At 37.3% G+C, this 57,671-nt stretch carries 53 protein-coding genes and 1 pseudogene (1 of these 54 running past the window's edge); 45 read left to right on the top strand and 9 right to left on the bottom strand.

Annotated elements, in window-relative coordinates; all coding sequences use genetic code 11:
* The 12 genes from D1839_RS02455 to recA all read left to right on the top strand — a co-directional run.
* Nucleotides 1-1,483, top strand: the 3' portion of a protein-coding gene (locus tag D1839_RS02455; RefSeq protein ID WP_120378303.1) for an ABC transporter ATP-binding protein. It extends 41 nt beyond the left edge of the window; 1,483 of the gene's 1,524 nt are visible here — the last part of the coding sequence; its start codon lies off the left edge, out of view; it ends in the stop codon at nucleotides 1,481-1,483.
* Nucleotides 1,480-2,526: an ABC transporter permease gene (locus D1839_RS02450; protein ID WP_120378302.1), complete on the top strand. Its 1,047-nt coding sequence runs from the start codon at nucleotides 1,480-1,482 to the stop codon at nucleotides 2,524-2,526. The genes D1839_RS02455 and D1839_RS02450 overlap by 4 nt, the downstream gene beginning before the upstream one ends.
* Nucleotides 2,527-3,486 carry an ABC transporter permease gene (locus D1839_RS02445; protein ID WP_120378301.1) on the top strand — a complete coding sequence of 320 codons (960 nt, stop codon included), beginning with the start codon at nucleotides 2,527-2,529 and terminating at the stop codon, nucleotides 3,484-3,486.
* Between the two features lie 384 nt (nucleotides 3,487-3,870).
* On the top strand, nucleotides 3,871-5,172 hold the full coding sequence (yfmF, locus tag D1839_RS02440) for an EF-P 5-aminopentanol modification-associated protein YfmF (protein ID WP_120378300.1): 1,302 nt from the start codon (nucleotides 3,871-3,873) through the stop codon (nucleotides 5,170-5,172).
* On the top strand, nucleotides 5,165-6,448 hold the full coding sequence (yfmH, locus tag D1839_RS02435) for an EF-P 5-aminopentanol modification-associated protein YfmH (protein ID WP_120378299.1): 1,284 nt from the start codon (nucleotides 5,165-5,167) through the stop codon (nucleotides 6,446-6,448). Before yfmF ends, yfmH begins: the two co-directional genes overlap by 8 nt.
* A 6-nt stretch (nucleotides 6,449-6,454) precedes the next feature.
* Nucleotides 6,455-7,168 carry an elongation factor P 5-aminopentanone reductase gene (gene ymfI, locus D1839_RS02430; protein ID WP_120378298.1) on the top strand — a complete coding sequence of 238 codons (714 nt, stop codon included), beginning with the start codon at nucleotides 6,455-6,457 and terminating at the stop codon, nucleotides 7,166-7,168.
* Between the two features lie 79 nt (nucleotides 7,169-7,247).
* Complete coding sequence (locus D1839_RS02425) at nucleotides 7,248-7,508, top strand: DUF3243 domain-containing protein (RefSeq protein ID WP_050352804.1); 261 nt, start codon at nucleotides 7,248-7,250, stop codon at nucleotides 7,506-7,508.
* 1,093 nt (nucleotides 7,509-8,601) lie between these two features.
* Entirely contained in the window at nucleotides 8,602-9,393 is a 792-nt protein-coding gene (locus D1839_RS02420; RefSeq protein ID WP_050352805.1) for a YmfK family protein, read from the top strand.
* Between the two features lie 17 nt (nucleotides 9,394-9,410).
* Complete coding sequence (locus tag D1839_RS02415; RefSeq protein ID WP_120378297.1) at nucleotides 9,411-10,319, top strand: helix-turn-helix domain-containing protein; 909 nt, start codon at nucleotides 9,411-9,413, stop codon at nucleotides 10,317-10,319.
* Nucleotides 10,320-10,382: 63 nt separating this feature from the next.
* On the top strand, nucleotides 10,383-10,961 hold the full coding sequence (gene pgsA, locus D1839_RS02410) for a CDP-diacylglycerol--glycerol-3-phosphate 3-phosphatidyltransferase (protein ID WP_120378296.1): 579 nt from the start codon (nucleotides 10,383-10,385) through the stop codon (nucleotides 10,959-10,961).
* On the top strand, nucleotides 10,958-12,205 hold the full coding sequence (locus D1839_RS02405) for a competence/damage-inducible protein A (RefSeq protein WP_120378295.1): 1,248 nt from the start codon (nucleotides 10,958-10,960) through the stop codon (nucleotides 12,203-12,205). Before pgsA ends, D1839_RS02405 begins: the two co-directional genes overlap by 4 nt.
* A gap of 176 nt (nucleotides 12,206-12,381) precedes the next feature.
* Nucleotides 12,382-13,422, top strand: a complete 1,041-nt coding sequence (gene recA, locus D1839_RS02400) for a recombinase RecA (protein WP_120378294.1) — start codon at nucleotides 12,382-12,384, stop codon at nucleotides 13,420-13,422.
* A gap of 391 nt (nucleotides 13,423-13,813) precedes the next feature.
* On the opposite strand, the gene D1839_RS20710 is transcribed toward recA, so the two are convergent.
* On the bottom strand, nucleotides 13,814-14,215 hold the full coding sequence (locus tag D1839_RS20710) for a 3-oxoacyl-[acyl-carrier-protein] synthase III C-terminal domain-containing protein (protein ID WP_199689916.1): 402 nt from the start codon (nucleotides 14,213-14,215) through the stop codon (nucleotides 13,814-13,816).
* A gap of 5 nt (nucleotides 14,216-14,220) precedes the next feature.
* Nucleotides 14,221-14,820 carry a hypothetical protein gene (locus D1839_RS20705; protein WP_199689915.1) on the bottom strand — a complete coding sequence of 200 codons (600 nt, stop codon included), beginning with the start codon at nucleotides 14,818-14,820 and terminating at the stop codon, nucleotides 14,221-14,223.
* Nucleotides 14,821-15,539: 719 nt separating this feature from the next.
* Here D1839_RS20705 and rny point away from each other — a divergent pair.
* From rny to D1839_RS02360, 6 genes are all read left to right on the top strand, one after another.
* The gene (gene rny, locus D1839_RS02385) at nucleotides 15,540-17,102 is read left to right on the top strand and encodes a ribonuclease Y (protein WP_120378292.1); all 1,563 of its coding nucleotides are present in this window, start codon (nucleotides 15,540-15,542) and stop codon (nucleotides 17,100-17,102) included.
* A gap of 88 nt (nucleotides 17,103-17,190) precedes the next feature.
* Nucleotides 17,191-17,985, top strand: coding sequence for a TIGR00282 family metallophosphoesterase (locus tag D1839_RS02380; protein ID WP_120378291.1), 795 nt, complete (start codon nucleotides 17,191-17,193; stop codon nucleotides 17,983-17,985).
* Between the two features lie 335 nt (nucleotides 17,986-18,320).
* Complete coding sequence (locus D1839_RS02375; RefSeq protein ID WP_073004934.1) at nucleotides 18,321-18,581, top strand: stage V sporulation protein S; 261 nt, start codon at nucleotides 18,321-18,323, stop codon at nucleotides 18,579-18,581.
* A 414-nt stretch (nucleotides 18,582-18,995) separates the two neighbouring features.
* Entirely contained in the window at nucleotides 18,996-20,573 is a 1,578-nt protein-coding gene (gene miaB, locus D1839_RS02370) for a tRNA (N6-isopentenyl adenosine(37)-C2)-methylthiotransferase MiaB (RefSeq protein WP_120378290.1), read from the top strand.
* A 2-nt stretch (nucleotides 20,574-20,575) separates the two neighbouring features.
* Nucleotides 20,576-21,004, top strand: a complete 429-nt coding sequence (locus D1839_RS02365; protein ID WP_120378289.1) for a RicAFT regulatory complex protein RicA family protein — start codon at nucleotides 20,576-20,578, stop codon at nucleotides 21,002-21,004.
* Nucleotides 21,005-21,485: 481 nt separating this feature from the next.
* The gene (locus D1839_RS02360; RefSeq protein WP_120378288.1) at nucleotides 21,486-21,833 is read left to right on the top strand and encodes a hypothetical protein; all 348 of its coding nucleotides are present in this window, start codon (nucleotides 21,486-21,488) and stop codon (nucleotides 21,831-21,833) included.
* A gap of 271 nt (nucleotides 21,834-22,104) precedes the next feature.
* Here the strand turns inward: D1839_RS02360 and D1839_RS20700 are convergent, their stop codons facing one another.
* Complete coding sequence (locus D1839_RS20700) at nucleotides 22,105-22,230, bottom strand: hypothetical protein (RefSeq protein ID WP_286164702.1); 126 nt, start codon at nucleotides 22,228-22,230, stop codon at nucleotides 22,105-22,107.
* Nucleotides 22,231-23,252: 1,022 nt separating this feature from the next.
* Between D1839_RS20700 and cotE the strand changes: the two genes are divergently transcribed.
* The 11 genes from cotE (at nucleotide 23,253) to glnA (ending at nucleotide 36,901) form a co-directional block, all read left to right on the top strand.
* Nucleotides 23,253-23,816, top strand: a complete 564-nt coding sequence (gene cotE / locus D1839_RS02355; protein ID WP_120378286.1) for an outer spore coat protein CotE — start codon at nucleotides 23,253-23,255, stop codon at nucleotides 23,814-23,816.
* A gap of 500 nt (nucleotides 23,817-24,316) precedes the next feature.
* Nucleotides 24,317-26,911, top strand: coding sequence for a DNA mismatch repair protein MutS (gene mutS / locus D1839_RS02350; protein ID WP_120378285.1), 2,595 nt, complete (start codon nucleotides 24,317-24,319; stop codon nucleotides 26,909-26,911).
* Between the two features lie 110 nt (nucleotides 26,912-27,021).
* Nucleotides 27,022-28,896 carry a DNA mismatch repair endonuclease MutL gene (gene mutL / locus D1839_RS02345; RefSeq protein ID WP_120378284.1) on the top strand — a complete coding sequence of 625 codons (1,875 nt, stop codon included), beginning with the start codon at nucleotides 27,022-27,024 and terminating at the stop codon, nucleotides 28,894-28,896.
* Nucleotide 28,897: 1 nt separating this feature from the next.
* Nucleotides 28,898-29,401 carry a Dps family protein gene (locus tag D1839_RS02340; RefSeq protein ID WP_199689914.1) on the top strand — a complete coding sequence of 168 codons (504 nt, stop codon included), beginning with the start codon at nucleotides 28,898-28,900 and terminating at the stop codon, nucleotides 29,399-29,401.
* 24 nt (nucleotides 29,402-29,425) lie between these two features.
* The gene (miaA, locus tag D1839_RS02335; protein WP_120378283.1) at nucleotides 29,426-30,358 is read left to right on the top strand and encodes a tRNA (adenosine(37)-N6)-dimethylallyltransferase MiaA; all 933 of its coding nucleotides are present in this window, start codon (nucleotides 29,426-29,428) and stop codon (nucleotides 30,356-30,358) included.
* A 43-nt stretch (nucleotides 30,359-30,401) separates the two neighbouring features.
* Nucleotides 30,402-30,626 carry an RNA chaperone Hfq gene (gene hfq, locus D1839_RS02330; RefSeq protein WP_120378282.1) on the top strand — a complete coding sequence of 75 codons (225 nt, stop codon included), beginning with the start codon at nucleotides 30,402-30,404 and terminating at the stop codon, nucleotides 30,624-30,626.
* A gap of 370 nt (nucleotides 30,627-30,996) precedes the next feature.
* Nucleotides 30,997-31,920 (top strand): AAA family ATPase, encoded by a 924-nt coding sequence (locus D1839_RS02325; protein WP_120378281.1) that lies wholly within the window; start codon nucleotides 30,997-30,999, stop codon nucleotides 31,918-31,920.
* Between the two features lie 292 nt (nucleotides 31,921-32,212).
* Entirely contained in the window at nucleotides 32,213-33,448 is a 1,236-nt protein-coding gene (gene hflX, locus D1839_RS02320) for a GTPase HflX (protein ID WP_120378280.1), read from the top strand.
* 4 nt (nucleotides 33,449-33,452) lie between these two features.
* Nucleotides 33,453-34,676 (top strand): methionine gamma-lyase family protein, encoded by a 1,224-nt coding sequence (locus D1839_RS02315; RefSeq protein WP_120378279.1) that lies wholly within the window; start codon nucleotides 33,453-33,455, stop codon nucleotides 34,674-34,676.
* A 177-nt stretch (nucleotides 34,677-34,853) separates the two neighbouring features.
* Entirely contained in the window at nucleotides 34,854-35,249 is a 396-nt protein-coding gene (locus tag D1839_RS02310; protein WP_199689913.1) for a MerR family transcriptional regulator, read from the top strand.
* Between the two features lie 314 nt (nucleotides 35,250-35,563).
* Entirely contained in the window at nucleotides 35,564-36,901 is a 1,338-nt protein-coding gene (gene glnA, locus D1839_RS02305) for a type I glutamate--ammonia ligase (RefSeq protein WP_120378278.1), read from the top strand.
* Between the two features lie 113 nt (nucleotides 36,902-37,014).
* On the opposite strand, the gene D1839_RS20285 is transcribed toward glnA, so the two are convergent.
* From D1839_RS20285 to D1839_RS02280, 4 genes are all read right to left on the bottom strand, one after another.
* Entirely contained in the window at nucleotides 37,015-37,299 is a 285-nt protein-coding gene (locus tag D1839_RS20285) for a hypothetical protein (RefSeq protein WP_286164700.1), read from the bottom strand.
* Nucleotides 37,300-37,331: 32 nt separating this feature from the next.
* On the bottom strand, nucleotides 37,332-37,625 hold the full coding sequence (locus D1839_RS20280) for a hypothetical protein (protein ID WP_199689911.1): 294 nt from the start codon (nucleotides 37,623-37,625) through the stop codon (nucleotides 37,332-37,334).
* A 1,063-nt stretch (nucleotides 37,626-38,688) separates the two neighbouring features.
* On the bottom strand, nucleotides 38,689-38,802 hold the full coding sequence (locus D1839_RS02285) for a transposase (RefSeq protein ID WP_199689910.1): 114 nt from the start codon (nucleotides 38,800-38,802) through the stop codon (nucleotides 38,689-38,691).
* Between the two features lie 339 nt (nucleotides 38,803-39,141).
* Nucleotides 39,142-39,720, bottom strand: coding sequence for a hypothetical protein (locus D1839_RS02280; RefSeq protein ID WP_120378277.1), 579 nt, complete (start codon nucleotides 39,718-39,720; stop codon nucleotides 39,142-39,144).
* 717 nt (nucleotides 39,721-40,437) lie between these two features.
* Between D1839_RS02280 and D1839_RS02275 the strand changes: the two genes are divergently transcribed.
* The 5 genes and pseudogenes from D1839_RS02275 (at nucleotide 40,438) to D1839_RS02255 (ending at nucleotide 43,647) form a co-directional block, all read left to right on the top strand.
* Entirely contained in the window at nucleotides 40,438-40,677 is a 240-nt protein-coding gene (locus D1839_RS02275; protein ID WP_120378276.1) for a hypothetical protein, read from the top strand.
* 891 nt (nucleotides 40,678-41,568) lie between these two features.
* Entirely contained in the window at nucleotides 41,569-41,796 is a 228-nt protein-coding gene (locus tag D1839_RS02270) for a spore coat associated protein CotJA (protein ID WP_120378275.1), read from the top strand.
* On the top strand, nucleotides 41,789-42,052 hold the full coding sequence (locus D1839_RS02265; protein ID WP_286164699.1) for a spore coat protein CotJB: 264 nt from the start codon (nucleotides 41,789-41,791) through the stop codon (nucleotides 42,050-42,052). The genes D1839_RS02270 and D1839_RS02265 overlap by 8 nt, the downstream gene beginning before the upstream one ends.
* Before the next feature lie 39 nt (nucleotides 42,053-42,091).
* The gene (locus tag D1839_RS02260) at nucleotides 42,092-42,661 is read left to right on the top strand and encodes a manganese catalase family protein (protein ID WP_120378274.1); all 570 of its coding nucleotides are present in this window, start codon (nucleotides 42,092-42,094) and stop codon (nucleotides 42,659-42,661) included.
* Between the two features lie 247 nt (nucleotides 42,662-42,908).
* Nucleotides 42,909-43,647: pseudogene (locus D1839_RS02255) on the top strand (manganese catalase family protein).
* A 133-nt stretch (nucleotides 43,648-43,780) separates the two neighbouring features.
* Here the strand turns inward: D1839_RS02255 and lexA are convergent.
* On the bottom strand, nucleotides 43,781-44,404 hold the full coding sequence (gene lexA / locus D1839_RS02250) for a transcriptional repressor LexA (RefSeq protein ID WP_120378273.1): 624 nt from the start codon (nucleotides 44,402-44,404) through the stop codon (nucleotides 43,781-43,783).
* 277 nt (nucleotides 44,405-44,681) lie between these two features.
* Between lexA and D1839_RS02245 the strand changes: the two genes are divergently transcribed.
* The 9 genes from D1839_RS02245 to D1839_RS02205 all read left to right on the top strand — a co-directional run bounded on the left by D1839_RS02245 (nucleotide 44,682) and on the right by D1839_RS02205 (nucleotide 51,562).
* Nucleotides 44,682-45,326 carry a YneB family resolvase-like protein gene (locus D1839_RS02245; protein ID WP_120378272.1) on the top strand — a complete coding sequence of 215 codons (645 nt, stop codon included), beginning with the start codon at nucleotides 44,682-44,684 and terminating at the stop codon, nucleotides 45,324-45,326.
* A gap of 409 nt (nucleotides 45,327-45,735) precedes the next feature.
* Nucleotides 45,736-45,966 carry a DUF896 domain-containing protein gene (locus tag D1839_RS02240; RefSeq protein ID WP_120378271.1) on the top strand — a complete coding sequence of 77 codons (231 nt, stop codon included), beginning with the start codon at nucleotides 45,736-45,738 and terminating at the stop codon, nucleotides 45,964-45,966.
* A gap of 104 nt (nucleotides 45,967-46,070) precedes the next feature.
* On the top strand, nucleotides 46,071-48,074 hold the full coding sequence (gene tkt, locus D1839_RS02235; RefSeq protein WP_120378270.1) for a transketolase: 2,004 nt from the start codon (nucleotides 46,071-46,073) through the stop codon (nucleotides 48,072-48,074).
* A gap of 184 nt (nucleotides 48,075-48,258) precedes the next feature.
* Nucleotides 48,259-48,711: a sporulation inhibitor of replication protein SirA gene (gene sirA / locus D1839_RS02230; RefSeq protein ID WP_120378269.1), complete on the top strand. Its 453-nt coding sequence runs from the start codon at nucleotides 48,259-48,261 to the stop codon at nucleotides 48,709-48,711.
* 51 nt (nucleotides 48,712-48,762) lie between these two features.
* Nucleotides 48,763-48,984 carry a YneF family protein gene (locus D1839_RS02225; RefSeq protein ID WP_050352841.1) on the top strand — a complete coding sequence of 74 codons (222 nt, stop codon included), beginning with the start codon at nucleotides 48,763-48,765 and terminating at the stop codon, nucleotides 48,982-48,984.
* Nucleotides 48,985-49,331: 347 nt separating this feature from the next.
* Nucleotides 49,332-50,036, top strand: coding sequence for a cytochrome c biogenesis CcdA family protein (locus D1839_RS02220; protein ID WP_120378268.1), 705 nt, complete (start codon nucleotides 49,332-49,334; stop codon nucleotides 50,034-50,036).
* Between the two features lie 63 nt (nucleotides 50,037-50,099).
* Nucleotides 50,100-50,528: a Na(+)/H(+) antiporter subunit B gene (locus D1839_RS02215; protein ID WP_120378267.1), complete on the top strand. Its 429-nt coding sequence runs from the start codon at nucleotides 50,100-50,102 to the stop codon at nucleotides 50,526-50,528.
* Between the two features lie 15 nt (nucleotides 50,529-50,543).
* Nucleotides 50,544-50,912 (top strand): response regulator, encoded by a 369-nt coding sequence (locus D1839_RS02210; protein ID WP_120378266.1) that lies wholly within the window; start codon nucleotides 50,544-50,546, stop codon nucleotides 50,910-50,912.
* A 158-nt stretch (nucleotides 50,913-51,070) separates the two neighbouring features.
* Nucleotides 51,071-51,562, top strand: a complete 492-nt coding sequence (locus D1839_RS02205; protein ID WP_120378265.1) for a CcdC family protein — start codon at nucleotides 51,071-51,073, stop codon at nucleotides 51,560-51,562.
* 1,178 nt (nucleotides 51,563-52,740) lie between these two features.
* Here D1839_RS02205 and D1839_RS02200 read toward each other — a convergent pair.
* Entirely contained in the window at nucleotides 52,741-53,214 is a 474-nt protein-coding gene (locus tag D1839_RS02200) for a DUF2621 family protein (RefSeq protein WP_120378264.1), read from the bottom strand.
* A gap of 243 nt (nucleotides 53,215-53,457) precedes the next feature.
* On the opposite strand from D1839_RS02200, the gene D1839_RS02195 reads away from it, so the two are divergent.
* Together D1839_RS02195 and acnA are read left to right on the top strand one after the other, a co-directional pair.
* Nucleotides 53,458-54,573: an ATP-binding protein gene (locus D1839_RS02195; RefSeq protein WP_199689907.1), complete on the top strand. Its 1,116-nt coding sequence runs from the start codon at nucleotides 53,458-53,460 to the stop codon at nucleotides 54,571-54,573.
* A gap of 266 nt (nucleotides 54,574-54,839) precedes the next feature.
* Nucleotides 54,840-57,554: an aconitate hydratase AcnA gene (gene acnA, locus D1839_RS02190; RefSeq protein ID WP_120378263.1), complete on the top strand. Its 2,715-nt coding sequence runs from the start codon at nucleotides 54,840-54,842 to the stop codon at nucleotides 57,552-57,554.
* Nucleotides 57,555-57,671 lie beyond the last annotated feature (117 nt).

The following is a 57,671-nucleotide window of genomic DNA, read 5'->3' as shown; positions in this document are numbered from 1 at the left end:
TCCAGGAGTAGTTGCCAATGATGATATAACTATTCAGTTAAAGCATGGTGAAATTCATGCATTATTAGGCGAGAACGGAGCGGGTAAATCCACATTGATGAATGTGTTGTTCGGTTTATATCAGCCTGAACAAGGAGAAATTCGGGTGAAGGGTAAAAAAGTATCCATTACTGACCCGAATATTGCTAATGCTTTAGGGATTGGAATGGTACATCAGCATTTTATGTTAGTAGAACCATTTACAGTTACACAAAATATTATTCTTGGCAGTGAGCCTACTAGTAAAGGAAGAATTAATTTAAAACAAGCGGAACAAGAAGTACAGGAATTATCAGACCGCTACGGACTTCGTGTAGATGCAACAGCTAAGATTAGTGATATTTCCGTAGGGATGCAACAACGTGTAGAAATATTAAAAACGCTCTATCGTGGAGCTGAAGTCCTCATATTTGACGAGCCGACAGCCGTTTTAACACCACAAGAAATTTCTGAGTTAATGGAAATCTTTAAAACGTTAATCGCTGAAGGAAAATCTATTATACTAATCACTCATAAACTAAAAGAAATTATGGAAATTTGTGACCGTTGTACCGTAATTCGTAAAGGTAAAGGGATTGGCACTGTCCATGTGGCAGATACAACCACAACTGAGCTAGCTTCACTTATGGTTGGAAGAGATATTTCTTTTCAAACGAATAAGCAACCAGCCAACCCGAAGCAACCGACTCTTCAGATTAATAATTTATTTGTAAAAGACAGCAGAAAAATAGACATGGTTAAAGGGTTAAATTTAACTGTTCACGCGGGTGAAATAGTAGGTATTGCTGGAATAGACGGAAATGGCCAAAGTGAGTTGATTGAAGCCATCACTGGTTTACGAAAAGCGAATGCTGGCAACATTTTATTAAATGATAAGTCGATTACCAATTTATCCCCTCGTAGAGTAACCGAGAGTGGGGTAGGACATATCCCCCAAGATAGGCATAAATTTGGACTTGTTCTGGATTACTCTATTGGCGAAAACCTTGTTTTGCAAACGTATTATAAGCGTCCTTATTCAAGGTACAAAGTGTTAAATTATCAACAAATCTTTCAAAAAGCAGAACAATTAATTAAAGAATATGATGTACGAACACCGAGCGTACACACAAAGGCGCGTGCTTTATCTGGTGGAAATCAACAAAAAGCAATTATTGCCAGAGAAGTCGATCGATCACCTGATTTATTAATTGCAGCACAGCCTACGCGAGGGCTGGATGTAGGGGCTATCGAGTTTATTCATAAAAAATTGATTGAGGAACGCGATAAAGGCAAGGCAATTTTATTAGTTTCCTTTGAATTAGATGAAATTTTAGATGTTAGTGACCGAATAGCCGTTATTTACGATGGAAAAATTGTAGCAGATTTAAATCCAGAAGACACAAACGAGCAAGAATTGGGCTTGTTGATGGCGGGAAGCGAAATGGTAGGTGAAGAGTCATGATGCAAAATAAGTGGTTTAACATCCTCGTACCAGTTATCTCTGTTTTCATTGGTCTTTTAGCTGGGGCGTTGATCATGCTTTCCTTTGGCTATAATCCAATTCAAGGTTACATTGCTTTATTTAAAGGAGCGTTTGGAGATTTATATTTTTTTGGCGAAACGATTCGTCAGACAACCCCTTATATACTGACAGGGTTAGCCATTGCTTTTGCATTCCGAGTTGGTCTATTTAACATTGGTGCAGAAGGTCAAGTTATTGTTGGTTGGCTGGCAGCTGTTTGGATAGGGTCAACGGTTGATGCTCCTATTTACATTCATTTGCCGTTAGCTTTACTTGCTGCAGCAATCGCTGGCGCATTATGGGGATTTATTCCTGGATTATTAAAAGCGGGGCTTGGTGTACATGAAGTCATCGTGACAATTATGCTAAATTATGTTGCGTTATATAGTTCCAATGCTATTATTCGTAATGTCTTGACTGAAAACGCTGATAAAACAGACATGATTGCACCGACCGCTTCCCTGGCTTCTGAATGGTTAGAAAATCTCACTTATTTTTCAAGAATGCATTATGGGATTTTTATTGCATTGGTTGCAGCCTTGGTGATGTGGTTTATGATTGAACGGACAAAGCTCGGTTTTGAGCTGAAATCAGTAGGCTATAATAAGCATGCATCCAAATATGCAGGCATGAGTGTTAAACGAAATATTATTCTTGCCATGCTTATTTCAGGTTTATTTGCAGGCTTAGCAGGTTCGATGGAAGGTTTAGGAACATATGGAAATATGACTGTTAGCTCTGGTTTTTCCAATATTGGATTTGACGGAATTGCTGTTGCGCTTTTAGGAGCAAATAATGCGTTTGGTGTTGTCCTCGCAGCATTTTTATTCGGTGCATTAAAAGTAGGGGCATTAAATATGCCAACACAAGCAGGTGTTCCAAATGAGCTAGTAGATATTATTATTGCCTTGATTATTTTCTTTGTTGCCTCAAGCTACCTCATTAGGTGGATCATACTCCGGTTTAAAAGGGAGGGGAAATAAATGAGCTTTATGGAATTATTGCAAGCGGTGATCCCAACTGCGCTTTTTTATTCAGCTCCGCTCATTTTCACTGCTTTAGGCGGCGTATTCAGTGAGCGCTCAGGAGTAGTAAATATTGGTTTAGAAGGTTTAATGGTAATGGGGGCATTTGTTGGTATTGTATTTAACCTCACATTTAGTGACGTATTTGGTTCTTGGACGCCGTGGATTTCTATTCTTGCTGCTATGATAGTTGGTGCTATTTTTGCCATCATCCACGCTGTAGCTTCAGTTACATTTTATGCAGATCAAGTTGTAAGTGGTGTAGCAATCAACTTTTTGGCATTAGGTATCGGAATTTTTTTAACAAAGCAGTGGTATGATAAAGGACAAACGGATATGGTTTCACAACCTTTTTATACGACAGATATTCCAATCCTTGCTGATATCCCATTCCTTGGGCGCATTTTTTTCCAAGGAATTTATCCGACCTCTTATGTCGCTATCTTATTCGCTTTCATTGCGTGGTATATGTTATACAAAACACCTTTTGGATTACGGTTACGTGCTGTAGGTGAACATCCAATGGCAGCTGATACGAATGGTATTAATGTTTATAAAATGCGTTACATCGCTGTTATTATCTCTGGAGCGATGGGAGGATTAGGAGGCGCTGTTTTTGCGCTAACGATTGCCTTAAACTTCTCGCATGCAACCATTGTCGGACAAGGGTTTATGGCTTTAGCAGCAGTTATATTTGGAAAATGGCATCCACTAGGCGCAATGGGAGCCGCACTATTTTTTGGTTTCGCTCAAAGCTTAAGTGTCATTGGCGGTGGTATTCCATTACTAGCAGATGTACCGCAAGTATTTTTACTTATTGCCCCATACGTATTAACCATTTTAGCGTTAGCTGGGTTCATTGGTCGTGCAGAAGCACCAAAGGCGAATGGTGTACCATATATAAAAGGGAACCGGTAAGAAACAAAAGCAGGACGCCAGGTTAGCAACGTAGCGAATGGAGCGAAGCAACTAAAGTTTTGGGAAACATGCTCCTGCAACAGGAGTATGTCGACGTCGGGCGGTAAGCCCGTTTTTAGTCGGCCTTCCTCTTAACCACGAACCGATGATGACTTATCGTAGGGCGCTTTCGTGAAGTCGCCTAGTTGCTGGGCGCTTAAGCCGGACGTGGCTATTTCGGTTATAGCGGTATCCCAAAGCCAAAATTTTTATACTTTCTTATCTTTCAAGAAAAAACTCTGTTTGCGTATAATAGTCGCAAGCGGGTTTTTTTTGCTTTATAATGGATGACGAATGAAAAATAGGAGCAGAATAAGGAAAAAGTCTGGTTAAGGGAGGATTATCATGCAAGAAATAACGGAAATAGTAAAAGTTATAAATGGTTTTAACGTTCATTTCATTCCGAATAAAAAGTATAAAACAGTGACCGTTGTTCTGAAGCTGCAAGCACCTTTAGAAAAGGAAACGATAACGAAACGAGCATTGCTACCGTATGTGTTAAAACAAGGAACGAAACAATATCCATCGAAACAACAGCTGCAAATTAAACTAGATGAACTCTACGGTGCTTCCTTGTCGATGGATGGAGCTAAAAAAGGAGAAAAGCATATTATTAGCTTGCGCCTGGATATTGCTAATCAAAAATTTATAGAGGGAAATTCTTCGATATTGCAGGAAGGCTTGAAATTGCTTTATGATGTACTATTCAACCCAAATGCAGATGAAAAAGGGTTTGCTAAAAATATATTTACACGGGAAAAAGAAACGCTAAAACAAAAAATACGTACATTAAAAGATGACAAAATGAGTTATGCAAACCTTCGTTTGATTGATGAAATGTGCGAAGGGGAACCTTACCAGCTCCATGTGCATGGTTATTTAGATGATCTGGAAGAGATGACTCGTGAAAGTCTTTATGCTTATTACCAACAAATTGTAAGGAATGACCAGATTGATGTTTACATCCAAGGTGATCTGTCGGAGCAAGAGATGGAAGAAACGATAGCGAAAGTATTTCAACTAATAGAAAAAAATGAATATCGAACAGAAAGCGAGCAAAAGGTTGTAAATCCGGCTAAAAGAAATATCACACCAAAGCAGGTTGTGGAAACGGATCAAGTTCAGCAGGCAAAACTACATATCGGTTATCGTACGAATGTGACATTTGGCGATCCAGGATATTATGCGCTTCATGTACTGAATGGAATTTTTGGTGGCTTTCCTAGCTCAAAATTGTTTATTAATGTCAGAGAAAAGAATAGTCTTGCTTATTATGCTGCTTCTCGAATCGAGAGTCACAAAGGACTGTTATTCGTATTTAGTGGTATTGCACCTGGAGATTTTGAAAAAGCACGGGACATTATTAAACAACAAATGGAAGCGATGAAACAAGGCGATTTTTCAACGCAAGATATAGACGAGGCAAAAGCGCTGATTACCAACCAGCTATTGGAGACATTCGACCACTCTCAAGGCACCATTGAATTTTTATATCAGCAGGTATTAGCAAGTGTTAAAACGACACCAGCTCACTTTATAGACCAAGTAAATAAGGTGACAAAGGAAGAAATTATTGCTGTGGCAAAAAAATTACAAGAGGATACGACGTATTTATTAACGGCAGAGAAAGGGGTTTCCAATGAATAAGCATACGTATCGTGACATTGATGAAACATTGTATATAGAAAAACTAGCTAATGGATTAACTGTCTTTTTATTGCCAAAACCAGAAATGGCAAAAACGCATGCTTTATTTACGACTAATTATGGTTCCATTGATTTACATTTCACCCCAATTGGCAAGGATGAAGTGATTACTGTCCCAGAAGGAGTGGCTCATTTTTTAGAGCATAAGCTGTTTGAAAGTGAGACTGGAGATGTGTTTCAAGATTTTTCGAAACAGGGCGCTTCTGCTAATGCTTACACTTCATTTACGAAAACAGCTTACCTATTTACAGCGACCGATCAAATCCAAAAGAATGTAGAGACACTGATTGACTTTGTGCAAGATCCTTATTTTACGGATGAATCGGTGGAGAAGGAAAAAGGAATCATTGCTCAGGAAATTAAGATGTATGATGACCAGCCGGAGTGGCAAGCTTTTATGGGAACAATTAAAGCAATGTTTAAAGAACATCCCATTAATGTAGACATTGCTGGTACGGTAGAATCCATTTATCAAATCACGAAAGAAGATTTATACACATGTTACAGAACCTTTTATCATCCGGAAAATATGATTTTGTTCATTGCTGGCAACTTTGAACCTGAACAAATGGGACACTTGATCAAAGAAAATCAAAGTAAAAAACAGTTTGCTAAGATGGAGCAGTTGAAAAGAAAGTTCCCTCAGGAGCCTGAAGCGGTGGCGATGAAGGAAAAACAAATAACAATGCCTGTATCGATACCAAAATGTACAATAGGGATAAAACGGATGAACCATCAACTCTCACCAAAGGATCTGTTAACACAAGACCTGCTCCAAGATATGCTATTGGACTACTATTTTTCCAAAGGAGGTCCATATTATGAAGAGCTTTATAATGAAAATCTGATTGATGACAGCTTTTTCTTTGAAGCAAATATCGACCGTGACTTTGGCTATGTTTTAATTGGCAGCAATACAAATGAACCGAATCTATTTGCAGACCGGTTAAAATCCATGTTGTTACGTATTCAACAAGGAGAGTTAAACGAAGAAACATTTCAACGCATCCAAAAGAAAAAAATAGGTCAGTTATTGCGCATGATGAATCGACTAGAGAATATAGCAAATGCTTATACGCATTATCATTTATTAGGAATCGACTTCTTTACATTATTACCAGCTGTTCGTGAGCTTACATTGGATGACGCTAAACAATTTATGCGTTCTTGGATAGATGAAGAAAGACTATCTGTATGTACTATAGCAGCGGAGTAAATCATCATGAAGAAAACAATTCTTCTTGTTGGGGCAAGCGGAGATATTGGGGCAGCAATTGCGCGAAAATTATTGGACCAAGGCTTCCAATTATTGCTTCATTTTCATACAAACAAACAAGCTATTGATGCACTCTGTCGAGCATATCCAGAGTCCATTTTAGCGACTTACCAAACAGATTTAAGTAAAAATACGTCTTGTCAGCAGTTCTTGGAAGCTCTCTCCTTTACCATTGATGGAGTTGTTTTTGCAAGTGGTAGAGCCCATTATGGATTGTTTCAAAATACACCAGAACAGACAATGGATGATATGCTGCAGTTACATGTGAAATCACCGTGGCTCATTACGAAGCATCTCCTTCCTAGTATGATTACGAAACAGGAAGGTGCGATTATATTTATTACCTCCATTTGGGGAGAGCAGGGAGCTAGTAATGAAGTGGTTTACTCAGCAGTGAAAGGTGCACAAAATAGTTTTGTCAAAGCACTTGCAAAGGAAGTCGCACCTTCTGGAATTGCTGTCAATGCTGTTAGTCCGGGTTTTATCGACACAAAAATGACTCACCATCTATGTACTACTGACAAAGAAGCGACCATTGCTGATATTCCAATCAACCGAGCAGGGAAACCTGAAGAAGTCGCTGCTATCGTGTCTTTTTTATTGTCTGGAGAAAGCAGCTATATACAAGGAGCGATTTTGGATGTGACGGGCGGCTGGTAATTTTTCTTCTTTCCAGCATGTATAAACTTGCAAATACCTCAAATACTATGCATGTATAAATTGGAAGGAGGAAATAAAAATGTCCGTTCTCGATAATTTTGACTCATGGAGAAGCTTTTTGGCAAATAAGCTTACGCAAGCGCAGCAACAAGGGATGAGCAATGACACGATTCAAAATGTGGCTCATGAGATAGGCGATTATTTGGCCCAGCATGTTGACGCCAAAAACAAAGAAGAAGCCGTGTTACGTGATTTATGGAATGCAGCTTCTGATGAGGAACAACAAGCATTAGCAAATACAATGATTAAATATGTACAAAATCAAGGAAACCAATCCTAAACGAAACATCAACTTTTTCCCAATGTCAGGTGCTATACTCTCCTTATTCGAGTTGAAGGCTAGTTAGGTAGGAGATAAAAGGCACCTCACATTCATTAGAGGTGTATGATCTTACTAAATAATTTAGTTTTTCTGCCACGTTCTGATTTAAGAGCGTGGCAGAAATTATAAAAAGCAATGGAAAAGTCGCATAGTTGAAAGCTTGGAACAGGAATATAATAGGCTAATATATATTATCATGCGATGGAAACGGTGATGCTTTTCAACAATTTATTAAATCATTTTGTCAACTTCTCATGGTTCTGTTAATATAGGTATTATAAAGGAGTGTGAAAATAATAAAGTGCCATAAACATAGAATCTAGAATAGTGAGATTCTGAATGGAGAAATAAAGTGTAGAGGATTTTTCACATAACTTTAATATATATAGCCTACGTTTAATCTTAACCATAGCGAAGAATACAGAACTTTATGTTGAGTGTTCCATTTTTTGGATATTTGATGGAAAAAATTTGTAGGCACTTTAATGAATAACAATTAAATATATTAAGATTAGATTTAATTGTTTTGTTGTATGTTATATTTACTGCTTATATGTTGATATAGTTTAATATGGTCTGTAATTTTCTTGATCTAAAAAATGGAGGATTTTTGAATAAATGGAAGTTATAAAACTAGCAACTTTAGAAAATAGTGATAAAGAGAAACGGTTATAGTTACATAGGTAAATGGATAATAAAAAACGCGCATAAAGTGATCCAACAATCAGTGGGAGGTTCTTTGATCACCACTGATTATTAGTACCGGAAGGGTGTGGCATAAGTGTTCCTCGAATAATTGGGAATTTAAGTACCGTTGTATGGCCTCCACTCTTGAGGAGCATATGGTATCTTACATTCGGGATAAGTACTTATGAAAAGTTTATATTCAAACCTCATTGGTATTTGAATTGAATTTTTTCTAATCACTTTTCACTTATAAGAAAATACTTTATTATATAATTACATGACTATGTAGTATAATGAATTGCTCGCAGGTTCATCTAGAATAGAACAGCTGTGTACCTCATAACTCTATTCAAAGGAGCATTTTATGACGAAAACAGAGTGGTACCTTGAATACGAAATTCAAATTAATCGGCCGGGTTTGCTTGGAGACATATCGTCCTTACTCGGTATGCTGAGGATCAATATCATCATGATTAATGGGGTGGAAGATGCTAAGCGGGGGATGCTGCTTTTATCCAAAGATGATGAAAATATAACACGATTAAAATCAATTCTGCAAACGATGGATACGATTAAAGTAACAAAGCTGAGACAACCAAAGCTTCGAGATAAAATGGCTGTACGTCATGGCAGGTACATACATCGGGATGTCGATGATCGTAAAACGATTCGTTTTATTCGCGATGACTTAGGTCTGCTCGTTGACTTTATGGCGGAGTTGTATAAAAAAGATGGACACAAATTAATTGGAATTCGTGGAATGCCGAGAGTAGGTAAAACAGAATCCGTAGTAGCAGCTAGTGTGTGTGCGAATAAGCGCTGGTTATTTGTTTCCAGTACACTTTTAAAGCAAACGGTACGTAGTAAACTCATTGAAGGGGAATACAATCCCAATAATGTCTATATTATTGATGGTATTGTATCCACTCGCCGTGCAAATGAACAACATTGGCAGCTGATTAGAGAAGTTATGCAACTTCCTTCTATCAAAGTAGTGGAACATCCGGATGTATTTGTACAAATGACAGAATATAACATAGAGGATTTCGACTACATTATTGAACTAAGGAGTCATGAAGAGGAAGAGATCACATATGAGCCTGTTGAATCTCAGCAGTTCAGTCAAGAAAACGGATTTTCAATGTTTGATTTCTAAAATGGATGGTGTTGGAAATGCAAATTGGTGCAAGATTAAAAGAAGCAAGGGAGGCACAAAACCTCTCTTTAGAAGAATTACAAGAGATAACAAAAATCCAGAAACGGTATTTGATTGCGATTGAAGAAGGGAATTTGCAGATTCTTCCTGGGAAATTTTATGCCCGAGCATTTATGAAAGAATACGCGAATGCTGTTGGGTTAGATCCGAATGAATTGATGGAAGAGTATAAAGAAGAAGTGCCAAAAACGGAAGAGCCGACAGAAGAACAGTATTCGCGTATACAACGTTCTCGAAAAAATCAGGAAAAGAGCACTTCTAATTTCTCATTGTTCCCTACGATTATTGTTGGCCTGCTCATTATCGGTATTATTGCAGTAGCGATTTTCTTTATTGCCCAAAATATGTCTGGGACCGAAAGCAAAGATCCGGTAGAACAAGATGGTAACAATGATATTGTTATCAAAGACGATAAAGGTAAGAATCAAGCAAATCAAGATAAGACCAATGAAGAGGATCAGGACAACGAAGATGAACAAGGAAATGATGAGGATGAAAAAGAAACAAAAGAAGATACAAAAGAGCCTGAGTTTACCGTAGTGAAAGAAGGAACAGGCAGTACACCTGAATCGACGGTTGCATTTTCTTATACAGGTGAGGAAGTAAAGGCTACATTAGAAGCTTCAGGCGATACGTGGCTTGGTGTGAAGGCTGATGACGGAGAAGCTCTCTTTGCAGAGAATATGTTTAATGCGGAAAAATCACCACTTGAATTAGACCTTACTGGTAAAGAGCGCGTTTTCTTTAAAATTGGTAATGCATCTGTATTAACCATCACCATAAATGGGGTAGAAATGGAATATCCAGTTGATCCAAACAATGTAAGGCAAAATATATGGATAGAATTAAAACAAGAAGCTGAATAATTGTTATGGACCCTTCCTTTCAACTGTTTGGAAGGGTCTATCCATTTTCAAGGAGGAAAAATCATGAATTTACCAAATAAATTAACATTATCTCGTATTTGTTTAATTCCTATTTTCATCATATTAATGAGTGTTCCATTTTCATGGGGAAGCTGGCAGATAGGAGAAGCAGAATTACCGATAGCTCACTTTGTTTCTGGTGTACTGTTTATTGTTGCAGCTGCAACAGATTGGGTAGATGGTCACTATGCTCGAAAATATAATTTGGTTACTAATTTAGGGAAATTCCTTGATCCACTAGCGGACAAGCTGCTTGTTTCTGCTGCATTGATTATATTGGTAGAGATGGGGGTAGCGCCAGCGTGGGTTGTCATTCTTATTATTAGCCGTGAATTTGCTGTTACAGGGCTTCGTCTTGTTGCTGCTGGAGAAGGAATTGTGCTAGCTGCAGGCAGTATGGGAAAATTGAAAACAGCGACACAAATGGTTGCTATTGCGGTATTATTACTACATAATTTCCCATTTTCGTATATAGGATTTCCATTTGGTGAAATCATGCTCTATATTAGTTTATTCTTTACAGTATTATCTGGGGCAGATTACTTTATTAAAAATTGGCATGTGATGAGGGATTCGAAATGACAAAGGATTTACAAGCTGAAATTGTTGCCGTTGGTACCGAGCTTTTACTTGGTCAAATTGCCAATACAAATGCACAGTGGCTTTCCCAGCAATTGGCTAATCAAGGGGTTAATGTTTATCGTCACACTACTGTAGGTGACAACCTGCAGCGTGTGCAGGAAGCATTTAATCAAGCCCATGAGCGCTCTGATATTGTTATTGTTACAGGAGGGCTTGGACCCACAGAAGATGACTTAACAAGAGAGGCGTTTCAGCAATTGAGCCATATTCCATTAGTACAACATCGACCATCCATGGATAAGATACAAGCATATTTCGAAAAACAACAAGCGGCAATGACGCCAAACAATCCGAAACAGGCGAGAGTATTTGAAGGAGCCACGGTTTGGCTTAATCCAGTAGGTATGGCCCCAGGGATGAAGCTTACATATGACAATTGCACATGGATTTTCCTACCAGGTGTTCCAAGGGAGATGAAAGCTTTAGTAAGGGAATATATGATACCTGCATTGCAACAATTACTTGGTAAAAAAGAAATGATTAAATCGATTGTTTTAAAATTTACTGGAATTGGTGAATCAAAACTAGAGCATGAGCTGCAAGATATTATTCATGAACAAACGAACCCGACGATTGCACCGCTTGCTCAAGAAGATGGAATTGTTATTCGTCTAACAGCAAAAAGTGAGTCGCTTCAGCAGGCAGATCAACTATTAGAAGCTACAAAAGCTAAAATATTTTCAAGAGTAGGTAACTATGCTTATGGTGAAGATCATGAGACATTAGAAGGAAAAGTCGTCGGGTTACTAACCGAGCAAGAGCTTACATTAGCGACTGCTGAAAGCTTGACTGGCGGAGCCTTCTCAGATAAGATTTCGACTGTTCCCGGTGCTTCTAAAGTCTTACAGGGAGGCATCGTTAGTTATACGAATGAGGTGAAGGAGCATGTGTTAGATGTTCCCAAGAATATATTGGAAACAAAAGGGGCAGTAAGTAAGGAATGTGCTGAAGAAATGGCGAAGCAAGCGGCTAATAAACTGTCTTCCACTATTGGGATAGCCTTTACTGGTGTCGCTGGACCAATAGAAATGGAAGGTAAGCAAGTTGGTACCGTTTATATTGCCATTTACAATCCGACCGGCACGTCGCTTGTGAAAAGATTTTTGTTTCAAGGTGACCGAAATTCTATCCGACGGAGAACCGTTCTGAAAGGTCTCGAATTACTTTATAGGACGCTTAAATAATATAATTTCGTACTATTGTTCTCGAGAAATTTTATTTTCAATGTTTCATAATTTGTTAATTTTCCTTTTTGCACATATTTTCACTTCAAAAATGGGAACATTTATTCGATTTTTTCCTTGGCAAATAAAAGAAAAGCATGTATGATGGTACTAGATGATTAAAGGAGGGCGAAGTTTTGAGTGATAAAAAACAAGCTTTAGATGCAGCGTTAAAACAAATAGAGAAGCAGTTTGGAAAAGGTTCCATCATGAAACTGGGAGAACAAGCTGAACAAAAAATAGCAACTATACCTAGTGGTTCACTGGCATTAGATGTAGCACTTGGGATCGGTGGGTATCCAAAAGGTCGAGTTGTTGAAATATATGGTCCGGAATCATCCGGTAAAACAACGGTAGCTTTGCATGCAATTGCAGAAGCGCAGCAACAGGGTGGACAAGCAGCCTTTATCGATGCAGAGCATGCGCTTGACCCGACATATGCGCGTGCTTTAGGTGTGGATATTGATGAATTATTACTTTCACAGCCTGATACAGGGGAACAGGCACTTGAAATCGCAGAAGCGCTCGTTCGCAGCGGAGCTGTAGACATTATTGTAGTGGATTCTGTTGCTGCACTTGTCCCAAAAGCAGAAATTGAGGGCGAGATGGGAGATTCCCACGTAGGTCTTCAGGCTCGTCTCATGTCCCAAGCACTACGGAAATTATCTGGTGCTATTAATAAGTCAAAGACAACCGCCATCTTTATTAACCAAATCCGTGAAAAAGTCGGTGTTATGTTTGGTAATCCGGAAACTACTCCCGGTGGTCGTGCACTGAAATTCTACTCATCTGTGCGGCTTGAAGTGCGTCGTGCTGAATCATTAAAGCAAGGGAATGATATGGTGGGAAACAAAGCGAGAATTAAAGTCGTTAAAAATAAGGTTGCTCCACCATTTAAGCAAGCAGAAGTAGATATTATGTATGGGGAAGGGATATCCAAAGAAGGTGAAGTTTTGGATATTGGTTCCGATTTAGATATCGTGCAAAAAAGCGGCGCCTGGTACTCTTATAATGATGAAAGGCTTGGGCAAGGGCGTGAAAACGCGAAGCAATTTCTAAAAGAGAATACCGATATGATGGCTGAAATTCATGCGGCAATCAGACAGCATTACCATTTAGATGATCAGCCGAATGAAGAGGAAGCCGAAGCATTTAGTCAAGAAAGTCTGGACGTATAATTTAACAACACCTTTTGTAGTACATGCAAGAGGTGTTTTTTGTTGTCTAGGAAATGATAAATTTTTGCAGCTTGGATAAACTTACGAAGTTATTTAGCCACGTCCGGTGCGGGGCGCCCAGCAACTAGGCGACTTCACGAATCGCCCTACGATAAGTCATCATTGGTTCGTGCCTCACCATGGTTCCTAAAACTTTAGTTGCTTCGTTCGCTACATTGCTAAACGGGCGCCCCGCGCCTTTGTTCTTGCTGCTGTAGTAGCGTTGCTATGACCCGAGAGAGGTGGAAGTAAATTACAAAATTTCCAATCCCCGTTCCCTAATTCTCTGTTAGGGTTGAATCGAACTTAATGTGTTAGTACCTTACTCCCTCTATAATTCACTTGAAATTTATCACAATGGGGTTGGATCCTTCACAAGCTTGTCCAAATTAATTTCTAAAAGTTGTCCTGCATGAACCAAACCACTTCCAATACCGTACATAAGAACGCGATCTCCATTGTTGACTTTTCCCTCACGAATTCCGAGGTCTAGAGCTAAAGGAATGGTAGCAGCAGAAGTATTTCCAAAATTCACTAAGCTATAAAGGTTTTTTTCTATAGGGTATGCTAATTTTTTGCAAATTGGTTCGATCAAACGCAAGTTAGCACTATGAGGTATAAACCAATGAATCTGTTCTATACTTGTTTGCGTTTTTTCTAATATTTGTCTAATACCATTAGGGACATTCCTTACTACCCAACGAAAAACTTCCCCGCCATTTTGCACAAGATATTGACTATCGATTAATTCCATATCATTTACTTTTCTTGACAGTCCCACCCGATATACAGGTGGGCCCCTCTTCCATCACTACCTAGATGGAATCCAATGAAACTGTTTAATTGTTCATCCCTTTCAACCAATATCGCACCAGCTCCATCGCCAAATAACACACATGTACTTCTATCCGTATAATCAGTAATTTTTGATATGGTATCTGCTCCAATAACAAGTATTTTTTTGTGGAAGCCAGATGCAATATAGTTGTTTGCTGTATGTAAAGCATAAACAAATCCCGCACACGCTGCATTTACATCTATGGCGCCAGTATTGGAAATATTTAATCGATTCTTTATAATGCTGGAAACCGAGAGAAATGGAAAATCTCGTGTACTTGTTGCCACAATAATCATATCTACATCTTCGACGGTTTTATTATATCTTTGCATCATATCTTTTACGGCTAATACACATAAATCACTGGTAAATTCATCAGTACCAGCTATTCTACGCTCGTGAATTCCTGTTCTTTGTATGATCCATTCATTATTCGTTTCGACCTTTCGTTCAAGATCAAAATTTGTTAATTTTTTTGGGGGAACATACGTCCCAATCGATGTTATTCTGGCTCCTACCATAAGGGGCCACCTCTATTATTAGATGTTAGTTCTTAGTACTAATTTTGTCATTTTATGGTAGTATAAATCAATTGGAAAGAAAGTTCTTACTTCTTTGTTTTTTGGACGAACAAAAGCGTATGCAAATTCAAAACTTACGTACGAAGAGGATAAAAGTAGCTAGTAGGTTGGTTCAATCAGGACGATATTTGTGCTTTAAGCTATCGTCTAGCTTGGTGTACCAATCTTTTTGGGAGGTATGACAGCGAATCCAAGCTTGACAGTTCGAATAAAGTGATGAAGATAGCTGAGGAAAAACACGCTAGATCCCGGTGAGAAAGTGCAGTGGGAAGACAGTGAAAGCTCTTTTCGGGGAGACTGAGCGTTAGCCCGCGGAAAGCGTAGTGTATTTCCGCAGCGGTTGCATGACATTTTTGATAAAACGTCATTATATTTTTACCTAGAGAAAAAACCATATGAATTCTATTTGGTTTTTTGTTGGTTATCCATTCTTTTCATTTTTTACGTAGAAGTATAAATAATTCGGGTCATTATATCTTTTTACCAATATCTTGCTTGAAGTTGTGACGTTTCCTTGACATTCTTCTGCTACACAATTAAAATTAAATTTGTATAAATTTATCATTTATATGATATATTGTATGGTTATTTAACGCATTGAAACTTTTACATGCCGACAATAATTGATGTACAACTTTATAGCAAGAGGAGGTGAAATCATGGACAGTCTATTGCTCATCTCCATTTTGCTTGTAATCCTAATCGTCGGTATTGTTGTTGGTTATCTGATTCGTAAATCTATTGCAGAAGCAAAAATTTCAAGTGCTGAGACATTGGCTAAACAAATTGTTGATGAGGCACATCGAAATGCAGAAGCTTCTAAGAAAGAGGCCCTTCTTGAAGCGAAGGATGAAAATCATAAACTTCGACAGCAGACAGAGGATGAACTTCGGGAACGACGTAACGAAGTTCAAAAACAAGAAAATCGTCTGATGCATAAAGAAGAAAATTTGGACAAGAAAAGTGAATCGTTAGATCAGCGAGAGCTTAATTTAGAAAAGAGGGAACAGTCTTTAGCAGACAAACAACAACAAATTGAAGAAATGGAAAGCAAAGTGGAAGCTATGATAAAAGAGCAGCAAACGGAGCTTGAACGCATTTCGGGATACACAACAGATCAGGCTAGACAGATTATTTTAGAACGAATAGAACAAGAAGTCGCGCATGAATCTGCTTTAATTATCAAAGAGGCAGAAAATCGCGCCAAAGAAGAAGCAGATAAAAAAGCTAAAAGCATTCTTTCGTTAGCATTACAGCGTTGTGCTGCTGACCACGTTGCTGAAACAACGGTATCCGTAGTTAACCTTCCAAATGACGAGATGAAAGGACGTATCATTGGACGTGAAGGACGAAATATAAGAACGTTAGAGACGTTAACTGGAATTGACTTAATTATTGATGATACTCCAGAAGCAGTTATCTTATCAGGATTTGATCCAATTCGAAGAGAAACCGCCCGTTTGGCATTAGAAAAACTCGTACAGGATGGCCGTATTCATCCTGCGCGTATTGAAGAGATGGTTGATAAAGCAAGACGTGATGTGGATGAACATATCCGTGAAATTGGTGAAGAAACAACGTTTGAAGTAGGAGTGCATGGCTTACATCCAGATTTAATTAAGATTCTTGGTCGTTTAAAATATCGTACAAGCTATGGACAGAATGTGCTAAAGCATTCTACAGAAGTAGCTTATCTAGCCGGTTTGCTTGCTGCTGAACTTGGTGAAGACGAAATGTTAGCAAGAAGAGCTGGACTGCTTCATGATATAGGAAAAGCAATTGATCATGAGGTAGAAGGTAGTCACGTGGAAATTGGTAAAGAACTTGCAATGAAGTACAAAGAGCATAAAGTTGTTATCAATTCCATTGCTTCTCACCACGGCGATGAAGAACCTACTTCCATAATCTCTGTACTCGTAGCTGCTGCTGATGCGCTATCTGCAGCTAGACCTGGTGCAAGAAGCGAAACACTGGAAAATTATATTAAACGTTTAGAAAAGCTGGAAGAGATTTCAGAGTCGTTTGTTGGTGTAGAGAAATCATTTGCCATTCAAGCTGGAAGAGAGATCCGAATTATGGTAAAGCCGGATGAAATTGACGATGTAGAATCCGTTCGAATTGCTCGAGATATACGTAAGAAGATTGAAGGCGAACTGGATTATCCTGGACATATTAAAGTTACTGTTATTCGAGAAACACGAGCAGTTGAATATGCAAAATAAAAAGTGGTCTAAGGACCGCTTTTTATTTTGACATTCTTTCCTTAATATGAAAAACTGAGAATACGTTAATAGATAGGATGAGACAAAAATGAGAATATTATTTATTGGGGATGTAGTGGGTTCTCCTGGTAGAGAAATGGTACAAACATATTTGCCAAAGTTGAAAGAAAAGTATCGACCCAATCTTACCATCGTAAACGGAGAAAATGCTGCTTCAGGAAAAGGAATAACCGAAAAAATATATAAACAGCTTTTAGGATGGGGCGCACAAGTAGTAACGATGGGGAATCATACATGGGATAAAAAGGAGATTTATGATTTTATCGATGATGCGAATAAAATGATTCGTCCCGCAAACTTTCCAGATAACAACCCTGGAAAAGGGATTGCCTATGTCAATATCAACGGCGTTGAAGTTGCTGTAATTAGTCTGCAAGGGAGAACCTTTCTGCCACCAAGTGATGATCCGTTTTCAAAAGCTGATATATTAATCAAGGAAGCACAACAACGGACAAAGATAATTTTTGTCGACTTCCATGGAGAAGCAACAAGTGAGAAACAAGCATTTGGCTGGTATGTAGACGGCAGAGTGAGCGCTGTTGTTGGCACGCACACACATACCCAAACGGCTGATGAGCGTATTTTGCCAGGAGGCACAGCCTATTTGTCTGATGCGGGTATGACAGGGCCGTACGACGGCATTCTCGGCGTAGATAGAGAAGCAGTAATTCAGCGCTTTCTGACATCCATGCCAGTTCGATTCGAAATCCCAAAACAAGGAAGAACACAATTGAATGGTTGTTTCATTACGATAGATGATCAATCAGGAAAAGCTACGAAGATCGAACGCATTCTTATTAATGAAGACCATCCATTTTTGTAAGCCTTGTTACAGGCTGTAACATCTGCCTTTTACGTGGTGCCACGTAAAACAAAGAAGGAACAAAGGGGCCTTCCAACGAAGAAGACGGTTTACTTTAGCTAAACATGTAGTAGGGAGGAAAATTCCTTCTGAAGGAAGCTTCATTTAATCCTTTCTGTGAGGTGAAATAAAGGGTCAATTGGAACTAAAAACAATATATAGCCAAAAATGTTGAGATAAGATTATTTGAATGTTAAGAATTATTAATGCATAATAGGGGTAATAAGCTAACATCTCCAAGAATATAGTATAAGTATAAGTAGAACTAGAATAGTTTAATGAAGGAGGTACTAGTGGTGGAAGTATTAAAAGTGTCAGCAAAATCAAATCCAAATTCAGTAGCGGGTGCACTTGCGAATGTGCTAAGAGAACGTGGCTCAGCAGAAATTCAGGCTATTGGAGCTGGTGCATTGAACCAGGCTGTAAAGGCAGTAGCAATTGCTAGAGGATTTGTTGCACCTAGTGGCGTAGACCTTATTTGTATTCCGGCTTTTACAGATATTTTAATTGATGAAGAAGAACGTACGGCAATTAAATTAATTGTAGAGCCTAGATAATCGCTATTATGAAAAATGGTTCCTAGTGTTGCGCATTTGCGCAGCACTATTTTTATATCGTTCACCAATGCAGACGAGTTGCGCATCCAGTCTGGTCTTGTACCTATATCGGACACATTTTTAGATACACACCGTATTGTAGAGGGTTGGACTGGATGCCTTGCATAAGAAGCATGCATGCTTGTCATGTAAAGAAAGAAGTAGTAGAACTATAACTTTCCTTTCCCCAATTAAACGTCTCCCTATCTGTTCATACTTTATTGCATAGCCATCTATTGTTTAATTTCAATATAGCATTTATAATGAATTAATGAGTGTAAACATGGTATTTAAAAGAACTAGTCATTGATTCTTATCAATCGTATAGCCAGCGAATGGTTATTTTGTTTTGCAGGAAAAGAAAGGAGTTTACCAATGAACGAGCAGCAACGTAAACAACAAGCACAAATTAAACAGGCAAATCCAACGGACGTAAAATCCGGTATGGATAATATGGAACGCCTAAAAAATACTTCAAGTGAAGATTTAATTTCAAAATATTTTAAAACCACATATGAACCACCAAATTTGAATCAAGCACGTAAACGTGGACGAGATAAAGTAAATGTGCATTATGACTTTGCTATTCCAGAGGATATGGAAAATATTGGACGGGGAAAGAAGTTTTTAATTCGTACGTACGGCTGCCAAATGAATGAGCATGATACCGAGGTAATGGCTGGCATCCTAACAGAAATGGGCTATACGTCCACTTCAGAAACAAATGAAGCCGATATTATCTTGCTGAATACGTGTGCAATCAGAGAAAATGCTGAAAATAAAGTGTTTGGTGAAATTGGACATTTAAAAGCTTTGAAACGAGAAAAACCGGATTTAATACTCGGTGTTTGCGGCTGTATGTCCCAAGAAGAATCTGTAGTGAATCGCATATTGAAAAAGCACCAGCATGTGGATTTGATTTTTGGCACGCATAACATACATCGATTGCCTCATCTTGTGAAAGAAGCAATGTTTGGCAAAGAAAAGATTGTTGAAGTATGGTCTAAAGAAGGTGATGTGATTGAAAACCTTCCAAAAGCACGTAAAGGAAAAATAAAAGCTTGGGTCAACATTATGTACGGCTGTGATAAGTTTTGTACATATTGTATTGTTCCGATGACGCGCGGAAAAGAACGAAGCCGTCTTCCAGAAGATATCATCCAAGAGGTTCGCCATTTAGCTGCTCAAGGTTATAAAGAGGTAACATTATTAGGTCAAAACGTAAATGCCTACGGAAAAGATTTAGAAGGCATGACTTACGGTTTAGGAGATTTAATGGATGAGCTTCGCAAAATCGATATTCCAAGAATTCGCTTTACGACCTCACACCCAAGAGACTTTGATGATCGGTTAATCGAGGTTTTAGCTAAGGGTGGTAATTTGTTAGATCATATCCATTTACCGGTTCAATCAGGTAGCAGTGAAATTCTGAAGAAAATGAATCGGAAATATACCCGAGAATCCTATTTAGAACTCGTAAGAAAAATTCGTGCTGCAATGCCGAATGCGACGTTAACGACAGATATTATTGTAGGCTTTCCTAATGAAACGGAAGAGCAGTTTGAAGAAACGATGACTTTAATGGAGGAAGTAGGCTTTGAAGCTGCCTATACATTTATTTATTCGCCGCGTGAGGGAACGCCAGCAGCTCGTAAAAAAGATAATGTGCCAGAAGAAGTGAAAAAGCAACGACTCTATCGCTTAAATGAACTTGTTAACAAACAATCTGCGGAGTCTATGAAGAAGTATCAAGACAAGGTCGTAAAAGTACTTGTAGAGGGAGAAAGTAAAAAAGACCCAGATGTATTAGCAGGGTATACAGAAAGAAATAAACTTGTTAATTTTAGAGGACCAAAGTCTGCAATTGGGCAGATTGTAGATGTGAAAATAACAGAAGCAAAAACGTGGTCTTTAGATGGTGTAATGGTCGAAAATACAATAGGGGTGGAATAATTATGGCAGAGTATACACGTAAACAAGTGCTCGATGAAGCAAAAAAGCTTGCCAATATGTTAGCAAATACAGAAGAAATTGAGCGCTTTAAGCAAGTCGAAGCGAAAATAAATGAAAATAAAAAGGTCCAGCGATTAATTACTAAAATTAAAGCTTTACAGAAACAAGCTGTTAATTTACAGGCTTATGAAAAGCATGAAGCCTTAAAAAAAGTAGAGGAACAGCTGGATATCTTTCAAGAAGAAATTGATGCTATTCCTGTAGTACAGGAATTTAAAGAGACCCAAGTCGTTGTCAATGATGTCTTGCAATTAATTACAGCTACTATTGCAAGAGAAGTTACAAACCAAGTGATCGAATCTACAGGCGGTGATTTATTATCCGGAGAAACAGGGTCGAAAGTACGAACGAAATCAGGCTGTAGCCTTTAAATGAAAAGGACAGTGGATGTTATTATCCCTGTCCTTCTTCTCATGCGAAGAAGCCCATTGCTATCCAGTTATCCCGTGTATAAGGTGCTGTAAGACTCCCGCTTCAAGAGTTGGATATCTGTACTGCAGCTAAGTGGAACATAACAGCACCTAAATGACGGATTCGTTCCTCTAACAATAAGTGGGGGATGAAGAACCCCCCACGGATGAAAGCTTCATTTTATATGCTTTTACCTATTCCTTTTCTATTTTTCCTGACCCGTTATGCAATTAAAAGCTTTAACGGTTTAACTGGTGATGTTATTTAACCAGGACAAAGATTGCGCGTAAAGTAATAGGCGGTGGCAGATCACAAAGCTAGAGTATTCATACTCTAGCCTTATAGTTTGTTTTTACTATTTTACTTCTTAAACTTATCTGTTTAAAACTCAATATCTTTCATGATATTATAATTGTATTAAATATACTGGAGTGATGAGAATTGGAGATACATAACTTAAAGGACCTAAGTGGTAAAACTAGAAAATTTAGGGGATTTGAACCTATAAAACCTGAAGTAGGTTCACTAATTAGAGTTATTCGTGACAGCAGTAATCCAGTATCAATCAATAAAGCTAATGTATATAATAACCTATCAATGGACCGAGTTTATGAAGTTTTTAAGGTCTTTAATGAATTTGAAGTATTTATTAAAGACGACCAAGATATTACTGTTAGGCTAACCAAAAGTTTATACCAAGTAGTAGAGGAAATTTCAGATAAGGAAATTAAGAATTTTACTGATTTAATTAGTGTACTAAAATCTTTTGATAATGTGATTAAGAAATAAACAAAAACAAGCTCTCACAATTAAGTGAGGACTTATAATCAATTTTTAATAAGTCTACGAAGTACTGCACTAATTCCAAATAAAACCAATACTTTAAATCCAGTGTTAGCTATTAAATTAAAAAAACTAAACCAACGAACGTGAGGAAAACTAGCACGATACAGAGAAATTTCAAATAAGATACTTGCAAATGAGTAAACTAAATATATAACTGCGAAACCTGTAAAGATGTCCGCTATATTTATTTGTCTCCATCTTTTAATTTTATCCATCAATTATCATTACTTTCATAGTGTGTATCAAGTGCTGATAATACATCCCATTTTCTATCCTTACGTTCAAACGGACCCGCCTTATCTCCGGTTAAATATCTATTATCCATGATATCACTAGTCATCTGTTTTAACTGCTCAAGTGTATATTCTCTTACCTCGTTATTATCTTTACGCCTTTTGCAAGATAATTTGTGTCATCCAACTGTTTTATATCAATGAGTGTTAGTGTACATATCTTTTTTTAGATTGTTAAAATCATCAAAAAGCTTTTGGTTACGTCTAAAAACCTTAATAGCAAGTGAAGTAGCAATAAATGTATTAATTATATCCACGTTATCACCCAGGGAATGTTTTTCTTATTTTAAGGTGATTGAAATATTTACGCAAGTTTGTAATAACAACCTCTCCAGAGTTCTTTTTCACAAAAAATTTGCTCGTATTCTTTACTGATAGCTCATTATTGAACCGCAACTCCGACATCCCTACATCCGTAAAATCAATAGTCACGTCTCCATTGATCATGGATAGAAACCAAAATTATAAGTGTTCTATATACAGTAGTCCCCGATAGTATTTCCATTTAACAGAAGAGCTTGCTTTTGATAGCGAGAGGTAAGTTTGTATATATTGCGAATAAATATTTTGATTAACTTCTCTTAATTAAAGTAACGGAACGGGTTTATTCAAAAATAAAACTTTTTTAAATCCAGCGTATGTAATTCAATAATTTTCAGAAGGCGGCTATAAGGGTTAGGGGGACGATATGATTTACTATGAGATGCTTTGTTGAGATTTAAAATTGACCATGTAAACCAATATAGAAAAATAAAGAAATATAAATAGTTATCAAAAAATATATTTAATCAGCATAATCATATTATCTGAAATAAGCAGAAATAAATTACAAATCTCTCCCGTATAACATCTACCCACACTTATTTTTATAGTCTCAAGAGTGACCTAAAAATCAATTATCTTATTGCTTTATCTTGCAAGGCAGATTTATACATTTTAGTATGACAAGCCTTAATATATAAATGGTTGACGCTCAATCAATGTAAAGTCTGCGTTTAATTATTAGTATGCACTTTAGGTATTTGTCTTGCATAAAATGACTATGAAAAAAGAGGAGGTAAAAGTAATTATGTCTTTTTTAGAAAAAGAATATAGAGAGATCATAACGAAAGCGGTTTGTGGTAAAGGTCGCAAGTTCTCCCAAGCAACCCATTCCGTCACACCATCACATAGACCTTCAAGTATACTAGGTTGTTGGGTAATTAATCATCTGTATAACGCAAAGATAAAATCAAAAGATACCGTAGAAATAAATGGCAGCTATGAAATTAATATTTGGTATTCGTATAATGACAATACAAAAACAGAAGCTATCACGGAGCGAGTAACATACAGCGATAAAGTACCATTGTCAGTCAAAGATGAAAACTGCTTGAACGATGATTTTGATGTTATTGCCAAAGTCATTCAACAGCCCAATTGCTTGAATTGTACAATTGAGAACAAAGGGCATAAGATAGCAGTAGAGATTGAAAGAGAGTTTATTGTCCAAATTATTGGTGATACAAAAATTGCGGTCCGTGTAGATCCAAAGCGAGAACATATAGATGATGACGATGATGAAGTTTGGGATGTAGAGTTGACGGATGATGAGCTGGAAGAAGTAGAGCCAGACTTTTTAAATAAAGATTAACCAGATTACGAGGAGAGGCTTCCTCGTAATCTTTTTCTTTCTAGTGCGGATTCAAATACTTCGGACTTCTTTCTAAGATAATTTACATCTGCTCAAATCTAAAGGAAGGTTGATTAAAAATGGGCTCGTTTCATCACGTCGCACATCTGTTACAGGGGCGAGTGAGATATAAGAAGCTGTGTTTTTCAAAAAACTGCTAATGGTACTGAAACATGATGCGAAAAACGGCTTCTAAATCTCCAATTCATTTGACTATCTTTCAAACGAAAATCCTCTTTATAAAAATTTCACCTCATTCGTCAGACCTACTGTTTGTACGTCATTTACCAAGCGCTTTCACTTTCCACCCATTTTTTTACAAGCATATACTAAATTTTTGGAGCAACAAGCTCTTCAAAAAGAATTCATGGGATAGACGTAACATTGGATTAATCGAAAGTAAAGCTGAATGTGTGCTATAATAGCAGAAGAATATTTTACGGTTTTTTGGAGGACAAAACATGGCAAAGCAAACACCAATGATGAAACAATATCTTAGCATAAAAGAAGCATATAAGGATGCATTCCTATTTTTTCGCCTAGGCGATTTTTATGAACTGTTTTTTGAGGATGCGGTTCAAGCTGCAAGGGAGCTGGAGATTACACTAACAAAACGGGATTCAGGTAGTCCGAACCCTGTCCCTATGTGCGGTGTTCCTTATCATTCTGCTGAAAATTACATAAAAATCTTAATAGAAAAAGGCTATAAAGTAGCTATTTGTGAACAAGTGGAAGACCCGAAAACAGCCAAAGGGGTAGTAAAACGTGAAGTGATCCAATTAATCACACCTGGCACAGTGATGGAAAAGACGATGCTAAACGAAAAAGAGAATAACTATATTGCTAGTTTGTCTCATTTTGATACGAGCTATGTTCTTGTCTATAGTGATTTGTCTACAGGAGAAAATCAGCTGGTAGTTATTGAAGATGGTTGGGATGGGGTGATTCACGAATTATATAATCAGCCGACTAAAGAAATTGTTGTCTCGTCTCAATTACCCGAGGACTTACAAAAGCAGTTGAAATCGAGATTGCATGTTACTCTTTCGTATCAGGATGAGATAACATTCAATGCAGAATATCGGGACTTATGCGAGAATCTTGATGATGAAAGGTTATTAACGGCATTTAGCAGATTATTAAATTACATTCAGCATACCCAAAAACGCTCGCTCGATCATATGCAGCAAGCAAAAGTGATACCACTTCAGTATCATTTATCTTTAGATATGTATTCGAAGCGTAATTTAGAGCTTACAGAAACATTAATGAAAAAAGAAAAATATGGAAGTTTACTATGGGTACTCGATAAGACTGTTACGGCAATGGGTTCGAGAATGTTAAAAAAATGGCTAGAACGACCACTTTTAAACGTTCGTGACATTGAAAAACGACTTAACATTGTAGAAGGTTTTTATAGTCAGTTTATGAAACGGGATGAATTAAGGCAAACATTAAAATCGGTTTATGATTTAGAAAGGCTTGCTGGAAGAATTGCATTTGGAAACGTAAATGCGCGTGATCTACAGCAGCTTAAAAGCTCTTTACAAAAAATTCCAGCCTTGAAGCAGCTTTTGCTACAATTTTCTCAGCCGGAAATGCGGCAATTAGCTAAGCGAATTTATATTGATCCAAAGATTGTAGATATATTACAAGCAAGTATTGTGGAGGACCCGCCAATTTCGATAAAAGAAGGCGGAATTATTAAAGACGGATATAATGAGCAACTAGATACGTACCGAGATGCTTCTAGAAATGGCAAGCAGTGGATTGCGGAGCTTGAACAAAAAGAAAAGCAAGCAACAAATATTAAATCATTAAAAATTGGTTATAATCGTGTATTCGGTTATTATATCGAAGTAACGAAAGCAAACTTGCATTTGCTTCCTGAAGGACGCTATGAAAGAAAACAAACGTTAACGAATGCTGAACGGTATATTACACCAGAGCTAAAAGAAAAGGAACAGCTAATCTTAGAAGCGGAAGAAAAAAGTGTTGAATTAGAATACCAATTATTCATTGAGATTCGTGAGCAGATGAAGGCGTATATACCTGAATTACAACGGTTAGCAGAAGCGGTGAGCTATGTGGATGTGCTACAAGGGTTCGCAACTGTCAGTGAGTCCAATAATTATGTTCGCCCTACATTTGATCGGAAGAAATTGCGCATTAAACAGAGCAGGCATCCGGTAATTGAGCAAGTTATGGATGACGGAACGTTTGTGCCTAATGATATTGCATTAGATGAGCACAGTCATATTTTATTAATTACAGGGCCTAATATGTCAGGAAAAAGCACGTACATGCGCCAATTAGCGTTGACTGTCATTATGGGGCAAATTGGCTGTTTTGTCCCGTGTGAATCTGCACAGCTTCTCATTTTCGATCAAATATTTACACGAATTGGGGCTGCTGATGATTTAGTTGCTGGTCAAAGTACATTTATGGTGGAAATGTTAGAAGCAAATCATGCGATAACCAATGCGACCGAACAGAGTTTGATATTATTTGATGAGATCGGGCGGGGGACGAGCACATACGATGGAATGGCGTTAGCGCAAGCAATTATTGAGTACATTCATAATCATATTCAAGCAAAGACGTTGTTCTCCACACACTATCATGAATTAACAGATCTAGCTAATACATTGCCTAATTTAAAGAATATTCATGTCAGGGCGGAAGAACACGAGGGGAACGTTGTATTTCTTCATCAAATTAAAGACGGACCTGCTGATCAAAGCTATGGTATTCATGTGGCGAAGCTTGCTAATTTACCGTCAAGCTTAATTACTCGCGCTAGTAAAATATTAACGGAACTCGAAGGCACCAGTCAATCTGAAGCTGAAACGAAGACTGAGCAAGCAGCATCTACAGAACAAACTGGACAGCTCTCTTTCTTTACAGAGGAAAAACAGCAAAATCAACCAGTGTCAACATCAAATAATCATGACGATAAGGTGATAAAAGAACTAAAAGATTTAGATTTATTTGCTATGACTCCGTTGGATGCGATGAATGTTTTGTATCAATTACAGAAAAAGACTCGAAAATAGTTGAATTGCTTTATCCTTAGGATGACATCAATATGTAAGGTAGTATTTCCTATTAGTACATAAAAACAGACGGCGATGAACCTAAATTTTGCAGTAAAGGAGTTGTTTGCATGCATATTATACAAATGCCGGATGCACTCGCTAATAAAATTGCAGCAGGGGAAGTTGTAGAGCGACCAGCATCGGTTGTAAAAGAATTGGTTGAAAATAGCATTGATGCAAACAGCACATGGGTTAAAATCGATATAAAAGAAGCCGGATTGCAGGAGATTAAAGTGACAGACAATGGAGACGGCATGTTAGAAGAAGATTGCGAAACGGCATTCTTGCGCCACGCGACAAGTAAAATAAAAAATGAGTCGGATTTATTTCATGTTCGTACACTTGGCTTTCGTGGCGAGGCGCTTGCCAGTATAGCCTCTGTTAGCAAACTAACTGTCCAAACATCTACTGGAGAGCATGCAGGTACCAGTTTAAGCTTAGAAGGCGGTAAATTGATCCAAAAACAGAAATCAGCAGCGAGAAAAGGGACCGAAATAACCGTGAGCGAGTTATTTTATAATACGCCTGCCCGTTTAAAGTACATGAAAACGATTCATACGGAATTAGGGCATATTACAGATTTGTTAAATCGCCTAGCGTTATCCCATCCAGAAGTAAGGTTTGAAGTGACACATAACGGAAAGGGAATCTTTAAAACAGCAGGAACTGGTGATTTATTACAAGTCATTTCCCAAGTATATGGAATGAACGTAGCGAAGCAAATGCTGCCGGTGAACCATGAAACGCTTGACTTCTCCATAACTGGTTACATTGCCAAACCGGAAGTAACCCGAGCTTCTAGGAATTATATGTCGACGATTATTAACGGAAGATATATAAAAAGCATTGCTTTAAACAAAGCGATTACCCAAGGGTATCATACTTTGTTGCCGATTGGGCGTTCTCCTATTGTTGTTCTTGCTATTCAAATGGATCCAATTTTAGTTGATGTCAATGTACATCCAACAAAGTTGGAGGTGCGCTTTAGCAAAGATAAGGAGTTATTTCAAGCGATTGAGCAAACTATTAAGGATACGTTTCGAGCAGAAACCTTAATTCCTGAAATAGAACGAAAGCCTATACCTAAACAGAAGACGTTTCAAAATAGCTTTGATTTTAAACCATTAAACGGAGAACCGTCCAATAAGCAGTGGAACTATCCTGCTGGTGTTCGCGAGCCGGGTGTTGCAAATAATTCTGCGACAGACCTGAATAAAGCTCTCTTGAAGCAAGAAAATGTTTATGAAACTACCACTGATAAAGAGACAGAACCTTACTCCGTGCAGGGTACAGAAATGCAGCAAACGCACGAACGAACAGATACAGATGAACACACAAATACAAATGAACAAACAGCCCCACGCGTTCCCATAATGTATCCAATTGGGCAATTACAAGGTACGTATATATTAGCGCAGAATGAAAATGGGTTGTATATGATTGACCAGCATGCTGCACAAGAGCGTGTAAAGTATGAATTTTTCAAGCGAAAGCTAGGTCAGCCGATGAATGATTTACAGCAGCTATTCATTCCGCTAACGTTTGAATTTTCCAAGGAAGAGGCAATCTGGGTGGAAGCATATAAAGAAACGTTACAAGCTGCTGGACTATTCTTTGAAGCGTTCGGTCAGCAAACGTATGTCGTTCGCTCACACCCGAGTTGGTTCCCTGCTGGGCAAGAAGAAGCTATTATCCGTGAAATGGTCGAACAGGTTATGAAAGATGAGAAAATTGATGTAGAAAAAATTCGAGAAGAAGCTGCGATTTTAATGTCTTGTAAACGTTCCATTAAAGCAAATCATTATTTGAATCACGATGAAATGACGCAGCTATTGGAACATTTGCGCCAAACCACAGATCCATTTACTTGTCCACATGGAAGACCGATTATAGTTCATTTTTCAACCTATGAATTAGAGAAAATGTTTAAACGGGTTATGTAATATGTATAAAACAGCTTCCGTTTTGCCATACTATGGAAAAATGGAAAAGGTGTGTACAGTGGAGAATCAACAACTCATTAATTTTCTAAATCAATTACTTTCCAATCAATTTGTGCTATATGTGAAGTTACATCGATACCATTGGTTTGTTCAAGGAAGAAATTTCTTTTCTCTTCATGAACAGTTTGAAAACATGTACGTGGAGGTAGCTGAGGATATTGATGAAATAGCCGAGCGTATTTTAATGATTAATGGTAAACCTTTAGCTACAATGGTAAAATACCTGAAAGAAGCAACACTGGAAGAAGCAAGTGCTGATGATGAAGAACAGGAAATTATCCAGCAGCTGCTTCATGACTTACAACAAATGACGACAGAAATTCAAAAGGGAGGGTTACCAAAAGCCGTGGAACTGGAAGACAGTCCTACGGAAGATTTGCTTATCGGCTTACAAGGTAAGCTTGAAAAATATATTTGGATGCTAAAAGCATATTTAAAACAGTAATGTAGTGAAATTAGGGGAATACGAATGAAAAATAAAGTCATTGCTATTGTTGGACCAACTGCGGTAGGCAAAACAAAGTTAAGTATTGAAATAGCGAAACATTATAATGGTGAGATTATTAGCGGGGATTCCATGCAAATATACAAAGGTATGGATATTGGTACTGCTAAGGTCACTTCTGATGAAATGCAGAGGATCCCCCATTATATGATTGATTTGAAGCATCCGGATGAATCGTTTTCAGTTGCAGATTTTAAGCAGTATGTTACACATTACATAGAGACGATTTCAGCCAAATATAAGCTCCCGATATTAGTAGGCGGAAGCGGTCTATACGTACAGGCTGCCCTTTACAATTATAACTTTTCAACGTATCAGCGCAATAACAAAGTGGTTGCAAAACTTAATAAAGAAATAGAGACAAACGGCATAGAACCTTTGTACAAAAGGTTACAAGCATTGGATCCGCAACAGGCTAAAAAAATCCATCCGAATAACCACCGTCGTGTAGTACGAGCATTAGAAATCTATGAAACAACAGGAAAACGAATGTCAGACTACCAGCAACAGCAAAATAAACAGTCGCCATACCATTTAAAAATTATTGGATTACAAATGAATCGAACGGAACTCTATGAACGGATTAATCAGCGTGTAGATATGATGGTAGACGAAGGGCTTGTGGAAGAGGTTTATGAGTTGTATAAGTGTGGTTATGCGAATAAACAATCCATGCAAGCAATTGGATATAAGGAATTTATTCCCTATTTCACCGGGGAAATATCATTAAATGAAGCGATTGCTACATTAAAGCAAAATTCCAGAAGGTATGCCAAAAGGCAATATACTTGGTTTCGCAATAAAATGGATGTAACATGGTATGATGTTTCATCTGGAACCATTGATGAAAAATTAAGAAAGATTTTAGCTGATCTTGCAGGATTTATCCAAAGCTAGGTCGAATTAATTATAATATAGATAGAAATGAGGAGGAAGTAGAATGGCACAATCTGTGAATATTCAAGATCAATACTTGAATCAACTTCGGAAAAACCGTATTTCTGTAACAGTTTTTTTAACAAATGGATTTCAGTTAAGAGGGGTTATTAAAGGATTTGATAATTTTACGGTTTTAATTGAGACGGATGGTAAGCAGCAATTAATTTTTAAACATGCAATTTCTACCTTTTCACCAGCCAAAAACGTTGAGTTGGAAAAGGAGTAAACATAAAAAGCGGGTGCATGCGTGCACTCGTTTTTTTAAAAGATAAGAAAGTATAAAATTTATTACTTTGGCATAACAAAATAACCGAATAAGCCACGTCCGGCGCATGAGCCCGGGCAACTAGGCGACTTCACAAATTGCCCTCCGATAAGTCATCGGTTGTAGCTAAGAGGAAGACCGACTAAAAACGGGCTTGCCGGGCGACGTCGGCATACTCCTGGTTTTAGTCGCATGATCCCTAAAACTTTAGTTGCTTCGTTCCATTCGCTACGTTGCTAACCGGCGTCTGCGCCTTTGTTCTCGTCTATAATGGGCATATGTCACACCTTTTTATTTGTAGCGTATACTAATGTAACTGAGGGGTGATAATATGGAAACACAATTAATAAGCAATCGAAACGGGCAAGTAAATATTATTTTAAAGGAGAAAAGCACCTCCCATTTGGCGTATACAGACCAGCGAGTATCGAAAAAGAAAAATCCATTTAATCATATTGATGAAGCATTTGCTTCATTTGTAGGTATGAAGCAACTAAAAGAACGAATTAAAGAGATTTATGCAACCGTTGTGATTAATGAAAAGCGAAAAGCGCTCGGGCTTGTAAATCACCAGCAAGTATTGCATATGCTATTTAAGGGGAATCCGGGTACAGGTAAGACAACAGTGGCAAGAAAGCTGGCTAAGTTATACTATGATATGAATCTTCTCTCTAAGGGACATTTTATTGAAGCGGAACGGGCAGACTTAGTAGGTGAATATATAGGTCAAACAGCTCAAAAAACACGTTCTATTGTGCAAAAAGCGCAAGGTGGCGTTTTGTTTATTGATGAAGCCTATTCATTAGCCCGTGGCGGGGAGAAGGACTTCGGTAAAGAAGCAATTGATACATTAGTAAAGCATATGGAAGATTATCAGCACGATTTTGTATTAATCCTAGCTGGCTATCCTTACGAAATGGAACGATTCCTGACATTGAATCCTGGGTTAGAATCCAGATTCCCGTTTATTTTGGATTTTCGTGATTTTGAAGCGGGCGAATTACTATCGATCGCTAAGCGGATGGCTGCTGACCGTGAATATCAGCTTACTAGAGATGCTGAGCTAGAATTAAAAGCTCATTTAATTAAAAAAACACGTTCGTATAACCGAAATTTTTCCAATGCCCGCTATGTTCGTAATGTTATTGAGGGCGCTATCCGTATGCATGCAGTAAGGTTACTGGAAAATGAGCATTTTTCAGCAGATGATCTTATTTACTTAACGGTTAAAGACTTGCAATTAAAGCCAAATTAGATACTTAATACGATGCTGCGAGATGGATAAAGTGCAGAGGTGGAGGTGCCACGTTGGTGAATACCCCTCTCTGCTATTTAAGGTGGAAAACCTTAATTGAAGGGTTTTTACTCCTAATTAGCTAGATTACTGACAATTATGTTGTTAGTCCTCTTAAAATGATACTCTTATCTAAATATTTGTGCGAAATGATAAGCTCCTTTGTTAAAGGACTTTGTTGTTGGGCATTTGTTAAGTGATTTGATATGATAGGTGGGGAAGATCGCAATTAGGAAAAGAAAGAGGTTCTGTTGTGGCAAACGAAAAAGTAATACTAATAGCAGTAAAACAACAAAAACAGACTAATGTTCATTTTGAATCTTCTCTTGCAGAATTACAATCGTTAAGTAATACTGCCGGTGGAGATGTCGTTCAAATATTTACTCAAAATAGAGAAAAAATGCACCCTGCTACATACCTTGGTTCTGGAAAAATAGAAGAAATAATAACTTCTGTTCAAGCAAACGATGTAGATTTAGTGATTGCTAATGACGAGCTTTCACCTATCCAACTTCGCAATTTGAGCATAGCATTAGGAGTCCGAATGATTGATCGTAGCCAATTGATCTTAGATATTTTCGCTCAGCGGGCTCGAACGAAAGAAGGGAAATTACAAGTAGAACTGGCTCAGTTGGAATATTTGTTGCCAAGATTGCGAGGACAAGGGACGGAATTATCCAGACTAGGAGGAGGAATTGGAACGAGGGGGCCAGGTGAAACAAAGTTGGAAACAGATCAGCGCCATATACGCAGACGAATCCATGACATAAAACAGCGTTTGCAGACGGTGGTCAAACAGCGAGAACAATACCGCAAACGAAGAAAGACAAATGATGTAGTGCAAATTGCTATTGTTGGTTACACCAATGCAGGAAAATCAACGCTGTTTAACCGACTTACTAACAGTAATTCATTAGAGGAAGACCAACTTTTTGCGACACTTGATCCACTGACAAGGCAGATTCAGTTGCCATCTGGCATGAAAGTATTAATTACGGATACAGTTGGTTTTCTGCAAGATTTGCCTACATCTTTGATTGCTGCTTTTAAGTCTACCTTAGAAGAAGTAACCGAAGCTGACTTTCTCATTCATATGGTTGATGGCTCTCATCCGGATTTAAATCAGCAGCAGGATACCGTTTTACGTTTATTAAAAGAGCTTCATGCTGATACTATTCCCATGTTCACTGTCTATAATAAGAAGGATCTATTCGAGCAGGATGTTATTCCAATGAATCATCCATACATGTTTATGAGTGCACATCGTGAAGCAGATATACAGCAGCTATTACGTAAAGTAGAAAATCTGTTAAAAGCAGAATGGCAATTTTATTCTTTGTCCCTTTTACCAGACCAAGGGAAATTATTACAGCAATTAGAACAAGACACCATTATCGAATCGAAGCTATTTCTTGAGGAAAAACAAGTATACAAGATAAAAGGATATATGCGGAAAGATATCCCATTAAATCGACTATTAGAGGAGTAACTACATGATAGACCAACTAGCAAAACAAGCAGAAGAGGATTGTAAACATCAACATGCAAAGGTTAATGCAATGGTTGAGAAAAACCAAAGGCGTGTATTGCAAGCATTTCAAAATCATCGCGTAAGTGACAGCCATTTTCAATCAACAAGTGGTTATGGGTATGACGATATGGGACGCGAAGTACTGGAAAAAGTTTATGCTACGGTGTTTGGTGGGGAAGATGCATTAGTCAGACCGCAAATTGTTTCTGGTACGCATGCAATTACAACGTCGCTGTTTGGTGTTTTACGACCTGGGGATGAACTATTGTACATTACCGGGAAGCCTTACGATACGTTGGAGGAAGTTATTGGTATTCGAGGAAGAGCGGCAGGTTCTTTACGTGATTTTCGTATTGGTTATCAGCATGTAGAATTATTAGAGGATGGAAAGATCAATTTTCTGACAGTAAAGCAAGCGATGAATGAGAATACTAAAGTAATTGGTATTCAGCGTTCCAAAGGATATGACGACAGACCGTCGTTTACCATTGCGGAAATAAAAGAAATGGTCAACTTTGTTAAATCCATTAATTCTGATGTAATTGTATTTGTTGATAATTGCTATGGCGAATTTGTCGAGGAACTCGAACCGCTACATGTAGGGGCGGATTTAATCGCAGGTTCCTTAATAAAAAATCCTGGCGGTGGAATTGTTCGAGCGGGTGGTTATATTGTAGGAAGGGAGGCTTTAGTCCAGCAATGTGCCAATCGCTTAACTGCACCTGGACTTGGCAAAGAAACAGGCGCAACATTTCATGTTTTGCAGGAAATGTTTCAAGGCTTTTTCCTTGCTCCTCACATTGTCGGCGAGGCTCTTAAAGGAGCGATATTCACTTCAAGACTTATGGAATTAGCTGGATTTACAACATCACCACATTATGAGGCCAACCGTACAGATTTGATTCAAACCGTAACGTTTCAAGATAAGAACGACATGATTACATTTTGTCAAGCCATCCAAGAGAATTCACCAGTAAACGCTTATGTAAAACCGTATCCAAGTGAAATGCCAGGATATATAGACGAAGTGATTATGGCAGCGGGAACATTTATTCAAGGCGCAAGTATTGAATTATCTGCTGATGGCCCATTACGATCTCCATATATTGCCTTTGTACAAGGTGGTTTAACCTATGCACATGTAAAAATAGCTATTACGGAGTCGCTCCGTAAAATTATGAACTAACGATTAAAAATATTCAATTAGGGTAAAAAGAGTGTAAGGGTAAATTTTACGCTCTTTTTCTATTTTTAAATAAGCTTATATAATTTTTGCGCTCATGTCAGAAAACCTTACGCGTTATTGACATGTTAGATTACATGACATATAATAAAAAAGTATTATGATTTAGGGGGTCATGAATTGAATGATAAGGATCGTCGTTCCATGCCTTTATTTGCTATCGGCATCGTAATGAAACTTACGGAATTAACGGCTAGGCAAATAAGGTATTATGAAGAGCACGGTTTAATTCATCCTGAGAGAACAAGTGGCAACCAACGATTATTTTCTTTTAATGACGTGGATCGGTTGCTTGAAATAAAGGATTACTTGGATAAAGGTCTCAACATCGCAGGTATTAAGTTGCTATTAAATGAAGGAGAAACAAGGCAAGAATCGCAAGTGAAAAATTCGGAATCATCCCAGATATCTGACAGGGAATTGAGGAGAATTTTAAGACAGGAATTAAATGAACCAGGTGCTTATAGGAAAACCAACTTACGTCAAGGTGATCTTTCTAGATTTTTTACACGTTAAACACGGTTCAAATGTAAACTAAATTTCGTATGAAATTGAAGTAGCAAAAGCATTGGATAACAATTGATAATCAAGTACTTTTTACAATTTGGTTCGTTTAGGGAAACAAATGGATATTAGTATGTGTCTAAAGTAGAATAAAACGAACCAAACTATTCTATATCTGTTTAGTTTTTTGGTGGTTTACTGGAATATCAGAACCACCTAAAACAAGCCAAAAAAGAATCGGTTACGTTTATTTTATTAATCCGCACTATTACTATCTATTTGTTTTCCTATTCAAATAAATAATTATTTATATAGGAGGACAAAGTATGGGAAGAACTTATACGAGAGAAGATGTAGTAAGACGCATTAAGGAGGAAAACGTCCGCTTTATTCGATTGCAGTTTACGGATATGTTGGGAACCATCAAAAATGTAGAAATCCCACTTAGCCAATTAGATAAGGCGTTAGATAATAAAATGATGTTTGATGGATCCTCCATTGAAGGTTTTGTTCGTATAGAGGAATCTGATATGTATCTATACCCTGATTTAGATACATTCGTTGTTTTTCCATGGACATCAGAAAAAGGCAAAGTTGCTCGCTTCATTTGTGATATTTACAAAACAGATGGGACTCCTTTTGAAGGAGATCCACGTTATAATTTAAAACGTAATTTAAAGAAAATGGAGGAGCTCGGATTTGATGCCTTTAATATTGGTACAGAACCTGAATTTTTCCTCTTTAAGCTTGATGAAAAAGGCGAACCCTCTATGGAACTAAACGACCACGGTGGTTATTTTGACCTTGCTCCAACTGATTTAGGAGAGAATTGCCGTCGAGACATCGTTCTTGAATTAGAAGAAATGGGCTTTGAAATTGAAGCTTCCCACCACGAAGTCGCTCCTGGACAACATGAAATTGATTTTAAATATTCAGATGCCGTAAAGCATGCTGATGATATTCAAACATTTAAACTTGTAGTTAAGACGATTGCACGCAAGCATAATCTGCATGCTACGTTTATGCCGAAGCCACTATTCGGAGTAAACGGATCCGGAATGCATGTGAATATGTCGTTATTTAAAAATGGCGAAAATGCATTTTATAATAAGGCAGGAGATATGGGATTAAGTAAGGTTGCTTTCCAATTTATCGCTGGTATTATTAAACATGCCGGTAGCTTTACAGCAATTACAAATCCAACTGTTAATTCCTATAAGCGTCTAGTTCCTGGTTATGAAGCACCAAGCTACATTGCTTGGTCTGGTGCAAACCGAAGCTGCCTCATGCGTATTCCAAATTCTCGCGGTATTAGCACACGTGTAGAAGCTCGTAGTGTCGACCCTTCAGCGAATCCTTATTTAGCGCTTGCTTCTTTATTAGCTGCTGGTTTAGATGGGATTGAAAAGGAAATGACGCCACCACCAGCTGTCGACCGTAATAATTATGTGATGTCAAAAGAAGAACGTGAAGAAAACGGCGTTCATGATCTGCCTAGCACATTAGCTGGTGCTTTAGAAGAATTAAAGAAAAACGAGGTTATTGTTAAATCCTTAGGCGAACATCTATTCGAGCATTTTATTGAGGCAAAGGAAATCGAGTGGGAGATGTTTAAAACACAAGTCCACCCTTGGGAAAGAGAACAATATTTGAGAATTTATTAATCACGGAAACCCTCGGCACTGTTGGTGTTGAGGGTTTTTGGTTTGGTGGGTGGAAAGTTCTTTAACACTATGTAATTGTTTCACCCACGAAACACCCACAAAAAATCAGGAAATTATTTGCTGCTGTTTAAAATATTGTTTATATATTTCTCAAATTGAGCCATATTTTTCTGATCCATCTTTTTAGAAATATGAGAATAAATATCCGATGTAATCATTATACTTCCATGTCCTAATCGCTCTTGGATGTACTTCATTTCCGCACCTGCTTCTAAGCATAACAGCATGCGTGTGCTTGAGAGAGTGGATAGGTAGTAGATTCCAGCCTGTTTTAAAATACGTCTAAATGCACTAAATAAACTTGATTTCGGCATATAATTTCCATCTTTTCTACACAAAATTAAATTGTATTTATAGTAGTACTTGTTTTTTAAAAGTTTTTATTTCTGTTCTGCCAAGTTGGGTGGTATCTTAAGTCATCTGCTATAGACTTGCCCATTGAAATAACTCTTTTTGAATTATAATCTTTTGTATCCCCAAATAATTCATCGTCTGTTTTTGCTTGGAAATCAAGGTTTTTATTTAATTCTATAGTCATGTTCTTGAAATTGATATCGAACCATTGGAATGCAGCCGCCTCACCTTTCCTCATACCTGTCTCGAGTAGCAATTTAAAAAATATCCAATATATATAACCGTATTCATAAGAGTGCTCTAAAAACATTGGCACTTCCGAGGGCTTAATGAATTTAATTTCATCGTTTTTAGAATTCCCTTTTATGACAGCTCCTTCCCAGGGGTTAAAAGTTATTTTTTATTTAATACAGCTCTCTTCATTGCTTCGTTAAATGTATTGTGTATTCTTAAACGAGTGTTTTTTTGATAGTTTTTTGGCGTATAATTTATTTAGAAAATTTTGGTATAGGGATTAATGTATCCACCATCAGGATCGAAAAGCGAATTTTGCTTTTGTGACTATTCTAAGTTGTCTATGACACCCTTCGATATTGGTCGTCGTTTATATAATTCTTCTGATTTTCCTTAGGATAACTGAAATAGGCGGTTAATTCTAACCAGTTTTGTTCCAGGATCAAATAATAATAATAGAATGCTTTTCCCCACCGCAAATGCAACTACAATAATAAAAAAGTCCCGTCCTTAGATGGATGGGGTTGAAAAGTCAAGTTAATAACTCTGGTAATTCATAATCGGGTTCATAATTTCTAATAGCATCTTCAATAATTTTATGATCTCTTCTAGCTCGACCTCTTGAATAACATTGATTATTGTACTGTATTTTAAAAACTAAGCGTTTTAGGGCGGATTAACCCCCTAATTTTGGACAAAAACACTCTTAAACTAACTTTTATTTAGAAATTCGTTATTTTTCATGAATTACCTTCACTTTAGTCCTTCTAAGGTGATAGCCAATGCTATCATTCCATCAAGGGGTAAAGGCTTTGCCCTTCGCTCTCCTTCGCCCTTGATTCCATGCCAGCATTGGCATGTTGAAAGGCAGGATAAAAGGAAGAAAAAATGGAAGGGGGGCTAAACCCGTATTTCCTTTATGTTTACTTTCTTTTCCTTGTATAACTCATAACATTCATATGGTGTTAAGTCATCAATGCTTGAAGGAATGCGTCGTTGGTTGTAAAAGCCCGTAAAATCTGTAATCGATTCATATGCTTTTTCATAGGTTGCAAACTCGAAACATACAATCATCTTCCATTATCCAATGGAATGATTCGATATGCGCATTCATATTTGGCATTTTTGGAGGTATTCTTTCACATATTTGGATTGAGCTCATATCGACGTGCAACAGCCGATGTTTTCCCAGTTTCCATTGCTTCTTTAATTACTTGCGTTTTAAATTCTTTAAAATGTCTTGTTCGTTTCATAGTGATAGCCTCCCTGACATTTTGTATTATATTAAATTGTACTCTTAGTGTCCAAGTTCATTTGGGGGCTTATGAGCTTTTCTATCTAAATAAAAGCTATATATCAAATATCAGCTTTTGTAACCTAATCGAGGAGTTACAGGTCGGTGGCAGCCCAGACTTCATGTAAGTGACTCTTTTTTGTTCTCAAATTCAACAACCTTTTCATCAATCTGCCGATGGAACGTTCCAAATTGATGAAAAGGAGGGGTATGAGCTACGAATGCTGTATTTATTACTGACAAGCCATCCACCGACTAAATGAAAAAAGATCTTTATGGTTACACCTTTCAATGTGTATTATGCATAGTTAATATCTAAACACCAAAAAATAGAATCTCGAATAATATACTCTTTTAGTGCTGAAGAATTAACTTTATTTTTATCCACTCTCACTAAATGTTGCATTAGTTTTCTTTTATCTGCGTCAGATAGTGAATTAACCTCATCCTCCAGCCAGACTGAATAAAGATAATATGGGTTCCATTTTCTATTATCGAACGTAATAATCCAATCCGGCCTTGGTTTATAATTTTCAACTTTCTTAAACTTACTCTTATACACTTTAATTGCGTCTGTAATAACAATTATTATTTCAGAGGCGAAAATATCGGTTTCATTAATGTGTAAGCACATATAAAACTCTTCAAATTCATCTTTTGCCTGAGTTTCCCAACGCTTAAAAACATCAATAAAGCTTAATACGACTTCACGCTTAAACCAATCTGGGATACAATATCGTTCATCAAAGTTAAATATTTTTCTATATTCAACTCCGTACATTCTTAAAGAATTAATATCAAGAAAATAACTATCTTTTTTCCATGTCTCAAGCTGTTTTATTCTTCTTTTCCAACCTCTAATTTTTTTAGCGTGCATAAGTATCTATCTCCTGATCTAAATCCTAGTTTCCTATTATTTCTCTGAGTAAAGCCTATACTTCCTAAGTCTCTACCTTTCTCGTATAACTGCAATATGATAGTGTATATGAGCTGCTCATTATTTATTTTACACGAGGGTAAATGAAGTTTATATTTTGTAATTTTAAGCTTTTCCCAGGATAGAATATTGAATATATCTATATGTAAGCTAACTTTTTAAAGCCTTTTTACCAAAACACTTCCCCGCTTCTATATTAATTGTTACAGTATACTGGTAAACAGAGTATCATCTTATATTTCTTCTAAATACTACAATATTTTACTCGATCAATAATAAAAGCACAGGATTAACTTTATTTTTGCTGATGCTATCTGGCAACATGAGGCCATTTTAGTTTCTCCAGCCCCTATCTATCTATTTATTTCCTTACCTTTGCTGCCATAGGTTTGAATTGCTTTTATTGATACTGTGAACTAACATAATACTTTAATCTCGTACAGTATGACTAATTTTTGTCTATACCCTTATCTTCTCGTTAATTATGGAAAAAATAAGTATCGGATATAACGGTGGAAATAAATCTTGCATCTATACATTAAAACCAACAGCTTCATTTTTTCTCGCCTTTAAATTAATTTTTTTAAAACAATGATATCGAAAATGGGAAATTTCCTTCATTTTATCGTATCATAGAAAGAAGGGGAGGTGTAGATGATGGAAAAATATACAATCAAGTTTATTATGACGGATGGCACTGAAATTGTTACAGAAGAAGAGCGAGAAAGCAAAAATGACTTTTTCTTTAGTTTAAAAAGATATGATTCCAAGTGGTACAAAAGCAAAAACACAATCATTAATTTGGATAATGTAAATAGCATTATTTTGAAAGCGCAATCAGAGGAAGAATCTGTGGATTATGGGAGCGAAAAGGAGATTAGAAACGTTGTATGGTGACGGAGCACAAAAAGTGCTTCGTTTTTTTCAAAAAATAAGAAAGTATAAAATGAGGTGCTTGGGGATAACGAAATAACCGAAAGCCCAAGTCCTGCGCATGATCCCAGCAACTAGGTGACTTTAGAAATGGCTCTCCAATAAGGCCTCATCGGTTGGCCTGTAAGAGGAAGGCCGACTAAAAAACGGGCTTTTTGCCTAGACGTCTGTATACCCCCGTTTTAGTGGCATGATTCTGTTATCCCATAAAAAGGCGTTGTAAACTCCCATGGTCTAAGGATGGAAGATTTGAGCTGAACAAGTCGAAGCGAGAGGTAACAGCACCTAAATCTCAGATTCGTCCAAAGGCCATTAGGTCATACCCTTGTGGTACTATCCATCAGCGGGGGTGAAGAAAACTCTGCTGATGGAAGGTTCACTTTATCTTTCGTTGATTCGTTCCATCCGCTACGTTGCTAAACGCGCGCCCCGCACTTTGTTCATATAAAATGATTTTTTTGAAAAAATCGTCATTTGAAGAGAAAATTTTTAAGCTTCACGTGAAGTGATAAATATTACTTGGTTCAAACTCTGTTCCTTGCAAAATATCATTTTCTATAAAGCTTTTTCACGAAAAATTAAAAGTGACATACGTAATTCACAATTGCTCTAACAAAAAACAATCTTACGTTCATCATTTATTGTAGAATCCACTAGCCCTTAAGTCAAAAGCATTTCAACATGTTTATAAAAATTGACATATGGAAAAAATTTACGATGCGTTTGATGAGTTGTAAAGGTATAAAAAAGCAGTATAGCTTGACGAATACGGGTTCATTAAGTTTTGCTTATTGTATGAATAAATGTAAGTTAACGTCATATTATGATTAATGGATGACAAGGAAGGAGGATATTATGTTCACACAGTATAAATATTGGGAACCTTATATAAGTCCGTATGACCCATGTAAACCCATTAAAGTGAAAAGTTACGCTACGCCACCCCAATTATATATGGGATTTCAACCATATGGATTAAAGCAATTTAACACTCCAAAAGAAGCACTCTATCATGGTACTCTTTGGCCTCAATTATACAGTCCTTATCCAAATCCTCATAAAGGAGGCGATCAAGGTGAATAAGCAAATGCCTCCCGAATACTACCAACGACTCGAGGAAATCCAAGCAAACGATTTTGTCCTAGTTGAGTTAAACCTTTATTTAGACACCCATCCCAATGATTATGAAGCTATTCAACAATTTAACGAACTATCTAAAAAAACAATGCAGTTAAAAATTGATTTTGAAAAGCAGTTTGGACCACTCATGCATTTTGGGAAAAGTTTTTCCGACTATCCATGGAATTGGAAAGACACACCTTGGCCATGGCAAGTTTAGTAAATGGAAAACAACATCTAGTGGATAGGGGGAAACCAAATGTGGTATTACGAAAAAAAGCTGCAATATCCTGTAAAGGTGAGCACATGTAATCCAATGCTAGCGAAATTTCTTATCGAGCAATATGGAGGAGCAGATGGTGAACTCGCTGCAGCGCTTCGTTATTTAAATCAGCGTTACACGATCCCGGGTAAAGTAGTAGGACTGCTTAATGATATTGGAACAGAGGAGTTTGCACATCTGGAAATGATTGCCACAATGGTTTATAAATTAACAAAAGATGCAACGCCTGAACAATTAAAGCAAGCAGGTATTGGAGAGCACTTCGTGGATCACGACAGAGCATTGTTTTATCATAATGCAGCGGGTGTACCATTTACAGCTACTTATATTCAGGCAAAAGGAGATCCGATTGCTGATTTATATGAAGATATTGCAGCGGAAGAAAAAGCAAGGGCGACATACCAATGGATTATTGATATGTCTGATGATCCCGATTTAAATGATAGTTTGAAGTTTTTACGGGAAAGAGAAGTTGTTCACTCGCAACGTTTTAGAGAAGCTGTAGAAATATTAAAGGAAGATAGGGATGCGAAGAAAATATTTTAAAACCAAACAGTTTGAATAAAATGAAAAGGTCATATTAATTAACTGTTTCAGTATGAAAACAAGGACTTTAACTGGCTACAGCTTTTAGGAATAAAAGTTTTATTATGTAGGAAGAATGAAGCAATGGTATAGGATGTAAGATATGTGACATGGAAAGTGAGAAAAATTTGTTTTATCACGTAAAAGAATTACAATACCATGCTAATTCTGAACGCCCGATCCCGTCTATGCGAAAAAACTTCTAGAAATATTTGGCGGACAGTTTGGGGAGATATCTGTTATGATGCAAAGGATGGAGTGTAAGGGGAAACGGGAAGTACAAAGACTTGTTAATGGATACAGGAACAGAGGAAATTACTCATGTTGAAATGATAGCTACAATGATTGCAAGGTTACTAGATGATGCACCCGATGTTGAATTATAGGATGCTGCGAAGGGTCCTTTAATTGATGCGATTTTAGGTGGTTCAAATCCTCAGCAAGCGATTGTTTCTGGTTTAGTCGCGATGCCTGCAGACAGTGTTGGAAACAGAAGGACTTCAGATTACATCATTGCTAACGGAAATTTATTAGCTGATTTTAGGACGAATCTAAACGCAGAGTCACAAAGATGATCACAAGTTGCTCGCTTATACGAAATGACGAACAATAGCGGTGTACGCGATATGCTATCTTGGTTATTAGCAAGAGACACCATGCATCAAAATCAGTGGTATGCCACAATTTGTGAGTTGGAAGAGAAGGATAATATCGTTGTACTAAGTACTTTTCCTAGAGAATTAGAAAAGCAACAAGTCTCCTATGCCTTGTTCCATTTTTCTCAAGGAGATGCGAGTGGCAATGGAAAGTGGGCTCATGGAAGAAGTATGGATACGGATACTTTAATTATTCGAAAAACCTATTGCATTCGGTTCAATTTCGTATCTAAAGCCAGCGCCAAAGTATATTTACAATACACCTTTATGGGCATTACGCACCTCGGATGATCTTACTGATCCACATACAAGATAGTTCGTAAATAAACAAAAAATATAACAGCGCTATACCCTAAAAAAGGTAGTGCTGTATTTTTATTAGCAGGAATTGCCTCATACATTAAAAACTGCCGTTTGGCAGTTTTTAATGTAAATTGCGGTATAATCCAATAACCTTTCCTAAAATAGTCACGTTATCGTAAATGAGAGGCTCCATTGTTGCGTTTTCTGGTTGCAAGCGTATATGATCCTTTTCTTTAAAAAACCGTTTCACAGTCGCCTCATTTTCTGCTGTCATAGCAACAACAATATCACTGTTTTGTGCAGTATTCTGCTGTTTTACAATTACCATATCGCCGTCCAAAATCCCAGCTTCAATCATACTTTCTCCTTCTATGATTAAAACAAATAAATTATCATCAGGCCCAGCACTGTTTGCCGGTAATGGAATAAATTCTTCAATGTTTTCCACCGCTGTGATCGGCAAACCAGCAGTAACTTTTCCTATTACAGGTGCATAGCGAGCTTCTTCTTTCGGGATGGAATTATCTTCTCTGAAATCTAAGATTTCAATGGCTCTAGGTTTGGTAGGGTCTCTTCGTATATATCCTTTGTCTTCAATTCTTGCTAAATGACCATGAACGGTTGAACTAGATGCTAACCCCACGGCCTTTGCAATTTCTCTCACAGATGGCGGATAACCTTTCTGCATTACTTCATCTTTTATATAATCTAAAATCATTTGCTGCCTTTTGGAAAGTTTAGTCATGAATCTATCACCTCGCACATAAGATTAATTATCCTTAGTTTACCATTAGATAAAACGTTACGCAAACATTCGTTCGAAAAACGCTTGACAGGATCATACGTTCGTGTATAATAAAATTACAAAAGCGAACAAAAGTTCCATTTTATGAAGGAGGGCTATTGGATGTTTCAAAAACTGACAAAAACAGATGTATTCTATCTTGTAGCTTTTGCATTAACTTTAGGTTTCTTATATTATTCTATTGTAATGAGTTAATCATTTAGAAGGAGTAAAAATTGTGAAAGCAGTAATTTACTGTCGGGTGAGCACAGATAAAAAAATCCAAGAAACATCGTTGATTAGACAAAAGCAAGAACTGATGAAATTAGCAGCTGACTACCAATTTACGGTCGTAAAGTGCATCCAGGAACGAGAAAGTGGATATACGATTGATCGTGATGGGATTTTTCAGTTACTGGAGCTATTTTCCGAAAAAAAGGCAGAATGTTTATTAATTCAAGATGAAACACGCTTAGGGAGAGGGAATACAAAAATAGCTCTTTTCCATCAGCTACATAAATTAAATATTCCTGTATATACCGCTTACCATGGTGGTAAATTGGAATTATCTGAGGCAGACTCGATGGTTTTGCAAATCGTCGGAATTGTAGAGGAATACCAGCGGAAAATACATAATTTAAAAATAAAACGAGGAATGGACAAAGCCATAGCAGATGGATATGATCCAAGCGTAAACCTAACCAATCGGCATAAAGCTCCAGGAAGAGAAAGAAAAGAATTCCCGATCGAAGAAGTAATAAGGCTCCGGCAAAGCGGCTTAACATTTGCAGAAATTGCTGTTACGTTAAATGGGTTAGGTTATCATGTATCAAAAGCCACTGTGCACAGAAGGTATCAGGAGCACCAAACAGAGTTAAGTTAACTATGATTATTTAAAAAGCTAAGAATAAAATCACGGCTGCAGTTGAATCCGCTGTGGCTACCATCTATTAAAATTAGAGATAATTACCTCTATGAAAGATTGGAAGATTCCTAATTTATGACGCGGAGCACCAATGGCTTATACGCTGTGGACGGACTTTACGAACCATAACGTTAAGCATTCGAAAATGAAGCTTAAAGAGTGAAATTCACCATACGTCAGAACCTGCAGATTCAAGTCAGACAAGTTTTTTGCACTTGTCTTTTTTCTGTGTTACTGTAAATAAATCCAAGCCAACTGTACCTGTTTTATCATGACGTAATCCATTGTCAAATAGCCATAATAGATAATATTTATGGTGCATTAGAAAATCAGAGAATTAGCAATTAATATTTAGGGAGGTAAAATGATGCTCTCAAAAGATAAAATAGCACGAATCAATCAACTTGCAAGAAAATCAAAAGCAGATGGTCTTACGATTTCCGAACAAAATGAACAAAAAAAACTGCGGCATGAATATTTGCAAGGTGTAAGACATTCTTTCAAGAATCAGTTTAAAACAATGAAGGTAGTAGATCCTGATGGAAATGATGTGACACCAAAAAAAGTAAAGGATTTACAAAAGAAGAACAAAAATTAACGAATGAGCCTATTTTGTTATAAGTGCATGGTTTCACTTGTGACAAAGTAGGTTTCATTATAGAATGAAGATAGTTATGAATTACGAAAGGGGCTAACTTTAATATGGCAAATACGATCGAGCAACAATCTATCAATACAATTAGAACTTTATCTATTGATGCTATTGAACATGCAAATTCGGGTCACCCTGGTCTTCCAATGGGGGCAGCACCGATGGCTTATACGCTGTGGACAGACTTTATGAACCATAACCCTAAGCATTCGAAATGGTTTAACCGGGATCGGTTTATTTTGTCTGCAGGACATGGATCGATGTTATTATATAGCTTGCTTCATTTATCAGGATATGACGTATCCATAGATGATTTAAAATCATTTCGCCAATGGGGTTCAAAAACGCCAGGTCACCCTGAAGTTCATCATACTGATGGGGTAGAGGCAACTACTGGTCCTTTGGGACAAGGTATCGGTATGGCTGTTGGTATGGCTATGGCAGAAGCTCATTTAGCTGCTAAATTTAATCAAGAGGATTTATCAATTGTCGATCATTACACATATGCGTTAGTTAGTGATGGCGATTTAATGGAAGGGATTTCTCATGAAGCTGCTTCTCTTGCAGGGCATTTAGGTTTAGGAAAACTGATTGCGCTTTATGATTCCAATGATATTTCCTTAGATGGAGATTTAAACCGTTCTTTCTCTGAGGATATTGAACAGCGATTTACAGCTTATGGTTGGCAAGTTTTAACGGTGAAAGATGGCAATGATGTCGATGCCATCAGACAAGCAATTAAAGCTGCCCAAGAAAACCACGAACAGCCCACGTTAATTGAAGTGAAAACAGTAATTGGATACGGATCGCCAAATAAATCTGCTTCTGCAGCTTCTCACGGTGCTCCTTTAGGAAAAGATGAGGTTAAGCTGACAAAAGAATATTATAAGTGGACACATGAAGATTTTTATGTACCTGAAGAAGTATATGCGGATTTTAATCAAAAAATTGTCCAAAAGGGTGTCGAGGCTGAAGAAAAGTGGAATCAGCAGTTAGCAATGTATAAAGAAAGATATCCAGAACGGGCTGAGGAGTTTGAGCTTGCACTTCATGGTAAACTTCCAGTTGATTGGGATAAGGAATTGCCAGACTTTGAACCAGAGGAGGATACACTAGCAACGAGAGCATCCTCTGGGAAAATACTAAATGCGATTGCTAAAACTGTTCCAAATTTCTTTGGAGGCAGTGCTGACTTAGCTGGCTCCAATAAAACAACCATGAACGATGAAGGTGATTTCTCAAAGGATAATTATGCCGGTCGTAATATTTGGTTTGGTGTACGTGAACATGCAATGGGAGCTGCTTTAAATGGGATGGCATTACACGGAGGTTTACACGTGTTTGCGGGTACTTTCTTTGTGTTTAGTGATTACTTACGCCCATCCATTCGCCTTGCTTCCATTATGAATACACCCGTTACCTACGTATTTACACATGATTCAATAGCAGTGGGAGAAGATGGACCCACCCATGAACCAATTGAACAATTGGCTTCGTTAAGGGCAATGCCTGGATTATCGCTTATTCGACCTGCTGATGGTAATGAAACTCAAGCTGCTTGGCGTTTGGCTTTAGAGTCAACAGATACACCAACTGCGCTTGTATTAAGTAGACAAAATTTACCAACGTTACCTGGTACAAAAGAACATGCATATGAAGGGGTTAAGAAAGGCGCTTATATTATAAGTGAGGCAGCAAGGGAAACACCTGACGTGATTCTTTTAGCAACAGGGTCTGAAGTTCAATTAGCTGTTCGGGCGCAAGCAGAACTAAAAGAAAAAGGCATCGAAGCGCGTGTTGTTAGCATGCCTTCATGGGATCGTTTTAAAGCCCAAGATAAGAGCTATCAAGAACAAATTCTACCAGCAGCTATTAAAAAACGTGTTGCTATCGAAATGGCTTCTCCATTCGGTTGGGAAAGATATGTTGGTGAACACGGAAAAGTTATCGGAATAGAAACATTCGGAGCCTCTGCAAAAGGCGAGAAAGTAATGGAAGAATACGGATTTACAGTTGAAAATGTTATTAAGCATGTAGAATCACTTTTAAATTAAGTACGGAGAGAAAGATCTAGCCCATAGGTCTTTCTCTTTTTATGTAATTCGCCATAGCCAGACAAAAGAAGTGGTTGTTTGCTTTATAATCTGACAGTATTTTTAATAGCGAATACGTATAATAGGTGTATCTCAAAAAATATACGAGCAGCATCACAATTAGTGGGAATAGGGAGGATTACCTATGTACACGTATTCGGTTTATCATTTAACAAAAGAAGTAGCTATGTATTATTTTCATAAAAGCAGTATCTTATATCGATTTTTAAGAGAATTTGAGTTGCTACCTTATCGTGCAGATTTGCGCAAGCAATTCGAATATATTACAGAGCGTATTTGTTATGATCAAATTTTGTTATCCATCCAACGTCACGAATCCACAAACTTATTTGTAAATATAGACAAGGATAAGGTTAGCTTATATAATAGAAAGGCGTTTATTTCTTTACATATAAGTGAAACACAATTAAAATTTCATTGTAAAACGTTAGAAAGCGCAGAAGAGCTGTTATTTCCGATTTTGCGTAGTTACCATCCTTTGCTTTTTGTTGTTGGTGACAATATAAAAAATTTTGGATGGATAACTCCCCTTTTGGAATACAGTCGATTAGAACAAAACGAAGTATTGTATTCCTAACCTGGATTTACTATACTGTATAAGAGACAACACGAAGGAGGAAAGCTATACATGGACACAATATGGGTCGTATTAATCGCTGTGGCAGCGTTAATTATTGGTGTTGCTCTTGGATTTTTTCTTGCGAGAAAATATATGATGAACTATATGAAAAAGAACCCACCAATTAATGAGCAAATGCTACGTACCTTAATGATGCAAATGGGTCAAAAACCATCCCAAAAGAAAATTAATCAAATGATGCGTGCAATGAACAACCAGTCTGGAAAATAGGCACTTATGCATATATTAATAAGGTTAATAGCTTGCAACTGATCACCCCTTACTACAAAATAGTAAGGGGTGATTCTATAGGTGCAAATCATTTAATTTGGTAGCAAAGTAGGTAGATACGTTCTATGAAATAACTGTAAAATTTTGTGTCTATGGTTTCTCATATTTCTACTTATGGAAATCCATGCATTACTCTGTTTCTACCTATCATCTAAGCCTAAAACCATTTTGATCACACATTTATAATCAGGACTCGTATAAAGCGTTTTCACTTTATTGTCAAAATTGGTCATAGACTTATTTGACTTGTTTGATACAATAGCATTGAATACAAAGGGGGTATACCATTGTCTGAGATAAATGTATTTATTGCCTTCGGTGCTGGCTTTCTTTCCTTTATATCTCCCTGTGTACTGCCACTATATCCTGCATTCTTATCGTACATTACTGGGATGAGTGTAAGCGAATTAACCGAAGACAATAAAATGCTGAATGCCAAAAGCATTTTACATACAATTTTTTTCTTACTCGGGTTTTCTGCTGTGTTTATTATGATGGGGTTTGTGAGTTCTGGTATATCGAAATTTTTGCTTATATACCAAGATGTCATTAGGCAAATCGGTGCTGTCGTTATCGTGTTTTTTGGCTTAGTTATTGTTGGCGTATTGAATTTTGATTTTTTAATGAAAGATCGGAAAATCAATTTTAAAAATCGCCCCGCCGGCTTTTTTGGTACATTTATTATCGGGTTAGCGTTCTCATTAGGATGGACACCTTGTACAGGTCCGATTTTAGGCATCGTATTATCCTTGGCTGCAACGGAACCAAATACAGGAATGATTATGATGGTTGGGTATATTCTCGGCTTCTCAGTACCTTTCTTTGTATTATCATTTTTTATAGGTAAGTTAAAGTGGATCAAAAAACATAGCTTAAAACTGGTTAAAATTGGTGGATATATTATGATTTTTATGGGAATCGCGCTATTTTTCGACTGGATGACCGCTTTAACGTCTTATTTAGCAGGTTTATTTGGCTTTTCTGGCTTCTAATGGATTTTTGCCCTATATTATATTAAAATAAATAGTATAACTGCTATTAAAGGGGCAATACACATGTATAAAACGAATGATCTTATATTACGAACCACTGCATCTTTGATTGCCTTCATTTTGTTAGGCTTTGCAGTGTATTTATTACTAGCTGGACATAATTCACCTGGTGGTGGATTTGTTGGAGGTCTTATGACTTCTGGTGCTATTCTATTAATGAATATGGCTTACGGGTTGGAAGCAGTAAAGAAAGTGCTACCAATCAATTTTGTGAATTTAATTCCAATTGGTTTGGCGGTTGCGGTTGGTACAAGTGTTGGCTCGTTTTTGTTTCAACAGCCTTTCCTATCACAAACCTATGGTTATTTTAAATTCCCTATATTCGGTGAAATTGAATTAGCTACCGCAATGATATTTGATTTAGGAGTATACTTAACTGTAGTCGGGGTAATGATGACGATTATTTTATCAATTGCTAATGATACGGAGTAACAAGGGGGAAAAAGAATGGCCAAAATACTTGTGGTCGATGATGCTAAATTTTTGCGTACCGCGCTCGCGACAATCTTAAGAAAGAAAAATCATGAAATTGTCGGAGAGGCTGAGAACGGTAAAGAAGCAGTACGACTATATCAAGAATTGGAGCCAGATATTGTAACAATGGATATAACGATGCCTGTAATGAACGGTATTGATGCTACGAAAAAAATAATCGACATAGATCCGCATGCTTCTGTTATCATGTGTTCAGCAATGGGACAGCAAAAGGTAGTTGTTGAAGCAATTGAACTAGGAGCTAAGGATTTCATTGTGAAGCCGTTTGACGAAAATCGTATTTATGACGCCATTGATCGGGTATTACATTTAAAATTTTAGTTAAGGTCGATGAAGAATGATTTTGTACATTCAAGTGTTTCATGATAATTGAATTACTAACAAACTATTTAGAAATGCTTTGACTATTATACTGTTCAATCCTCTTTGTTAAACGCATATAAGCAGATAATTTGGTGATGGGAGAAAGTGGGTTATAAATGTTTTGGTTTATTGCAAGTACAGTCGGGGCAGCTATTATGGCTACTTCGATGATATTTCTTCGATTAAAAGCAGCAAAAAAACCTGCTTCAGTTAAAAAAATCATTTTACCACCACTTTTTATGAGTACAGGAGCTTTCATGTTTTTATTCCCTGTGTTCCAAATTAGCTGGTATCAAGTGGTTGAAGCGTTTAGTGTCGGCGTAATATGTTCTATCTTTTTGATTAAGACATCTAAGTTTCAAATAAGAGATCAGGCGATCTATTTAATACCATCAAAAGCATTTGCTTTTATATTGTTTGGATTATTACTATTCCGTATCGTCATTAAGCTCGTCATAGGAAGTCATATATCACTAGGAGAAACAAGTGGCATGTTCTTTCTGTTGGCGTTTGGGATGATACTTACTTGGCGATTAGCCATGCTTTATAAATATTTACAGCTGGAGAAACAATTAAACAGCACTTATAATAAAAATACGAGTTTGTAAAAAGAGACTGAGACATAACTAAATTAGCTAATAAAATAACGAACGACAAATCATCCATTGTGTATACGCAAGTTTTTATCGTAGTTAAATATGTAAGTTCCTGTGGAATAGCATGAGCTGAAGTTCCCGCAGAATAGCGATTTTTGCTTTCCAAGAAAGGTGATGAGATCTGCGGGAAGCCAGGTATTTTGACATAGCGATGTTAGGAGATTTTTCAAAACAAACAAGCCGGACAACCAACTTATAATTGTTCGGCTTTTGCTATATAGTATACATTATGTCCCCAACTACTTTCTGCGTTTTAATTCATGACCCAAAAAATACTCTTTAGGGTTACGCATTAATTCAAAATAAAGTACACCATAATATGTACGATGTCAAAAATCCATCTACAAAACACATGCAAATTTCATTTTTTAAACCTAAAGTGCCATTATAGGAATTGGGGATAATTGAATCCTATTTTTTTGCCCAGTGTTAAAGGTTCGTTTCATTTATTATATAGCATTCATTGGAAACGGGATATGTATCTTAACTCCCGCCTTGAGTTGAAAGATGCGAGATATGTAAAATTAGTAAGGAATCTGAGCAAGTTTTGTCTGCGATATTCATAATATATCACAATGCGATTAATTACCAAATAAAATCGATCAAGCAAGGTACACTGGATTAGATTATTAACACTTCGGTTGCTTTCAGTTGCACGTCTTACTTTATCCCGGTATCGAATTGAATCTCGGATTGGATAAATAATAGTAAACCCGAAATTGTCGGGATAAGAGATGGAGATGAGAAACCTCAGAAGGTCTCAACTGGTAAAGGCTCATCCAAAAGCGCCCACGGATCAGAGCTCTTTCTGTCCGGATGACAGCAAGACAAAACAAGGGTGAGTTATTTCTGTCTCTCCCCATCATTTGACTTAGAAACCCCGTCTATTTCCGGAGTAGATAATTGCGGAGATAAAAAATGTATCCCGTTGTGCTGTAAGTGTCCCGCTTCAGGCGTAGGATCATTTTATACTGTAATAAGTCTATGCGGGGGGAGGAGAGGTACTAGCACCTAAATACCAATTGGTTCAAGGGCTTTTAGGTCATAACATTACGATACTCACAAGCCGTGGGGATGAATGAAAATCTCCGCCAGTTGAAGATTCACTTTATAGAGATAATGAGTTTCTGTTATGATTGATGTTTTTGTTTCCAATCAGCATCATAATCATCCTTCGATCGTTGAAAGAAGTGTTCATAAGGAGTCGTGTCAATCTTTTTTTGTGCTAATTTTTTCCGTAAAAATTTGTGGTCACGTTTAGGTGTGGCAATAATATACCCTTCAATTAATATATCACGAGTAATCTGCTGTTTGTTTTTAGCTAAAGCGACTTCGCCAATTTTGCCTACTATCTTATGCTTTGCTACATCACGGAACAGCTCTGGAACAGGGGATACTAACTCTTCCAATAGTTCCTTTTCTTCGTCTCCCCACATATGCTTCGTTTTGTTCACATAATAGGTTTCCCAGTCCATAGTAGACTTCCCATCTTCCTTAGGTAATCGCTTAAGAAATTTTCGAAACATGAAGTATCCACCAATAGCCATAATAGCGATCATAAAAAAACCCCAAAAAATAATTAAGTAATCAACAAGAACCGACATTATATCACCTTTTTCTCCCTTTTTTACCAAAATTTCGTAATAATTTGACAAAATATTTAACTATTTAATTTATTTTTTCATGTACTTATAGTAAGATTACTAATAATTGGATGTTTAAGGCGCAGTTAACTTCATTATAAGATGAAAAATATTTTCAAACAAGCGTCATACTATCAGAGGCGAGCACATATATCTGTATAAAGAAAGGATTTGTTGATATTTGCAAAACGAGGAGGAAATATGATGAGGTACGAAAAAGAGACAGGAAATACAGATAAATCTATCCATTTGGCTGAAATGCAACAAGAACAAAGGAAAAATTTACAATTATCTTCACTATCGCCATCTATGCTTACATGGATAGAAGAGAACTGCCATGATATTATTTCTGTTTTAGATGAAGATGGTTTGTTTATTTATATTTCTAAATCTGTCGAGCGTATCCTTGGTTATCAACCATCACAGTTAATTGGAAAGCCATGGTATAAAATTATTTCTTCAGAGGATATCGATTATATAAAGGAAAGTTGTACTGCTGATCCATTAATGAAACTCTTTTACCAATTGAATGTAATCAATAGTGATGGAAAGTCTATTTGGTCTTCTTGTACTTTAACGAAACTCAAAGATAGTAAAACAGGTAGAACTTTTTATATTTCCATTGTTGCAGATATACGAGATAAAAAAGAAGTAGAAGAAATCATGATTCAGTCAGAAAAAATGTCCGTAGCTGGTCAATTGGCTGCAGGTATTGCTCATGAGATCCGGAACCCCTTAACATCTTTAAAAGGTTTCTTGCAATTACTTCAGGCTGGTGTGAGAAAAGAAGAATATTACAATATTATGATTGAGGAAATAGAAAAAATGGAGACTATTACATCAGAGTTACTATTTATCTCCAAGCCGTTAACGGAATCCAAACAACTGGAATCGATTGAATCCATGATACATGATGTCATTGTACTACTAAGACCGCAAGCAAAAATGAAAGGTATTCATATTGAGTATAATGGATCAGGAAAAGAAAAAATTTATTGTGATCGTTCTCAAATTAAACAAGTATTAATTAACTTAATTAAAAATGCCATTGAAGCAATGGACCAAGGAGGAAACATTCGTATTTTCACCAGCTCTTCTGATTCTCATATAGATATTAGCATCATCGATGAAGGACCTGGAATACCTCAAGATATAATACATAAATTAGGAGAACCATTTTTCACTACAAAGCAGAGTGGGACAGGCCTAGGTCTTATGATAACAAAACAAATCTTAGAAAGGCACCAAGCCTTTTTAGAGATGAAGGCAAATGAACAGATCGGTAGCACGTTTCGGATTATCTTTCCAGTTCCAGCTTAATTTTCATTGAAATAAAACCAAAATACCAGAGCCCATTGTTTGGTGAATTTGTTATGCGTATAAATGGCTCGTTGCAATAATATTTTTTTGTATAAGTATTTCTTATCACTTCGCATAATTTTTTACTATAACCGTTGTAGGGGTGAATGGTTTGTTTTATCATGAATTTTCTTATAAGATAGAGACAGTGAGAGGTTTTATACTGTTAAAGTAATAACAAATGCCGTGTTTTTTAATACGGTGAGCATGAAGAGAGGGGTACACACATGGGGAAGAGCAATTTTTTGAATGTGAAAAAGCAATTTGAACTTAATGGAAAAACGTACAATTACTATGAATTAAAAGCTTTGGAAGAAGCCGGATTAGGCAAGATATCCCGGCTACCATTTTCAATTCGTGTACTTTTGGAATCGCTGGTTCGTCAGCATGACGGTCACCAAATTAAAGATGAGCATGTAGAGGGATTAGCAAAATGGGGAACGAGAGCAGGCGAAGGAGTGGATGTTCCATTCAAACCTTCTCGTGTTATTTTACAAGACTTCACAGGAGTTCCAGCAGTTGTCGACCTTGCTTCTTTACGAAAAGCAATGGTAGATATGGGAGGAAAACCGGATGAAATTAATCCTGAAGTACCAGTGGACTTAGTAATTGACCATTCTGTGCAAGTGGATCAATATGGGACATCAAATGCATTAAAGGCAAATATGGAATTAGAGTTTGAACGAAATGCGGAACGTTATGAATTTTTAAACTGGGCACAAAAGGCATTTAACAATTACCGTGCAGTTCCACCAGCAACCGGAATTGTGCACCAGGTAAACCTGGAATATATAGCAAATGTTGTTCACGGTCTGGAAAACGAAGATGGAGAATATGATGCGTTTCCAGACACATTAGTGGGAACGGATTCACATACTACCATGATTAACGGACTTGGTGTATTAGGCTGGGGTGTTGGAGGAATCGAAGCGGAAGCAGGTATGCTTGGGCAACCATCTTACTTCCCTGCACCTGATGTAATTGGTGTGAAATTTACTGGTAGTTTTCCGAACGGAACAACTGCAACTGACTTAGCACTAAAAGTAACACAAGTACTGCGTGAAAAAAATGTAGTAGGCAAATTTGTCGAATATTTTGGTCCAGGATTAAAAGATATGCCGCTTGCTGATCGAGCTACCATTTCTAATATGGCACCAGAATATGGAGCTACTTGTGGATTCTTTCCTGTTGACAAAGAATCACTAAGTTATTTAAAGCTTACAGGTAGGTCCCAAGAGCAAATTGACCTTGTTGAAAAATATTGCAAATTAAATAACCTATGGTACTCACCGGATCAAGAAGATCCAAAGTATACAGAGGTTGTTGAAATTAATTTGTCTGAACTTGAACCAAACTTGTCAGGACCAAAGCGCCCACAAGATTTAATTGCACTATCCAATATGAAAGAGGAATTTAATAAAGCAATTACAGCACCAGCTGGAAATCAAGGGTTTGGGCTGGATAAGTCAGAATTCGACAAAGAGGTTGTTATTGAGCATTCGAATGGGAATACCTCTGTTATGAAAACTGGAGCGCTTGCAATTGCTGCCATTACATCTTGTACCAATACGTCAAACCCTTACGTTATGCTAGGAGCGGGGCTGCTTGCGAAAAATGCAGTCGAAAAAGGTTTAGAGGTGCCAGATTATGTAAAAACATCCCTTGCACCTGGTTCAAAAGTGGTTACTCGTTATTTGGAAGACGCTGGTCTGACGCCATATCTTGACAAACTAGGCTTTCATCTGGTTGGTTACGGATGTACTACTTGTATTGGTAACTCAGGACCTTTACGTGAAGAAATTGAGCAGGCCATTATCGATCATGATTTGACAGTAGCTTCTGTGCTCTCTGGAAACCGTAACTTTGAAGGGCGCATACATCCATTAGTGAAAGCTAATTATTTAGCATCACCTCCTTTGGTTGTCGCTTATGCACTTGCAGGAACGGTCGATATTGATTTGACAAAAGATGCTTTAGGTACAGATGAAAATGGCAAACCTGTGTATATGAATGATATCTGGCCTTCTATGGAGGATATTAAACGGCAAGTAGAGACAGTGGTTCAGCCAGAAATCTTCCGTAAAGAATATGAAGACGTATTTACTTCTAATGAACGTTGGAATCAAATCGATACAACGGATGAGCCGTTGTTTGAATGGAATAGCGAATCTACGTATATTCAAAACCCACCTTTTTTTGAAGGTCTATCAAAAGAAGCTGGTTCCGTAGTACCATTACAGAATCTGCGTGTTATTGGGAAATTTGGTGATTCTGTAACTACTGACCATATTTCTCCAGCGGGAGCGATTGCTAAAGATATGCCTGCGGGAAGGTATTTACAAGATAAAGGTGTGTCGCCACGTAATTTTAACTCTTATGGTTCACGTCGCGGAAATCACGAAGTTATGATGCGTGGTACGTTTGCAAATATTCGTATCCGTAATTCAATTGCACCAGGAACAGAAGGTGGCTATACAACATACTGGCCAACGGAAGAAGTGATGCCTATTTATGATGCTGCAATGAAGTATCAGCAAGACAATACTGGTCTTATGGTTATTGCAGGCAAAGACTATGGGATGGGATCTTCACGTGACTGGGCCGCAAAGGGCACCAATTTATTAGGAATTAGGACGGTTATTGCTGAAAGCTTTGAGCGAATTCATCGTTCTAATTTAGTGATGATGGGGGTTCTTCCGTTACAGTTCAAGCAGGGAGAAAGCGCTGATAAGCTTGGTTTAACTGGGAAAGAAACCTACCATGTAGAAGTAAACGAAGAAGTAAAACCGCATGATTTAGTTAAAGTAACAGCAGTTGACGAAACAGGTAAACGAACAGAATTTGAAGCTGTTGCCCGTTTCGACAGTGATGTGGAAATTGATTATTACCGTCATGGTGGTATCTTACAAATGGTGTTACGAAATAAACTAGGCGTTATATAAGAAAGCCAAAAAAAGATCTCTGTCCTATTGTGGCAGAGGTCTTTTTTAAGAGATAAGAAAGCATTCCTGTAATAAAGCAAAATGAGGATTGAATAAAAAATGCCCCCTTGGTATGAT

It is taken from the genome of Roseburia sp. 1XD42-34 (genome assembly GCF_009917385.1).
In the GTDB taxonomy this organism is placed as follows: Bacteria; Bacillota; Bacilli; order Bacillales; family Amphibacillaceae; genus Virgibacillus.
Note: the sequence above shows the minus strand (reverse complement) of the source record. Positions and strands in the feature narration are given on the sequence as shown.

Excerpts from the sequence above, each read along its gene's own strand:
- D1839_RS02450 (WP_120378302.1), top strand. The coding sequence starts at position 1,480 with ATGATGCAAAATAAGTGGTTTAACATCCTCGTACCAGTTATCTCTGTT.
- D1839_RS02445 (WP_120378301.1), top strand. The coding sequence starts at position 2,527 with ATGAGCTTTATGGAATTATTGCAAGCGGTGATCCCAACTGCGCTTTTT.
- yfmF (WP_120378300.1), top strand. The coding sequence starts at position 3,871 with ATGCAAGAAATAACGGAAATAGTAAAAGTTATAAATGGTTTTAACGTT.
- yfmH (WP_120378299.1), top strand. The coding sequence starts at position 5,165 with ATGAATAAGCATACGTATCGTGACATTGATGAAACATTGTATATAGAA.
- ymfI (WP_120378298.1), top strand. The coding sequence starts at position 6,455 with ATGAAGAAAACAATTCTTCTTGTTGGGGCAAGCGGAGATATTGGGGCA.
- D1839_RS02425 (WP_050352804.1), top strand. The coding sequence starts at position 7,248 with ATGTCCGTTCTCGATAATTTTGACTCATGGAGAAGCTTTTTGGCAAAT.
- D1839_RS02420 (WP_050352805.1), top strand. The coding sequence starts at position 8,602 with ATGACGAAAACAGAGTGGTACCTTGAATACGAAATTCAAATTAATCGG.
- D1839_RS02415 (WP_120378297.1), top strand. The coding sequence starts at position 9,411 with ATGCAAATTGGTGCAAGATTAAAAGAAGCAAGGGAGGCACAAAACCTC.
- pgsA (WP_120378296.1), top strand. The coding sequence starts at position 10,383 with ATGAATTTACCAAATAAATTAACATTATCTCGTATTTGTTTAATTCCT.
- D1839_RS02405 (WP_120378295.1), top strand. The coding sequence starts at position 10,958 with ATGACAAAGGATTTACAAGCTGAAATTGTTGCCGTTGGTACCGAGCTT.
- D1839_RS20710 (WP_199689916.1), bottom strand. The coding sequence starts at position 14,215 with ATGGAATTAATCGATAGTCAATATCTTGTGCAAAATGGCGGGGAAGTT.
- D1839_RS20705 (WP_199689915.1), bottom strand. The coding sequence starts at position 14,820 with ATGGTAGGAGCCAGAATAACATCGATTGGGACGTATGTTCCCCCAAAA.
- rny (WP_120378292.1), top strand. The coding sequence starts at position 15,540 with ATGGACAGTCTATTGCTCATCTCCATTTTGCTTGTAATCCTAATCGTC.
- D1839_RS02380 (WP_120378291.1), top strand. The coding sequence starts at position 17,191 with ATGAGAATATTATTTATTGGGGATGTAGTGGGTTCTCCTGGTAGAGAA.
- miaB (WP_120378290.1), top strand. The coding sequence starts at position 18,996 with ATGAACGAGCAGCAACGTAAACAACAAGCACAAATTAAACAGGCAAAT.
- D1839_RS02365 (WP_120378289.1), top strand. The coding sequence starts at position 20,576 with ATGGCAGAGTATACACGTAAACAAGTGCTCGATGAAGCAAAAAAGCTT.
- D1839_RS20700 (WP_286164702.1), bottom strand. The coding sequence starts at position 22,230 with ATGACTAGTGATATCATGGATAATAGATATTTAACCGGAGATAAGGCG.
- cotE (WP_120378286.1), top strand. The coding sequence starts at position 23,253 with ATGTCTTTTTTAGAAAAAGAATATAGAGAGATCATAACGAAAGCGGTT.
- mutS (WP_120378285.1), top strand. The coding sequence starts at position 24,317 with ATGGCAAAGCAAACACCAATGATGAAACAATATCTTAGCATAAAAGAA.
- mutL (WP_120378284.1), top strand. The coding sequence starts at position 27,022 with ATGCATATTATACAAATGCCGGATGCACTCGCTAATAAAATTGCAGCA.
- D1839_RS02340 (WP_199689914.1), top strand. The coding sequence starts at position 28,898 with ATGTATAAAACAGCTTCCGTTTTGCCATACTATGGAAAAATGGAAAAG.
- miaA (WP_120378283.1), top strand. The coding sequence starts at position 29,426 with ATGAAAAATAAAGTCATTGCTATTGTTGGACCAACTGCGGTAGGCAAA.
- hfq (WP_120378282.1), top strand. The coding sequence starts at position 30,402 with ATGGCACAATCTGTGAATATTCAAGATCAATACTTGAATCAACTTCGG.
- D1839_RS02325 (WP_120378281.1), top strand. The coding sequence starts at position 30,997 with ATGGAAACACAATTAATAAGCAATCGAAACGGGCAAGTAAATATTATT.
- D1839_RS02315 (WP_120378279.1), top strand. The coding sequence starts at position 33,453 with ATGATAGACCAACTAGCAAAACAAGCAGAAGAGGATTGTAAACATCAA.
- glnA (WP_120378278.1), top strand. The coding sequence starts at position 35,564 with ATGGGAAGAACTTATACGAGAGAAGATGTAGTAAGACGCATTAAGGAG.
- D1839_RS20280 (WP_199689911.1), bottom strand. The coding sequence starts at position 37,625 with ATGTTTTTAGAGCACTCTTATGAATACGGTTATATATATTGGATATTT.
- D1839_RS02285 (WP_199689910.1), bottom strand. The coding sequence starts at position 38,802 with ATGAAACGAACAAGACATTTTAAAGAATTTAAAACGCAAGTAATTAAA.
- D1839_RS02280 (WP_120378277.1), bottom strand. The coding sequence starts at position 39,720 with ATGCACGCTAAAAAAATTAGAGGTTGGAAAAGAAGAATAAAACAGCTT.
- D1839_RS02275 (WP_120378276.1), top strand. The coding sequence starts at position 40,438 with ATGGAAAAATATACAATCAAGTTTATTATGACGGATGGCACTGAAATT.
- D1839_RS02270 (WP_120378275.1), top strand. The coding sequence starts at position 41,569 with ATGTTCACACAGTATAAATATTGGGAACCTTATATAAGTCCGTATGAC.
- D1839_RS02260 (WP_120378274.1), top strand. The coding sequence starts at position 42,092 with ATGTGGTATTACGAAAAAAAGCTGCAATATCCTGTAAAGGTGAGCACA.
- lexA (WP_120378273.1), bottom strand. The coding sequence starts at position 44,404 with ATGACTAAACTTTCCAAAAGGCAGCAAATGATTTTAGATTATATAAAA.
- D1839_RS02240 (WP_120378271.1), top strand. The coding sequence starts at position 45,736 with ATGCTCTCAAAAGATAAAATAGCACGAATCAATCAACTTGCAAGAAAA.
- tkt (WP_120378270.1), top strand. The coding sequence starts at position 46,071 with ATGGCAAATACGATCGAGCAACAATCTATCAATACAATTAGAACTTTA.
- sirA (WP_120378269.1), top strand. The coding sequence starts at position 48,259 with ATGTACACGTATTCGGTTTATCATTTAACAAAAGAAGTAGCTATGTAT.
- D1839_RS02225 (WP_050352841.1), top strand. The coding sequence starts at position 48,763 with ATGGACACAATATGGGTCGTATTAATCGCTGTGGCAGCGTTAATTATT.
- D1839_RS02215 (WP_120378267.1), top strand. The coding sequence starts at position 50,100 with ATGTATAAAACGAATGATCTTATATTACGAACCACTGCATCTTTGATT.
- D1839_RS02210 (WP_120378266.1), top strand. The coding sequence starts at position 50,544 with ATGGCCAAAATACTTGTGGTCGATGATGCTAAATTTTTGCGTACCGCG.
- D1839_RS02205 (WP_120378265.1), top strand. The coding sequence starts at position 51,071 with ATGTTTTGGTTTATTGCAAGTACAGTCGGGGCAGCTATTATGGCTACT.
- D1839_RS02200 (WP_120378264.1), bottom strand. The coding sequence starts at position 53,214 with ATGTCGGTTCTTGTTGATTACTTAATTATTTTTTGGGGTTTTTTTATG.
- D1839_RS02195 (WP_199689907.1), top strand. The coding sequence starts at position 53,458 with ATGAGGTACGAAAAAGAGACAGGAAATACAGATAAATCTATCCATTTG.
- acnA (WP_120378263.1), top strand. The coding sequence starts at position 54,840 with ATGGGGAAGAGCAATTTTTTGAATGTGAAAAAGCAATTTGAACTTAAT.